55 protein-coding genes and 1 riboswitch (2 of these 56 running past the window's edge) are annotated in these 56,100 nt (G+C 58.4%); of the genes, 36 read left to right on the top strand and 19 right to left on the bottom strand.

All coding sequences use genetic code 11. The annotated features are described in order from the left end of the window. The 7 genes from G5221_RS16775 to G5221_RS16745 all read left to right on the top strand — a co-directional run. Nucleotides 1–1,888, top strand: the end of a protein-coding gene (locus G5221_RS16775) for an amino acid adenylation domain-containing protein (RefSeq protein ID WP_421263601.1). Its footprint begins 2,102 nt before the window's first position; 1,888 of the gene's 3,990 nt are visible here — the last part of the coding sequence; its start codon lies beyond the left edge, outside the window; its stop codon occupies nt 1,886–1,888. Beyond that, nucleotides 1,885–2,754: a hypothetical protein gene (locus G5221_RS16770; protein ID WP_421263600.1), complete on the top strand. Its 870-nt coding sequence runs from the start codon at nt 1,885–1,887 to the stop codon at nt 2,752–2,754. Before G5221_RS16775 ends, G5221_RS16770 begins: the two co-directional genes overlap by 4 nt. A 252-nt stretch (nt 2,755–3,006) precedes the next feature. After that, nucleotides 3,007–4,095, top strand: coding sequence for a pyruvate dehydrogenase (acetyl-transferring) E1 component subunit alpha (pdhA, locus tag G5221_RS16765; RefSeq protein WP_421263599.1), 1,089 nt, complete (start codon nt 3,007–3,009; stop codon nt 4,093–4,095). Further along, the gene (locus G5221_RS16760; protein ID WP_421263598.1) at nt 4,088–5,074 is read left to right on the top strand and encodes an alpha-ketoacid dehydrogenase subunit beta; all 987 of its coding nucleotides are present in this window, start codon (nt 4,088–4,090) and stop codon (nt 5,072–5,074) included. The genes pdhA and G5221_RS16760 overlap by 8 nt, the downstream gene beginning before the upstream one ends. Then, on the top strand, nt 5,071–6,171 hold the full coding sequence (locus G5221_RS16755) for a dihydrolipoamide acetyltransferase family protein (protein ID WP_421263597.1): 1,101 nt from the start codon (nt 5,071–5,073) through the stop codon (nt 6,169–6,171). The genes G5221_RS16760 and G5221_RS16755 overlap by 4 nt, the downstream gene beginning before the upstream one ends. A gap of 208 nt (nt 6,172–6,379) precedes the next feature. Further along, complete coding sequence (locus G5221_RS16750) at nt 6,380–6,589, top strand: cold-shock protein (RefSeq protein WP_005302803.1); 210 nt, start codon at nt 6,380–6,382, stop codon at nt 6,587–6,589. Nucleotides 6,590–6,679: 90 nt separating this feature from the next. Beyond that, on the top strand, nt 6,680–6,985 hold the full coding sequence (locus tag G5221_RS16745) for a hypothetical protein (protein ID WP_421204648.1): 306 nt from the start codon (nt 6,680–6,682) through the stop codon (nt 6,983–6,985). Here G5221_RS16745 and G5221_RS16740 read toward each other — a convergent pair. Both G5221_RS16740 and G5221_RS16735 read right to left on the bottom strand, forming a co-directional pair. Then, a complete protein-coding gene (locus G5221_RS16740; RefSeq protein WP_005334209.1) occupies nt 6,972–7,220 on the bottom strand; it encodes a TIGR02647 family protein in 249 nt (82 codons plus the stop codon). The genes G5221_RS16745 and G5221_RS16740 overlap by 14 nt on opposite strands. Before the next feature lie 73 nt (nt 7,221–7,293). Continuing rightward, on the bottom strand, nt 7,294–7,467 hold the full coding sequence (locus G5221_RS16735) for a hypothetical protein (RefSeq protein WP_227340851.1): 174 nt from the start codon (nt 7,465–7,467) through the stop codon (nt 7,294–7,296). Between G5221_RS16735 and G5221_RS16730 the strand changes: the two genes are divergently transcribed. Both G5221_RS16730 and G5221_RS16725 read left to right on the top strand, forming a co-directional pair. Further along, the gene (locus G5221_RS16730) at nt 7,466–8,020 is read left to right on the top strand and encodes a hypothetical protein (protein ID WP_227340850.1); all 555 of its coding nucleotides are present in this window, start codon (nt 7,466–7,468) and stop codon (nt 8,018–8,020) included. The genes G5221_RS16735 and G5221_RS16730 overlap by 2 nt on opposite strands. Before the next feature lie 156 nt (nt 8,021–8,176). After that, entirely contained in the window at nt 8,177–8,569 is a 393-nt protein-coding gene (locus G5221_RS16725; RefSeq protein ID WP_227340849.1) for a DUF2750 domain-containing protein, read from the top strand. 94 nt (nt 8,570–8,663) lie between these two features. On the opposite strand, the gene G5221_RS16720 is transcribed toward G5221_RS16725, so the two are convergent. The 5 genes from G5221_RS16720 to G5221_RS16700 form a co-directional block, all read right to left on the bottom strand. Next, nucleotides 8,664–10,514: an extracellular solute-binding protein gene (locus G5221_RS16720; RefSeq protein ID WP_421263596.1), complete on the bottom strand. Its 1,851-nt coding sequence runs from the start codon at nt 10,512–10,514 to the stop codon at nt 8,664–8,666. 129 nt (nt 10,515–10,643) lie between these two features. Continuing rightward, nucleotides 10,644–11,537 carry an EamA family transporter gene (locus G5221_RS16715; RefSeq protein ID WP_421263595.1) on the bottom strand — a complete coding sequence of 298 codons (894 nt, stop codon included), beginning with the start codon at nt 11,535–11,537 and terminating at the stop codon, nt 10,644–10,646. A 126-nt stretch (nt 11,538–11,663) separates the two neighbouring features. Then, nucleotides 11,664–12,410 (bottom strand): DNA-binding transcriptional regulator YciT, encoded by a 747-nt coding sequence (locus tag G5221_RS16710; RefSeq protein WP_216954124.1) that lies wholly within the window; start codon nt 12,408–12,410, stop codon nt 11,664–11,666. Between the two features lie 94 nt (nt 12,411–12,504). Continuing rightward, nucleotides 12,505–14,937, bottom strand: coding sequence for a formate C-acetyltransferase/glycerol dehydratase family glycyl radical enzyme (locus tag G5221_RS16705; protein ID WP_421235713.1), 2,433 nt, complete (start codon nt 14,935–14,937; stop codon nt 12,505–12,507). A gap of 4 nt (nt 14,938–14,941) precedes the next feature. Then, nucleotides 14,942–15,838, bottom strand: a complete 897-nt coding sequence (locus G5221_RS16700) for a glycyl-radical enzyme activating protein (RefSeq protein WP_216954122.1) — start codon at nt 15,836–15,838, stop codon at nt 14,942–14,944. 128 nt (nt 15,839–15,966) lie between these two features. Here G5221_RS16700 and fsa point away from each other — a divergent pair, with 128 nt between their 5' ends. Both fsa and G5221_RS16690 read left to right on the top strand, forming a co-directional pair. After that, nucleotides 15,967–16,620, top strand: coding sequence for a fructose-6-phosphate aldolase (gene fsa, locus G5221_RS16695; RefSeq protein WP_421173088.1), 654 nt, complete (start codon nt 15,967–15,969; stop codon nt 16,618–16,620). Between the two features lie 125 nt (nt 16,621–16,745). Next, entirely contained in the window at nt 16,746–16,925 is a 180-nt protein-coding gene (locus G5221_RS16690) for a hypothetical protein (protein WP_216954119.1), read from the top strand. 8 nt (nt 16,926–16,933) lie between these two features. Here the strand turns inward: G5221_RS16690 and G5221_RS16685 are convergent, their stop codons facing one another. Beyond that, a complete protein-coding gene (locus G5221_RS16685) occupies nt 16,934–18,133 on the bottom strand; it encodes an HD-GYP domain-containing protein (RefSeq protein ID WP_421231558.1) in 1,200 nt (399 codons plus the stop codon). Nucleotides 18,134–18,301: 168 nt separating this feature from the next. On the opposite strand from G5221_RS16685, the gene rsuA reads away from it, so the two are divergent. Further along, complete coding sequence (gene rsuA / locus G5221_RS16680) at nt 18,302–18,994, top strand: 16S rRNA pseudouridine(516) synthase RsuA (RefSeq protein ID WP_108542280.1); 693 nt, start codon at nt 18,302–18,304, stop codon at nt 18,992–18,994. Nucleotides 18,995–19,011: 17 nt separating this feature from the next. Here rsuA and G5221_RS16675 read toward each other — a convergent pair whose 3' ends face one another. Then, a complete protein-coding gene (locus tag G5221_RS16675) occupies nt 19,012–19,911 on the bottom strand; it encodes a DMT family transporter (protein WP_108542279.1) in 900 nt (299 codons plus the stop codon). A gap of 156 nt (nt 19,912–20,067) precedes the next feature. Here G5221_RS16675 and G5221_RS16670 point away from each other — a divergent pair, with 156 nt between their 5' ends. Together G5221_RS16670 and yfcE are read left to right on the top strand one after the other, a co-directional pair. Continuing rightward, nucleotides 20,068–21,705, top strand: a complete 1,638-nt coding sequence (locus G5221_RS16670) for a peptide ABC transporter substrate-binding protein (RefSeq protein WP_421173086.1) — start codon at nt 20,068–20,070, stop codon at nt 21,703–21,705. Between the two features lie 10 nt (nt 21,706–21,715). Next, nucleotides 21,716–22,258 (top strand): phosphodiesterase, encoded by a 543-nt coding sequence (gene yfcE, locus G5221_RS16665; RefSeq protein WP_421263594.1) that lies wholly within the window; start codon nt 21,716–21,718, stop codon nt 22,256–22,258. 36 nt (nt 22,259–22,294) lie between these two features. Here yfcE and G5221_RS16660 read toward each other — a convergent pair whose 3' ends face one another. From G5221_RS16660 to flgA, 3 genes are all read right to left on the bottom strand, one after another. Beyond that, the gene (locus tag G5221_RS16660; RefSeq protein ID WP_040066163.1) at nt 22,295–22,711 is read right to left on the bottom strand and encodes a flagella synthesis protein FlgN; all 417 of its coding nucleotides are present in this window, start codon (nt 22,709–22,711) and stop codon (nt 22,295–22,297) included. Further along, nucleotides 22,708–23,028 (bottom strand): flagellar biosynthesis anti-sigma factor FlgM, encoded by a 321-nt coding sequence (gene flgM, locus G5221_RS16655; protein ID WP_005344518.1) that lies wholly within the window; start codon nt 23,026–23,028, stop codon nt 22,708–22,710. Before flgM ends, G5221_RS16660 begins: the two co-directional genes overlap by 4 nt. Before the next feature lie 92 nt (nt 23,029–23,120). Beyond that, nucleotides 23,121–23,804, bottom strand: coding sequence for a flagellar basal body P-ring formation chaperone FlgA (gene flgA, locus G5221_RS16650; protein WP_216954405.1), 684 nt, complete (start codon nt 23,802–23,804; stop codon nt 23,121–23,123). Nucleotides 23,805–23,948: 144 nt separating this feature from the next. On the opposite strand from flgA, the gene G5221_RS16645 reads away from it, so the two are divergent. From G5221_RS16645 to mgtE, 14 genes are all read left to right on the top strand, one after another. Further along, nucleotides 23,949–24,860 (top strand): chemotaxis protein CheV, encoded by a 912-nt coding sequence (locus G5221_RS16645; RefSeq protein ID WP_005344523.1) that lies wholly within the window; start codon nt 23,949–23,951, stop codon nt 24,858–24,860. Between the two features lie 19 nt (nt 24,861–24,879). Further along, nucleotides 24,880–25,704 (top strand): CheR family methyltransferase, encoded by an 825-nt coding sequence (locus tag G5221_RS16640; protein WP_005344525.1) that lies wholly within the window; start codon nt 24,880–24,882, stop codon nt 25,702–25,704. A gap of 262 nt (nt 25,705–25,966) precedes the next feature. After that, entirely contained in the window at nt 25,967–26,365 is a 399-nt protein-coding gene (gene flgB / locus G5221_RS16635; protein ID WP_005344526.1) for a flagellar basal body rod protein FlgB, read from the top strand. After that, nucleotides 26,365–26,784, top strand: a complete 420-nt coding sequence (gene flgC / locus G5221_RS16630) for a flagellar basal body rod protein FlgC (RefSeq protein WP_005344527.1) — start codon at nt 26,365–26,367, stop codon at nt 26,782–26,784. The genes flgB and flgC overlap by 1 nt, the downstream gene beginning before the upstream one ends. Before the next feature lie 15 nt (nt 26,785–26,799). Further along, nucleotides 26,800–27,540 carry a flagellar hook assembly protein FlgD gene (locus tag G5221_RS16625; RefSeq protein ID WP_216954111.1) on the top strand — a complete coding sequence of 247 codons (741 nt, stop codon included), beginning with the start codon at nt 26,800–26,802 and terminating at the stop codon, nt 27,538–27,540. 10 nt (nt 27,541–27,550) lie between these two features. Next, nucleotides 27,551–28,909 (top strand): flagellar hook protein FlgE, encoded by a 1,359-nt coding sequence (gene flgE / locus G5221_RS16620; protein ID WP_421173084.1) that lies wholly within the window; start codon nt 27,551–27,553, stop codon nt 28,907–28,909. A 137-nt stretch (nt 28,910–29,046) separates the two neighbouring features. After that, on the top strand, nt 29,047–29,793 hold the full coding sequence (gene flgF / locus G5221_RS16615) for a flagellar basal-body rod protein FlgF (RefSeq protein ID WP_005344530.1): 747 nt from the start codon (nt 29,047–29,049) through the stop codon (nt 29,791–29,793). Between the two features lie 14 nt (nt 29,794–29,807). Further along, nucleotides 29,808–30,596, top strand: coding sequence for a flagellar basal-body rod protein FlgG (gene flgG / locus G5221_RS16610; RefSeq protein ID WP_216954109.1), 789 nt, complete (start codon nt 29,808–29,810; stop codon nt 30,594–30,596). Between the two features lie 14 nt (nt 30,597–30,610). After that, on the top strand, nt 30,611–31,282 hold the full coding sequence (gene flgH / locus G5221_RS16605; protein ID WP_216954403.1) for a flagellar basal body L-ring protein FlgH: 672 nt from the start codon (nt 30,611–30,613) through the stop codon (nt 31,280–31,282). 8 nt (nt 31,283–31,290) lie between these two features. Next, nucleotides 31,291–32,388, top strand: a complete 1,098-nt coding sequence (locus G5221_RS16600; RefSeq protein ID WP_227340838.1) for a flagellar basal body P-ring protein FlgI — start codon at nt 31,291–31,293, stop codon at nt 32,386–32,388. Between the two features lie 43 nt (nt 32,389–32,431). Further along, nucleotides 32,432–33,505 carry a flagellar assembly peptidoglycan hydrolase FlgJ gene (gene flgJ, locus G5221_RS16595; protein WP_216954107.1) on the top strand — a complete coding sequence of 358 codons (1,074 nt, stop codon included), beginning with the start codon at nt 32,432–32,434 and terminating at the stop codon, nt 33,503–33,505. Between the two features lie 3 nt (nt 33,506–33,508). Beyond that, nucleotides 33,509–35,512 carry a FlgK family flagellar hook-associated protein gene (locus tag G5221_RS16590; RefSeq protein WP_421263593.1) on the top strand — a complete coding sequence of 668 codons (2,004 nt, stop codon included), beginning with the start codon at nt 33,509–33,511 and terminating at the stop codon, nt 35,510–35,512. Between the two features lie 4 nt (nt 35,513–35,516). Further along, nucleotides 35,517–36,725 carry a flagellar hook-associated protein FlgL gene (flgL, locus tag G5221_RS16585; RefSeq protein ID WP_216954104.1) on the top strand — a complete coding sequence of 403 codons (1,209 nt, stop codon included), beginning with the start codon at nt 35,517–35,519 and terminating at the stop codon, nt 36,723–36,725. A gap of 176 nt (nt 36,726–36,901) precedes the next feature. Continuing rightward, a riboswitch (M-box (ykoK) riboswitch) is annotated at nt 36,902–37,071 on the top strand. A 120-nt stretch (nt 37,072–37,191) separates the two neighbouring features. Further along, nucleotides 37,192–38,535 (top strand): magnesium transporter, encoded by a 1,344-nt coding sequence (mgtE, locus tag G5221_RS16580; protein ID WP_421204981.1) that lies wholly within the window; start codon nt 37,192–37,194, stop codon nt 38,533–38,535. 60 nt (nt 38,536–38,595) lie between these two features. Here mgtE and ppx read toward each other — a convergent pair whose 3' ends face one another. The 3 genes from ppx to G5221_RS16565 all read right to left on the bottom strand — a co-directional run bounded on the left by ppx (nt 38,596) and on the right by G5221_RS16565 (nt 42,735). Further along, the gene (ppx, locus tag G5221_RS16575; protein WP_139444045.1) at nt 38,596–40,086 is read right to left on the bottom strand and encodes an exopolyphosphatase; all 1,491 of its coding nucleotides are present in this window, start codon (nt 40,084–40,086) and stop codon (nt 38,596–38,598) included. Next, on the bottom strand, nt 40,076–42,145 hold the full coding sequence (gene ppk1, locus G5221_RS16570; RefSeq protein ID WP_005350671.1) for a polyphosphate kinase 1: 2,070 nt from the start codon (nt 42,143–42,145) through the stop codon (nt 40,076–40,078). The genes ppx and ppk1 overlap by 11 nt, the downstream gene beginning before the upstream one ends. 74 nt (nt 42,146–42,219) lie before the next feature. Beyond that, entirely contained in the window at nt 42,220–42,735 is a 516-nt protein-coding gene (locus G5221_RS16565; protein WP_227340834.1) for a glycine cleavage system protein R, read from the bottom strand. Between the two features lie 196 nt (nt 42,736–42,931). Here G5221_RS16565 and G5221_RS16560 point away from each other — a divergent pair, with 196 nt between their 5' ends. The 5 genes from G5221_RS16560 to G5221_RS16540 all read left to right on the top strand — a co-directional run bounded on the left by G5221_RS16560 (nt 42,932) and on the right by G5221_RS16540 (nt 48,964). Next, the gene (locus G5221_RS16560; RefSeq protein ID WP_421263592.1) at nt 42,932–43,810 is read left to right on the top strand and encodes a DUF2726 domain-containing protein; all 879 of its coding nucleotides are present in this window, start codon (nt 42,932–42,934) and stop codon (nt 43,808–43,810) included. A 268-nt stretch (nt 43,811–44,078) separates the two neighbouring features. Next, nucleotides 44,079–45,500, top strand: a complete 1,422-nt coding sequence (locus G5221_RS16555) for a sigma-54 dependent transcriptional regulator (RefSeq protein WP_216954401.1) — start codon at nt 44,079–44,081, stop codon at nt 45,498–45,500. Nucleotides 45,501–45,606: 106 nt separating this feature from the next. Continuing rightward, the gene (locus G5221_RS16550) at nt 45,607–46,641 is read left to right on the top strand and encodes a sensor histidine kinase (RefSeq protein ID WP_216954098.1); all 1,035 of its coding nucleotides are present in this window, start codon (nt 45,607–45,609) and stop codon (nt 46,639–46,641) included. 76 nt (nt 46,642–46,717) lie between these two features. Continuing rightward, entirely contained in the window at nt 46,718–48,061 is a 1,344-nt protein-coding gene (locus G5221_RS16545; RefSeq protein ID WP_108614389.1) for a sigma-54-dependent transcriptional regulator, read from the top strand. Between the two features lie 141 nt (nt 48,062–48,202). After that, complete coding sequence (locus tag G5221_RS16540) at nt 48,203–48,964, top strand: Nif3-like dinuclear metal center hexameric protein (RefSeq protein WP_202001403.1); 762 nt, start codon at nt 48,203–48,205, stop codon at nt 48,962–48,964. 239 nt (nt 48,965–49,203) lie between these two features. On the opposite strand, the gene purN is transcribed toward G5221_RS16540, so the two are convergent. Together purN and purM are read right to left on the bottom strand one after the other, a co-directional pair. Then, nucleotides 49,204–49,842 (bottom strand): phosphoribosylglycinamide formyltransferase, encoded by a 639-nt coding sequence (gene purN / locus G5221_RS16535; RefSeq protein WP_368195141.1) that lies wholly within the window; start codon nt 49,840–49,842, stop codon nt 49,204–49,206. Next, on the bottom strand, nt 49,839–50,876 hold the full coding sequence (gene purM, locus G5221_RS16530) for a phosphoribosylformylglycinamidine cyclo-ligase (RefSeq protein ID WP_021231046.1): 1,038 nt from the start codon (nt 50,874–50,876) through the stop codon (nt 49,839–49,841). Before purM ends, purN begins: the two co-directional genes overlap by 4 nt. 177 nt (nt 50,877–51,053) lie before the next feature. Here purM and upp point away from each other — a divergent pair, with 177 nt between their 5' ends. The 3 genes from upp to hda all read left to right on the top strand — a co-directional run bounded on the left by upp (nt 51,054) and on the right by hda (nt 53,654). Further along, nucleotides 51,054–51,680: a uracil phosphoribosyltransferase gene (gene upp / locus G5221_RS16525; protein WP_005334115.1), complete on the top strand. Its 627-nt coding sequence runs from the start codon at nt 51,054–51,056 to the stop codon at nt 51,678–51,680. A gap of 150 nt (nt 51,681–51,830) precedes the next feature. Beyond that, complete coding sequence (locus G5221_RS16520; protein WP_103250551.1) at nt 51,831–52,850, top strand: DUF2066 domain-containing protein; 1,020 nt, start codon at nt 51,831–51,833, stop codon at nt 52,848–52,850. Nucleotides 52,851–52,952: 102 nt separating this feature from the next. Next, nucleotides 52,953–53,654, top strand: a complete 702-nt coding sequence (hda, locus tag G5221_RS16515; RefSeq protein WP_013723920.1) for a DnaA inactivator Hda — start codon at nt 52,953–52,955, stop codon at nt 53,652–53,654. 105 nt (nt 53,655–53,759) lie between these two features. Here the strand turns inward: hda and aceA are convergent, their stop codons facing one another. Together aceA and aceB are read right to left on the bottom strand one after the other, a co-directional pair. Continuing rightward, nucleotides 53,760–55,073 carry an isocitrate lyase gene (aceA, locus tag G5221_RS16510; RefSeq protein WP_421204663.1) on the bottom strand — a complete coding sequence of 438 codons (1,314 nt, stop codon included), beginning with the start codon at nt 55,071–55,073 and terminating at the stop codon, nt 53,760–53,762. Nucleotides 55,074–55,146: 73 nt separating this feature from the next. Continuing rightward, nucleotides 55,147–56,100: the 3' portion of a malate synthase A gene (aceB, locus tag G5221_RS16505; RefSeq protein WP_421263591.1), read on the bottom strand. It continues 654 nt past the right edge of the window; only the last 954 of its 1,608 coding nucleotides appear in the window; its start codon lies beyond the right edge, outside the window — the gene reads right to left on this strand; it ends in the stop codon at nt 55,147–55,149.

Raw genomic sequence — 56,100 nt, 5'->3', positions numbered from 1 at the left:
TGAGCAGGCCGGGATCACCACCTTGCACTTTGTCCCCTCCATGCTGCAGATCTTCGTCGCGCAAGCCGAGCCTGCACGTTGCCGCGCCCTGCGCCAGGTCTTCTGCTCCGGCGAGGCGCTGCCCGCGGATCTGGTGCAGCGCTGGTATGGGGTATTTTCAGCCCCCCTGCACAACCTCTATGGCCCGACCGAGGCGGCGGTGGATGTCACCTGGTATCCCTGCCGGGCAGACGAGGCGGTGACCAGCGTGCCCATCGGCTATCCGGTCTGGAATACCAGCATCCACATTCTCGACCCCTTGTTGCAGCCGGTGCCGCCCGGTGTGGCAGGCGAGCTCTGGATCGGCGGCGTACAGGTGGCGGAGGGCTACTTTGGCCAGCCCGAGCTCACCGCCGAGCGCTTTATTGCCAACCCCTTCGGAGCGGGACGGCTCTATCGCAGCGGCGATCTGGCCGCCTGGCGCGAGGATGGCGTCATCGAGTATCTGGGGCGCCTCGATTTTCAGGTGAAGATCCGTGGTCAACGCATCGAACTGGAGGAGATCGAGCAGGTGCTGCTGCGCCATCCCCTGGTGGCGCAGGCGGTGGTGCTGGCCCCCGAATTTACCCCCGGCGATCGCCGTCTGGTGGCCTATGTGGTGGCCGCAGATAGCAGAGAGTTGACGTTGGCCGAGTTGGCACCCGCCCTTGGCGCCGCGCTGCCCGACTACATGGTGCCGGGACTGTTGGTTACTCTGGCCGAGCTGCCGCTCACTCCCAATGGCAAGCTGGATCGCAAGGGGCTGCCGCTGCCCGATATGGTGTCGGCGGTGGGTCAGTCGCTGCCGAAAACCCTGCTGGAGGAGCGGCTCTGTCGCCTCTTCGCCGAGGTTCTGGGGCTGGCGCGAGTCGGCGCCGACGATAACTTCTTTGCCCTCGGCGGCCACTCCCTGCTGGCGGCGCAACTGGTGGTGCGCATTGAAGAGTCGACCGGACAGGCGCTCACTTTGGCCAGTCTGTTCGAAGCACCGAGCCCTGCCCAGCTGGCGCGTCGTCTTGGCGGCGAGCGGGAGGCGATGCCCATGCTGTTGCCCCTGCGGGCGCCCGGTGCGCAGGCGGGTACATCGGGTCCCACCCTCTTTTGTGTCCATCCTGCAGGGGGGCTCGGCTGGTGTTATGCGCCGCTGGTGCCCCATCTGCCAGCCGACATGGCGGTCTATGCCCTGCAGGCGCGAGCGCTCTGCCAACCGGATGCGACGCTGCCCGCCAGCTTCGACGAGTTGGCACTCGACTATGTGACCGAGCTGCGTCGTCAGCAGGGCGAGGGGCCCTACTGGCTGCTCGGCTGGTCGCTCGGGGGCATGCTGGTGCACCGGATGGCCGCCATGCTGCAAGAGCAGGGACAGGAGGTGGCCATGGTGCTGCTGCTGGATGCCTACCCCTGTCAGCAGTGGCAAACCCAGCCGTTGCCCGACGAGCTGCGGATGCTCGATGCGCTGCTGCGGATGGGGGGCATTGCGGTTGAAGGCGAGGCGCTCGACTCTCTCACTCGCGACGAGGTAGTGGCCCGGCTGGGGGCGGAGGGAAGTGCGCTGGCCATGCTCGACGAGCAGGTGGTGAGCGCCATGATTGAGCTGGTGGGCCACAACAACCGGCTGATCCGTGAGCCGGTCGACTACTGCTACCACGGGGAAGTGACCTTTATCGAGGCATCAGCCTCCCGCCAGCCCTGGCTGGATGGGCGCGGCTGGGCGTCGCTGACAAAAGGCGAAATCCGCTATGAACGCTTCCCCTGCCTGCATCAGGAGATGGTGCATCCCGACTGGCTGGCGAAGGTCGGCGCCCTTATTTGTGAGCGGGTCGATGTGGTCGGGCAACAGCCGCACATCCGGCAGGAGGGGGGCGCATGACCCCGGTTGCCGCCATCCGGGAAGCCTTGCAGGCGGGCAAGTTGGTAGGGCTGGGGGAGCCGCACTGGCACCCAGGTTTTATCCGGCGCCAGCACGCCTGGCTCTGCGATCCGGCGCTCTGGGGAATCATGAACGATCTGGTGCTGGAATGCGGCAACCGCAGCCATCAAGGCTTGCTCGATGCCTGGTTGGCGGGGGAGGAGAGCTGGCAGGGTGAGCCGCTGACGCTGGCTCGGCTCTATCCAGTCTGGCTTGACTCCTGCGCCTTTCCTGCCTGGATGGCCCCCGAGTTTCCGGTTCTCTTTTCCGCTCTGCGCCAGAGCAATATGGCGCGCCCTGAACATATGCGGCTGCGGGTGCATCTCTGCGAGCCCTCATTCGAGTGGCAGGAGATGAGCCCGGAGCGGTGGCAGCAACACAACAGGGGGAGGGATCAGGCGCTGGCCGACTATCTTCTTGCACTTCCCGCCCGCGGCGTGGTGGTGCTGGCGGGGGCGCGCCATCTGCTCAAAGCCGCAGGAGATCCCCACTTTGCTCAGCCGACGCTGGGTCAGTTGCTGGAGGCGGCAAGACCGGGTTGGCTGCAGGTGCTTCACCCCTGGCCAATGGTTGATGGGAAGGGTGATGAGAAAGAGGAGCGAGTGTGCGATCTGGCCGGGATTGCGACCGCCGATCTCTATCCTCACTGGCCGGCGTATCCGCCGCTGGAAACTCTTATCGACAGGTTGGTGCGCGTGGCTGACCGGGGACGGGAGATGCGAATTTGCCCTACCTTGCTGGCCGAGCCCTGGCGCAGCCGCTTGCTAAGTCGCGCTCACTTGCTGCCAGCTGGCATGGCCCGCCAGCTGCAACACTGGCTGGCGTAACCGCTGGCTTGAGTAACAGAAGGGGGAGCAAGGCTCCCCTTTTCAATATTTGGCATCCTGCATTCAGCACTGCAAAGTTGCACCATTTACGGCATACCTTGCCGCTCATCGCCGAAAATTCAGCTCCTTCGCTACTTTAAAGAAGTTTCTACTGGTCTTACCTGAGTAAATCCCTTTGCTTTTTATTTAACAAGGTATTTACATCTAAGTGTCACCAGCATCGGTGACGCCTACAACGGCAAGGAGCCAGTTATGACCCATGTCGACATCCCTTTCCTTCGTTACCTCGATGCGGAAGGGTGCCCGGTCGCCACCTTACCGACCTGGCTGGACAAGGCGATACTGCACACTTTCTACCGCAATATGGTGATGGTGCGCAGCTATGACAAAAAAGCGATTGCGCTGCAACGAACCGGCAAACTCGGTACTTTTCCCTCCCATCTCGGCGCAGAAGCCGTGGGGATTGGCATTGGTCTCGCCATGCAGCCGCAGGATGTCTACGTTCCCTACTATCGGGACATGCCCACCCTCTATGTGCGGGGCGTGCCGATGGAGAAAAACCTGCAATATTGGGGCGGTGACGAGCGGGGCAGTTATTTTCTCAAACCCGATGGGACTCCCTCTGAAGATCTCCCCATCTGCGTCCCCATCGCTACCCAGATCACCCACGCATGCGGTATTGCGTCTGCCTTCAAACTGCGTAACCAACCGCGCGTTGCCGTAGTCACCATCGGCGACGGTGGCACCTCCAAGGGGGATTTTCTGGAGGGGCTCAACTGCGCCGGTGTCTGGCATCTGCCGATGGTCATCATCGTCAACAACAACCAGTGGGCCATCTCGGTGCCACGCAAGCTGCAATCGAGCGCCCCAACGCTGGCCCAGAAGGGGATTGGCGCCGGGGTTCGCAGCCTGCAGGTGGATGGCAACGATGTGGTGGCGGTCTACGATGCTGCCCGCAGTGCCGTCGAGCGGGCCCGCAGCGGCAAGGGGCCGACCCTGATCGAGGCGGTCAGTTATCGCCTCGGCGATCACACCACGGCCGACGATGCCACTCGCTATCGCGACGGAGCCGAGGTCGAGGCCGCCTGGGCGAAAGAGCCGGTCAAGCGGCTGCGCCAGTTTATGCACAGCCAGGGGTGGTGGGATGAAGAGCTGGAGCAGAGCCTGCTGGCGGAAGCCACCCGAGAGGTGGAGCAAGCGGTCTCCCGCTATGAGGCGATGGTGCCTCAGCCACCGGAGGCGATGCTCGATTATCACTACGCCAGCCTGCCCGCCGAACTCTTGCCCCAGCGCGAGCGAGTAATTGCCAAGGGGATGAAGCAGGAGGTTGGCCATGAGTGAGATCAGTTTGCTGGAAGCGGTCAACATGGCCCTTCACTACGAGATGGAGCACGACCCGGATGTGGTGGTACTGGGCGAGGATGTAGGGGTCAACGGCGGGGTGTTTCGTGCCACGGTTGGCCTGCGCGACAAGTTCGGTTTCAAGCGGGTGATCGACACGCCGCTGGCCGAGGGGCTGATCGCCGGGGTGGCGGTCGGCATGGCCACCCAGGGGCTCAAGCCGGTGGCGGAGTTCCAGTTTCAAGGCTTCATCTTCCCTGGGATGGAGCAGATCATCTGTCAGGCGGCGCGGATGCGAAACCGCACCCGTGGCCGCCTCTCCTGTCCCCTTGTCTATCGCTCCCCGTATGGCGCGGGCATTCATTCGCCTGAACATCACAGCGAGAGTGTCGAGGCGCTGTTTGCCCATATCCCTGGGCTACGGGTAGTGATCCCCTCCAGCCCGAGACGCGCCTATGGCCTGCTGCTCTCGGCCATACGCGATCCGGATCCCGTGATGTTTTTCGAACCGGATCGCATCTATCGCTCGATGAAATCCGAGGTGGTGGATGACGGTGTCGGCCTGCCGCTGGATGTCTGCTTCACCCTACGCCCAGGCCGGGATATCACGGTAGTGGCCTGGGGGGCCTGCATTCAGGAGGTGATGCGGGCGACGAACCTGCTGGCCGAGCAGGATATCCAGTGCGAGGTGCTGGATCTGGCCACCATCAAGCCGCTGGATATGGAGACCATCCTCACCTCGGTACGCAAGACCGGCCGGTTACTGGTGGTGCATGAGGCGTGTGGCAGCTTCGGGGTCGGGGCCGAAATTGTGGCGCGGGTGACCGAGCAGGCACTTCCCAGCCTCAAGGCGCCACCCAAACGGTTGACCGGGGTGGATGCCGCCGTCCCCTACTATCGCAACGAGGCGTATTACCTCATCACCGAGCAGGATATCGCCGATGCCGCTCACCAGCTGATGGAGAACCAGTGGCTATGAAATTTTTCAAATTACCGGATCTGGGTGAAGGGTTGGCCGAAGCCGAGATCGTCGAGTGGAAGGTGAGTGCCGGTGATACCGTCGCGGTCGATCAGGTGCTCTTGTCGGTGGAAACGGCCAAGGCGCTGGTGGATGTGCCCTCTCCGGTGGCCGGGGTGATTGCCCGTCTCTGCGGCGCCGAGGGGGATATCCTCCATATCGGTGCGCCGCTGGTGGAGTTCGAGGGGGGCGAAGATGATGGCACTGTGGTGGGCAAGGTGAGCGCCCATCAGCAACATATCGAGGATCACTTCGTGGTGGGGGCCATTGCCCCGGGGGGAACGCTGGTGCAAGCCATGCCTGCCGTGCGCCTGCTGGCGCAGAAGCTGGGTCTGGAAATCGACCGGGTCAAGGGAAGTGGCTGCGGCGGCATGGTGACCGAGCTGGATGTGCAGCAGGCATTCGAGTCACAGCAGAGCAGTGGCAACGAATTCCTCAAAGGATCACGGCGTGCCATGGCCAAGGCGATGGAGCTCTCTCATCAGACTGTGGTGCCGGTCAGCATCACCGACGAGGTGGATTTGCGTCACTGGCGCCCTGATGAGGATGTGACGGTGCGCCTTATCAAGGCCATTGGCGTGGCGTGCCGCGCCGAGCCCTCGATGAATGCCTGGTTTGATGGCGACACCCTGTCACGGCGGCTGTTCAAAGAGGTCAATGTGGCCATCGCGGTGGATTCAAAGCATGGCCTCTATGTGCCGGTGATGGAGAACGTGGCCGAGCGGGAGGGGGCAGATATCCGGCAAGGGCTGGATCGGATGATCGCCGATGTGAAGGCGCGCGCCGTGCCGCGCGAGATGTTGCAGGGGGCGACCATTACGCTCACCAACTTCGGCGCCATCGCAGGCCGCTATGCCAGCCCCATTGTCACGCCGCCGCAGGTAGCCATCATAGGGGCAGGCAAACTGTTCGAAAAAGTGGTGTTCATCCATGGTGAAGCGCGTCCCGTCAGGGCATTGCCGCTGTCGATGACATTTGACCACAGAGCCTGTACTGGCGGGGAGGCGGCTCGTTTTCTCAGAGCACTGGTCGAAGCGTTGGAAGCAGCCACCTTATAACGGTTTGTGCCCTGTCATTGGCAGGGCACAAATTTGTTTGCGTAATCTACAAAGCCACGTATAATCCAAACCAGCTTGAAAGGGCGATAGTTATGTCAATGAATACGATGTTTCACATCTTGTCCTGTTGTTCATAAGTTAATCCCGTTTTTTGAGCTTTACCCGCTGAAAAGCATAAGTAATTATTTTGAATACAGGTTTAAAAGATATGTCTAACATGATCACCGGTACCGTTAAGTTTTTCAACGAAACCAAAGGTTTTGGCTTCATCCAGCAAGAAAACGGCCCGGACGTTTTCGTTCACTTCAGCGCCATTCAAGGTAACGGTTTCCGTACCCTGGCTGAAGGTCAGCGCGTACAGTTCTCTGTGACCCAAGGTCAGAAAGGCCCGCAGGCTGAGAACGTAACCGCTCTGTAATTCTTACAGAATTTAAGAAAGCCGTGGTACCTCTGGTGCCACGGCTTTTTGTTTATCTGGCTTCTGCTACTGACTCCCATGTGCTGAATCATGCTGCTATCGCTCTTGCTTGCTGCCACCTTGACTCCGACTTCAGATACGCCGGTACCGGTTCAATCCGCGATGGAAGCGCAGGTGATCTGCCAGCAATTTGTCCAGATCCGGATGGGCACTGCACAGCAACCTGATGAGGTGAATGCGCGACTGGTCCCTGAAAGGGAGGGGGAGTGGCTGGTGGATGGTAAAGTAAAAGGACCCGAAGGTCCTTTGCTGTTTGCCTGTCATCTTCACCAAGGGGAGCGCTGGGAGCTACTCAACTTTTCACTTTGGGCACCACAGCCGATCAAAGTGGTTTGAGTGCGACCAGTAGATGTTGCAGGTGTTCAACCATGGTCATGCCAAACGGGGTGAGATAGCCGCCATCTTCTGCGCTGATGAGCCCCTGTTGATGCAGACGGGCTGCCGCCTGGCACAACTCTTCAGACATATCGCTGCGTAATTTAATCCCCAAGCTCATGTTGGCCGGATCAAAGCATGCCAGTATTTTCAAATCGTTCACGAATTCGTTAGAAACCTGGTCGATCCCAATCATGGATTTACTCCTTACGCTAAAGATGTATGCAAACTAGCATCCCCGGATCCACTTTAGTGGGCGCTGGCTCAAATTATTGATCTTTGGCTGGATGCTGCGTTTCAAATGCTGTTTTTTTCGGCGTAATCAGATGGTTGGCTGACAGCTTCGCCAAGGGCCGAGCCGGACCAAACGTGGTAGGATAGGGGAATTCTTTATATCGGACGGTCCATTGGCGGCTGTTCGCCCAGTCCAAGGTATTGCTCATGGTCAAGATCACGCTGGTATCCCTGCTGCATTCACACACCGCCACTTTCCCTGTTTACCCAGTCTCCTTGCTGACCTCCTTGTTGGAGGGCCATGAGGGAGAGGTGTGGCTACCTGCCCGCAAGGGGGGCGACATTACCCATCTTCGCAAACATGCTAAAGGGGCTCGCGCCCGCGAGCTGGCAAATCTCGATGCCGGTTGGTGCGATTTTATATCTGGTCAGGAAGGGGCGACTGCGGAGCTGGATGCGCTGGCCAACTACGACACCGAGATGATGGACAACTTGCAGATGTACTGGCATAGCGCGGGCAAGATCAACAGCCCGATCACAGATAATTTGTTCGAACTTCGTCGCGAAGTGGTGGATGAGGCCCATGGCGAAAAGCTTGCCGCTCTCTGGGAGCAACAACAACAGCAGCGATTTGAACAGTTGATGAAAAGTGCGGCTGACGGTCGGGATCAACTCTGTTTCGTCGAAGTAGAGTCTGCCTACTGGCTGCGACAGAAGTTGAGCGAGCAACCTGATGTAGAGCTGATCACCCCGACCTTTTAATCAGGTCTGGAAGGTGGGTGAGACGTTTTATTCGCCGCCCTGCTCTATCCTTATGAGCGTTGCTGTTTCCCCGACGGGAGTCAGGAGGCGGCAAGCTGGACAAGCTGACCACAAGATGTGAACATGGCGCCCTTTATCGAGAGAGAGACTTGGCCAATGAGCTATGAACTGAGCGATACCGAGCGCAATGCCGCGCTGCAACTGAACGCTGACTACCGTTACGATCACTTCATCAGCAAGCTGGTCGAGCATGAAGAGCTGTTCGTCCTGACTGACGAGCATGGCGTCATGATGCTGACCACCGACGATGAAGATTGCATCCCGGTATGGCCGCACCCGGAGTACGCCAAGGCGTGGGCCGAAGGCGAGTGGGCCGATTGCAAACCACAGTCCATCACCCTCAAGGTGTGGCTGGAGCGGTGGATTGACGGCATGGAGCAGGACGAGCTGTGTGTTGCCGTGTTCCCGACCCCGGATCAGGAAGGCATCGTACTGGAGCCGGCTGACGTGGCTGACGCCATTGCCGAGAAGCAGGCCAAACGCGGCTGATCACCGAGCTATTCGCAACACCGGTTGCCAACAAAGACCCCACTATCTGGCGGGGTCTTTGTTTTAGGTCTGTTTGCCAAACGAGTTGTGGCTATCAGGGCTGGCGATAGGTGGTGTCGATGATGGGCTCGGCCGGGAAAGTCTTGCCACTCTTGATGGCTGCCCTGGTCTCGGATTTTAGCTCTTCATCGATCCACAGCAGACCGCCATAGCTGTAACCGCTGTTGTCGCCACCGAGTGGCCAATAGAGCTGCTCGCTCTTGGGCGTTGCTGGTACTTTTGGCAGTTTGATCCAGCGCCATGCCCCTTCCCGGGTGTAGGGCACCTGATACGCAGGCACGAAGCTGGCCAGCTCATAGAGCCGCTGCTGGATCTGCCGTGACAGGGCCGCTTTTTTGGCAAAGTCGAACTCCTTGTCATACTGCTCCACCAAGGCTGTGATGGCGTCGTCATCGATGTTCATGATGTTGTTGGTCTGGGGCTTGTTGGCGTTGACCTTGTGGAAGAACTCCCAATAGGCGGGATAGCGGCTACCCGCCCAGGCCATCCAGGCGCTCTGGTGCTTTTTCTCCAGCATCGATTTGAAACCGGCCGATGCATCCATCAGGTTGAGCTCCAGATTAAGCCCCGCCTTTTTGGCCTCTTCCCGCAGCAGTGTGAGCCGCTGGGCGTGCTCTGCGGTGGTGTAGGTGATGGCGAGGGTCAGTGACTGCCCCTTGTCGTTTTGCAAAATCCCCTGCGGCCCCACTTTGTTAAAGCCTGCCTTGGCAAAGTATTCCCGTGCCAGTTGGGGATCGAACGGACGGGCCTTGATCTCGCTGTTGGTAAACTCCCCCTGACCTGAGCCATAGCTGTTGAGGCGTTGGTAATCCCCCCGCAGTAGGGTAGCGAGCATTCTGTCGAAATTGAGGGCATGCTGGATGCCGAGGCGAACATCGAGATTGCGCAGCAGCGGATCGGCGGTGTTGAGATAGAGCCCCATCGGCGGTTGCGGGGTCTGGTTGTAGAACCAGCGCCGCTCGATATACCCCTTCTCGAACTCGGCGGTGTTGGTCTTGTCGTGCCACCAGTTGGGGATCACCAGCGGGAAGCTGTCGAGATCGCCGCGCAGGAAGTGCTGCCAGGCGATGTTCAGAGCCCTGAGCACCTTGATCTCGATCCGCGCAGGATTGAAGCGATGCTGGAAGTAGCGCTCGTCATCCCCCCACCAGTTTTCAATCCGCTTGAAGGTGACCGATTTGCCCTTTTTCACCTGATCGATCTGATAGGGACCGGTGACCGGCAACACCTTCCAGTTGTACTCCTTGACCCAGTTGGCGGTGAGCTTGATGGCGTGGCTCGGCTCCGGGCTGATGGGCAGCGATTCGAGCAGATCCTGGCGGCTCTTTTCGGTGCCGCTGGTGATGGCCAGGGTGTGATCATCAAACTTGGTTATGTCTGCTATCTGGGTGCTGTAGTAGTTGTTGTACCAGGGGTCGTTGATCTCCTTGCTGCGCATCATCTTGAGGGTAAAGAGCCAGTCATCGGCGGTGACCGGTTGGCCATCTGACCAGCGTGCCTTGGGATTGATGCGAAAATAGAGGGTCTTGTTGTCGGCGCCGAAGGCCCACTCGTTTGCCAGCATCGGCATGGGGTTGCCGGTGACGGGATGAGTGCTCAGCAGTGGCAGGTTGGTTTCCCGCACGTAACCGGCAAAGCCGCCGTTGGAGTCGGGGCCATATTTGCGCAGGGTCAGGGGGAAGCTGGTCATAAAGGTGCGAAAGGTGCCGCCGCGCTTGGCGGCCGGATCGGCATAGAGAGGATCCTGGTTGTTGCTCTCCCACTTCAAGTCAGCGGGCAGCGTGGCACTCCAGCCAAACGGGCTCCAGCACAGGGTCAGGGTGATGGCGGTGGCGCGAATGATAGGGGAGAGTCGGCGCTCCCCGGCGATGATGGTCGATGGCATGTCCTTGCTCTCCTGAAGTCTGCTTCCTGCAGATCACACACTGGTGATGTCAGTCCCGATGGGGACTGGCTCATCATGGAAATTTTATCCTGTCAGGTCAATGAAATAGCGTAAATGGGCAGGCGCTCATCATGTCGCTCTCTGTGGTTTGAACCAGCGCAGTCGGCTACCCAGCAGATGGACCACAAAGCCGAGCAGCACCAGAGCTGAGCCCAGCCACTGCAAGGGTGTTGGATGTTCATCGAGCAGCAGCGCTGCCGTGACCATGCCGACACAGGGGATCAGCAGGGAGAGCGGTGCCACCTGCGCCACCGGATAGCGCATCAGCAGTCGTCCCCACAGGCCGTAACCCAGCCAGGTCGCGACATACGAGAGATAGAGCACGCACAGCAATCCCTGCCAGCTGAAGTCGCGCAGGCTGCTGGCCATCAGCTCCGGCCCTTCGAACAGCCAGGAGAGGGCGAAAAATGGCAGGATGGGCACCAGACCGCCCCAGGCGATCAGGCTCGGCAGCGTGGTCTGGTAGCGCAGACCAATCTGGCGATTGATGACGTTGCCAAGGCCCCAACAGGCGGCGGCACACAGCGTCAGGACAAACCCTAACAGGGTCAGGTTGCCTTCACCGTGAGTGGCGATGAGATAGAGGCCGAATCCCGCCAAGGGCAGCGCCACCCAGTGGTGGGATTGCCAGCGCTCCCCCAGCCAGATCATTGCAAAAAGCAGGGTGAATACCACCTGGGATTGCAGCACCAGCGAGGCCATACCTGCGGGCATGCCGAATTTCATGGCACTGAACAAAAATGCGAATTGACCGAGGCTGATGGCGCCGCCATAGGCCAGCAGCCAGCGCCAGGGCATGGCAGGTTTGGGTACCAGCAAGATGGCGGGGAAGACCACGCCGATAAAGCGCAGCGCACCCAGCAGCAGTGGGGGGATCCCCTCCAGCCCCCACTTGATGGCCACGAAGTTAAGCCCCCAGCAGAGGATGACCAGAGCGGCCAGAAACTTGTCTTTGGTGTGCATGCGGTGTCCTTCGGTCTGTGGCCTCTGCCATGAGAGGCCAAAAGAGGACGAGCATACCCCCGCCAGGGTGGGCGCCGTCAAGCCGACCGGCGGGGGAGCAACCCGGCAACGGGGGCCAGGTGCGATTCAGGCAGAGACGCAGTGCACTGTGATGCCGCGTGCGGCCAGGGTGGCCCGCATGGGGGCGGGCAGGGCATCGTCGGTAACCAGCACGTTGATCTGGCCCGGCGCGCCAAGCTGGCTCGGGTGGATGGCGCCAAATTTGCTGCTGTCGGTGATCACCACATTGGTCATCCCCTTGGCCAGCACGCTGTTGACCACGTCGGCCCGCATCATGTCGCGGCCGGTAAAGCCCATCTCGGGATGAAAACCGTCGACCCCGATAAAGGCCTTGGAGAAGTGCACCTGCTCGATGCAGAGGCGCGTGAGCGGCCCCACCACGCTCTCGCTCTGATGCTGGAACAGCCCGCCGAGCAGCACCACCTGAGCCGGGGTATCTTTGAGCAGATGGGCGATATAGCTGCTGATGGTGATGATGGTGACCCGTTTGTGCAGGGCCAGATGGCGCGCCAGCATGGCGTTGGCACTGCCCCCTTCGATAAAGACCGTCTCGCCATCTTCCACCAGCTGGGCGGCCCGCTCGGCGAGGCGCTCCTTGAGCAGGTAGTTGATGTTCATCCGGGCATCGGGGTCATCGGTCTCCAGCGCCATGGCCGAGCCGTGTACCCGTCTGAGCAGTCCCTGTTTCTCCAGCGCGGTGAGGTCGTTGCGCACCGTCACCTCAGACACACCTGTGTGTCGGGAGAGTTCACTCACGCTCATCTTGCGAGCCTGATGGACCAGAGTGAGGATCAGTTGGTGGCGTGGATTCATGGTGCGCTCGCATGCAAGGTGGTCGATAGCGGAAAGCCACCCGAGGGTGGCTTGCCAATCATATGACGTCACAGGCGCCATGGGGAGCGCCCCGTCAGAGACTGTGCTCGGTGCGGGCGATGATATCATCTTGCGCATCCGGGGATAAGGCGGTGAAGAAGGCTGAATAGCCCGCCACCCGTACCACCAGATCCCGGTATTGATCCGGATTGGCCTTGGCTGCCAGCAGGGTTTCCCGCGAGACGATGTTGTACTGCACGTGCCACCCCTTGTGCACCTCGAAGAAGGTGCGCAGCAGGCTCATCAGCTTGGCCTTGTCCCGCTCGTTCTCAAGGCTCGCCGGACTCAGCTTCTGGTTGAGCAGCACCCCGCCGAGGATGGCCGCCGTGGGCAGCTTGCCGATGGAGTTGAACACCGCCGTCGGGCCGAGACGATCCGAACCCGACGAGGGGCTGGCCCCTTCCGCCAGCGGCGTGCGGGCGTGGCGGCCATCCGGGGTGGCCATGGTGGCGGCACCGAAGGGGACGTTGGCGGAGATGGAGGAGGTGCCGGCATAGTAGGTGCCGCCGATGGGGCCACGGCCGAAGCGGGAGTTGTGCAGCCCCTTGAGCTCGTCGATGTAGCTCTGGTAAGCCTGCACCAGCAGCAGGTCAACCTCGTCCAGATCGTTGCCATATTTGGGGGCTGCATTGGTGAGGCGCTGGCGCAGCTGCTCCCCCTCCAGTCCTGAAAAATCTTGCTCGAGTGCTTCGGCCAGCTCTTGCTGATCCACTATCCCCTGTTCGAACACCAGTTTCTTCAGGGCAGCCAGGCTGTTACCAAGGTTGGCGATCCCCACCTGCAGACCTGAGACCCAGTCATAGACGGCGCCCCCCTCCTTGATGGTCTTGCCGCGCTCGATGCAGTCATCCACCAGGGCGCTGCAGAGGATGTCGTGGGCCTGAGCCTCCAGCACGCTGTCGACCACACAATCGATCTCGATGGATTTGCGGGTGAAGTAGCGCACCTGTTCGTCCCAGCGGGCCATCACCTCGTCAAAGTTGCCAAAGCTCCCGTCTCGCAGCGACTGGGGCTGGGGCAGGAATACCTTGCCGGTGGTGGCATCGCGGCCGCCATCAAGGGAGGCCAGCAGGATGCGGGCGAAGTTGATAAAGCTCATGCCGGTGCAGCGATAGCCCCACTTGCCGGGCACGGCGGTCTCGATGCAACCGATGGCGGCGTAGTGGTGGGCATCCTCCACGCTCACCCCGAGCTTGATGAACTCGGGGATCACCACCTCGTCGTTGTTGAAGGCGGGCATGCCAAAGCCGCAGCGGATCACCTGAATGCAGGCGTCGAGGAAATCCTCGCTCATCCCGGCATGGTAGCGCACCGAGAGGTTGGGCTGGGTGGATCTCAGCTGGCCGCAGGACTCCAGAATCGCGTAGGAGAGGCCGTTGACCGCGTCATGGGCACTGCCATCCCGCCAGTTCTGGCCGCCGATGGTGACGTTTTGATAGAGCGGGCTGCCGGCGGATGCCTTGGAGTGGGTGCCGGAGCGGATCTTGTTCACCTCTAGCAACTTGAGCCAGCACCCTTGCAGCAGCTCGATGGCGCGCGTCCGAGGCAGGGATTCCGACAATTCCACCTCGCGGCGATACCAGGGGTAGAGGTACTGATCCATCCGGCCAAACGACACCGAGTGACCGTTGGATTCGATCTGCAGGATGAGCTGGATAAAGTAGCAGAGCTGCAGCGCCTGCCAGAAGGTCTCGGGGGGCTGGTGGGCGATGTGGGCGCAGTTGAGCGCGATGGTCTCAAGCTCGTTTCGGCGCTCGGGGCGCGGCTCTTGCGCGGCCATGTCACGGGCAAGGGCGGCGTAGCGCCCGATATGAGCGCTGACCGCATCCAGGGTGATGGCGACGGCGTGCAGGAACTGCTCGCGCTGCAGATCGGCCCAATCCGCCAAATCCAGCCGACTGCGGCGCTCGGCCACCTTGGCCTTGAAGCCATCGAGCCCCAGCGTGAGCAGCTCCTCATAGTTGACCGCGAGGTGGGCATCCCCCGAGGTCATGTTGCCCTCGGCCTTGATGATGCCGCTCTCCAGCAGCGCTTTCTGCTCGTCGGTAAAGAGGCCGAAGCAGCGATCCTGCACCGTCTGGCCGCGCCAGAAGGGGGTGAGGGCGTGTATGATCGCCTTGTCGGTTTCGCTGACTGCAAAACCGGCGCCGGGGCGATCTGCCAGCTCGTCGACCTCCTTCTCGATCCAGCTCACCGTGTATTCGGGAAAGAGCGGCGCCGCCCGTACCTGACTGGCCTGATTGCCGACGATCAGCTCGTCGTGCTTGATCCAGATGGTGCGTTCCTTGAGGTGATGGGCCAGAGCCAGGGCGCGGCGCACCGGCAGCGGCCGGGCGAGATGAGTCTGATAGGCCTCGGTATAGTGGCGGGCCCGCTCGGTACAGACCGGCGGCTGAACGATGTGGATCAGGCTCTCTTTGTGGGCGCGGATCCGCGGGCTCAGGGTATTGAGGTCGAGCTGGGTCATGATCTTATCCTCTGGTCACAGGGGTCAGCCCCTGACGTTGGGCGTATGCGTGGGCAAAGTGGAGTAAATCGGGGTCGTCAAACGGTGTCTCAGGCGCCTGATAGGGCAGATCCAGCAGGGCATATTTGCCCATCCCCAGCGTGTGGTAGGGGAGGAAGTGGATCTCCTGCACCGTGCCGAGGCTGGCAGCGGTGTCGGTGATGGCTTCGATCGACGCGTGGTCGGCATTGAAGCCGGGAATGAGTGGCACCCGGATCTGCATCGGCACGCCGCGCTCGGCGAGGCGCTTGAGGTTCGCGATGGGCAACTCCACCTTGCCGCGGGTCCAGTGGAAGAAACGTTCTTTATCCACGTGTTTGAGGTCCGCCAGCAGCAGATCCAGTGAGGGAAGGCTTTGCTCAATCTGGTGCCAGGGCACATGCAGGCAGCTCTCGACCGCGGTGTGCAGCCCTTCGGCCTTGCAGCGGGCCAGCAGGTTGGCAGCAAATTCGGGCTGCATAAACGGTTCGCCACCTGAGAGGGTGACGCCACCGCCGCTGCGCTCGAAGAAGGGGCGATCCCGCAAGATGGTGTCCATCAGGGTATCCAGGGTTTCATCGCGGCCGCACACCTGCAGCGCTTCGCTTGGGCAGAGGCCGCGCAGCCGTTCCATATCATCGGCCTTGAGGGCAGAACGGCTGAGCTGGATGCCCTCGCTGTCACGCAAGATTGCCGGACAAGCCTGGCTGCAGAGCTGGCATCCCTCGATGCACTGGCGCCGGTCGAGTAGTATGTCCGGCTTGGGAGAGCGGCTTTCCGGGTTTTGACACCAGCGACAGGCCAGCGAGCACCCCTTGAGAAACACCAGGGTGCGAATGCCGGGGCCATCGTGAGTTGAATATCGTTGCAGGTCGAAAATCATACCGCCTCCTTTTGTATTTGCATTCTATTTGCTTTCATTCGAAAGTTGATTTGATTTCGATCAAGCTGTTTGCAGATGTTTTCTCGCTAGAATGGCGACATATTGAACATCCCGTTAAGGAGTTAGAGATGGAGCTGTATCTCGATACCGCCGATGTGGCGGCAGTGCGTCGCTGGTCACGGATCCTGCCGTTGGCCGGTGTCACCACCAATCCTTCCATTACCGCCGCCGGGGGATTGCCGCTCTGTGAGCTGCTGCCCGCCTTGCGCGATGTGCTGGGGCCCAAGGCGCGCCTGTTTGCCCAGGTGATGGCCAAAACCGAAACCGAGATGGTGCGCGAGGCGTTCGCTCTGCGTGAGCTGGACCCGGATCTGGTGATCAAAATCCCGGTATGCGCAGAGGGGCTGGCGGCCATCAAGAGCCTGACCGCCAACGGTGTGCCGACTTTGGGCACCGCTGTCTATACCCCGCTGCAGGGTTGGCTGGCGGCGGTGGCGGGGGCAGAGTACGTGGCGCCCTACGTCAACCGGCTGGATGCCCAGGGGGGTGACGGCATCGCCACCGTGCAGGAGCTGCAACAGCTGCTTGCGCTGCACGCGCCGAACAGCAAGGTGCTGGCGGCATCGTTCCGTACCCCGCGCCAGGCGCTCGACTGCCTGCTGGTGGGTTGCCAGTCCATCACTCTGCCGCTCGATGTGGCGGAGCAGCTGATGAACGTGCCAGCGGTGGATGCGGCGCTGGTGAAGTTCGATCAGGATTGGCAGCGCGCTTTCGGTCGCTGATTGCCTGATTGCAGTGACAGATGGGGGAGGGTGAGGAGACGCAGGAGGGGATTGGGATTGACCGACTAGACTTGTAATAGGCAGTCAGATGCGCTGGCTGCCTTGCGATCTACCGGAGGTATCCCATGAGCGACCATCTGCTGCTCCCCCATGGTGAAGATCTGCGACGTGCGGTGCGCTGGCTCAGTGAGCACCACCAGTACGATATCGCCGCCATCGAAGAGGCCAGCCTGCGTTTCGATCTCTCGCCGTTGGATGAGGAGTTTCTGATCCGGCACTGGCTCGATAGCCAGCGCCAGTCGTGAGGACAGAGTTAGAAGAAGTTGGTGAGGTTGATGCCAAACTCTTTGGGGTCGACCGTGCACTCGATGCTCTCCTTCACACTCGATCTGGCCAGATCCAGCCACTGCACATCGAGGTAGTGGCGCTGGGAAGCGTGATAGATCACCTTGACCACCGGCTTGAGCGGCTGCTGCTCGTTGCGCTGCATCACGATGGCCAACCGCTGGTTTGAAAGCTGTACCAGCGTTCCCACCGGATAGACCCCCATGCACTTGATGAACTTGGTGACCAGTTCGGCATCGAAGTGCTGGTTGACTCCCTTTAGCAGAATGCGAAAGGCCTGGGTGGGTTGCATGCCAGCCTTGTAGACTCTGTCGGCAGTTACTGCGTCATAGACATCGACAACACCGCTCATGCGGGTATAGAGGGAGAGTTCATCCCCCTTCAGCCGCTGCGGGTAGCCAGTACCATCGAGCCGCTCGTGGTGGTTGGCGGCTACTTCCAGCATGGTTGGGGTGATGCCGGGGGTATTGCGGAGAATGTCGTAGCTATGCACCACATGCTGGCGCATGATGGCAAACTCCTCGTCGGTCAGCTTGCCCGGTTTGTTGAGCACCTCGTCCGGCGTCATGATCTTGCCCACGTCGTGCAACAGCCCTCCCAGAGTCAACTCCTTGAGCACGCTGCGCTCCAGCCCCAGATAACGGCCGAAGTTGGCCAGCAGGATGGCCACGTTCATGGAGTGCTCCATCAGATAGGCATCCTTGGCACGAATACGGGCCAGGCAGAGCATGGCATCGCCATGGGTGAACATGGTGTCCACCATCTCCTCGGCGACTTCGGCGAGCGGAGTGATGTCGATGGGCTCACCCGCTTTGAGGTGGCGAATGAACTTGCCTTGCAGCTCGCGCGCTTCCTGATAGAGGCGGCGGATTTTAAGCTCCCGTCCTTCGCCGTTGGCACTGGCCCGGCGCCCTACCTGGGCGCTGTTGGCATTGAGATCGGGGGAGGTAACGGCGTCACTCTCGGTACTGCCCAGCTTGCTGCGGGCCAGATCGATGCGTACCGTGAGCACCCCCTGACGCACCAGATTGGCAATTTGCGCCACGCTGGTCACCAAGCCCATCTGGGCGATCTCCATCCCACCTGTCTGGCTGGCGATAGCAATGACATACATGCCGGGTTTCAGCTGGTTGACGGGAATGACGGGATAGGATGCTTGAGACTTCATGAGGGCTTCCTGACTCTTATTATTATGAGTATCGTGCGGATGGATCACACCGGAGAAGTGTAACATCGGATGACCAGTTCGTCATAATTGGCAACCCCTTAACAGTGGCGTTGTCGCCCCCGCCCGATATAATGACGCCCCTTTACTTGTTGGACTCCGAGGTTGTGAATGCGGCTTGATAAATTTCTGTGCGATTGTTCCGATTTGACCCGCTCGCTGGCAGGCAAACTGATCCGTCAGGGCGAGGTCATGGTGGATGGTATTGTGGTCAAGCAGCCCGCCTTCCATATCAATGAGCAGAGCCAGATCGAGTTTGACGGCGTGCTGCTGACGCTGGAGCAGCGCAACCGCTATTTCATGCTGCACAAGCCGGAAGGGTATGTCTGCTCCAACGAGGATCCGGATCACCCGACCGTCTTCTTCCTGATGGATGAACCGGCGATGGGCAAGCTGCACGTAGTGGGTCGCCTCGACCTCGATACCACGGGTCTGGTGCTGGTGACCGATGACGGTCAATGGTCCCACCGCATCACCTCGCCGCGCCACGAGTGTGCCAAGACCTATCACGTCTGGCTGGCCGATCCGGTGAGCCCGGATGCAATCGAGCTGTTCGCCGAAGGGGTCTACCTGCGTAACGAGACCGATAAAACCCGTCCTGCCCAGCTGGAAATTCTCGGCGAGTGCGAGGCCCGCCTGACCATCCACGAAGGCAAGTACCATCAGGTCAAGCGGATGTTTGCCTCCATCGGCAACAAGGTCGTTGGCTTGCATCGCGAGCGGGTGGGCGGTTTGACGCTGGATGAAGATCTGGCACCCGGTGAATACCGCGAGCTGACCGCTGAGGAGATTGCCCTGTTCTGATCAGGGGGGGCCGGGTGTCAGTGAGTGCTGAAACCCAGCACCAGCGCGGTGCCCAGGGTGGCAATCAGTGCCCCCGCCCAGGCGGCAATGGATGGCCGCTCCCCCGAGTGCCACCACAACAGCGGCAGCAGCAGTACCGGTGTGGTAGAGGAGAGAATGGCCACCATGCCCACCTCGCCCTGCCGCAGCGCCATCAGGATCAGCGTCATCCCCAGCCCCATCGCCAGAAAACCGTTGGTGGCAATCATGGCGAGGATCTGGCGATTGACCGGTTTGAGCGGCATGGCCAGCGGCAAGCGCCCAAGCCGCAGGACGCAGTGGGCCAGCAGGGCACTGCCCATTCGGATACCCGATGCACTCACCGCATCCACCTCACCACTCATCATCACCGGCTTGGCGATGATGGCCCCCACGCTCTGACACAGTGCCGCCGTCAGGCCAAGGCCAATCCCCAGCGCCAGATTGCCACGGATCTGCTCCCACTCGTTGCTGCTACTGCGTCTGCCAAACAGGATCGCCAGCATCACGCCAGCAAAGACCAGCATGGCCCCCAGCAGTCGCCAGCCTGTCAGCTGTTCATTAAAGAGCCACAGCCCAAGCAGGGCGGAAAACAGCGCATGGCAGGAGAAGAGCAGGGCACTGCGTCTTGGGCCCAGCCGGTTCATGCAGGCAAACAGCGCCGTATCGCCCACGAAGATGCCGACCAGCCCCGAGATGGCGAGCAGGGGCAGGGCGCTTGCGGTGAGGGTTTGCCAGCCACCGGTGAGCAGACTCATGGTGCCGAGCATCAGGCTGACCAGAAACATGCGCCAGCGGCTGTAGGCAAATGCGCCGAGATGACGGGCCGGTTTGACCGAAATTAGCGCTGCAATTGCCCATAAACTGGCCGACGCGAGGGCCAGCCACTCATAACCCATAAAAACTCCTGAAAAAATTAACCCGAAAGACTCCATCTCCCGGGCAAGCCCGATACAATACGGGGCGTTTTCGGGGATAACAAGAGCGGTATCAGGCATTCATCAGGCGCGCCGTCGGCCTTCCCCTCCTGCAGTGGTTTTATTCGAGGTTTTGTCATGAGGTATGGTTTCTTCCCCAAGCTGGCGCAACGCTGGCTCTCCCCGCTATTGCTTGCCGTGCTGGCAGGGCCCCTGGCCCATGCCACCACCGTTGAGCAGCAGCCTTTGCTTGCCGATCGGCAAACCCTGGTCAAGGGCAACGGTGCCGAGCCGGAGTCGCTGGATCCTGCGCTGGTGCGCTCCGGTTTTCCGGGTGAGGCGGTACTGGTCGATCTGTTTGAAGGGCTGGTCAGCGAAGATGAGCAGGGGCATATCGTCCCCGCTCAGGCCCAGCGCTGGGAGGTGAGTGAAGATGGGCTGGAGTGGCGATTCTTCCTGCGCCCCCAACTGAAGTGGTCCAATGGCGAGCCGCTGGTGGCCGCTGATTTTGTCTATGCCTGGCGCCGTCTGCTCGATCCGGCCATCAACTCTCCCTCTGCCGGATTGCTGCTGGCCACGGGGATCAACAATGCGCAATCCATCTATGCCGGCGCGCTGGAGCTCGGCAATCTGGGCATTGAAGCGCAAAGCGATCAGATCCTGAAAATCACCCTGGAGCGGCCGGCTCCCTATTTCCTGCAGCTCATCAGTCAGCGCCCCTTTGTGCCGGTCAATCAGAAGGCGATTGCCAAATTCGGCAAACAGTGGACCGAGCCCGGCAAGCTGGTGAGCAATGGTGCCTACCGGCTGGCAAGCTGGACGCCAAACGAGCGGATCGAAGCCGAGCGCAATATCCACTACTGGGATGACTTTCACACCCGTATCGGGCGTGTCACCTACCTGCCGATCACCTCGCAACATGCCGAACGGCTGCGCTATGAGGCTGGTGAAATCCAGCTTACCAACAAGGTCTCCCTCGGCTATTACCAGAAGATGAAGCGCGAATATCCGGAGCGGCTCTGGGGCTTGCCGCTGTTTGGCACCTATCTCTATGCGTTCAATTTGAAGCGCCCCGAACTGCAGGATGTGCGGGTGCGTCAGGCGCTCTCCATGGCGGTTGATCGACAGCAGCTCATTGAATCAGTGAGCGGGCAGGATGAACAGGCGGCATGGTCGCTGTTGCCGGAGATGCCGGGTTACCCCCGGGTGATATTGCCTGTGGCGCTTGAAGATATGCCAACCCGCCAGGCCAAAGCGGCAGCGCTGCTGTCAGCGGCCGGGTATAACAGTGCGAATCCACTCAAGCTGAGCATTACCTACAACAGCGCAGAAACCCACAAGCAGATGGCGATGGCCATTGCCGCCATGTGGCAGAAGCTGGGGGTACAGGTCACCCTCAGCAGTCTGGAGTGGGGCGCCTATCAGGTGGCCAAGGATAGCGGTGATTTCCAGGTGGCCAGAAGCTTCCTGTTTGGCGATTACGTGGAGCCATCAGCCATGCTGGGCAGCTTCCGTTGTCAGGATCTGCGCAACGAGAGCGGCTACTGCAATCCCGACTTTGATCTGATGCTGGAGCAGGCAGCCAATACGCTGGACAGCGCGAGCCGGGTTGAACTCTACCGGCATGCCGAACAGTTGCTGCTTGAGGAGGCGCCGATCCTCCCCGTGTATCATTACAATCAGATGAGACTGGTCGATCCCGCGCTGCGAGGGCTGCCCAGCCAGAATTTGAAAGGGACGATTGCCACCAAGGATCTCTATTTCAGCCCGCAGTGAGGAGCATTTCATGAAACTTGCCATCATTTCCGACATCCACGGCAGCATCATTGCGTTGGAGCGGGTGCTGACCCGACTTGACTCCTGGCAGCCGGATCACTATCTGCTGCTCGGCGATCTGCTCAACCATGGCCCGCGTAATCCTCTGCCGGAAGGGTATAACCCGGCGGCAGTGGCTGACAGGCTCAACGAGCTTGCGCCACAGATCATCGCGGTGCGGGGCAATTGCGATTCCGAAGTGGATCAGATGCTGTTGCGCTTTCCCATCACCGCCCCCTACAACCAGTTGCTGATCGATGAGCGGCGCTGGTTTGTCAGCCACGGTCATCTTTATCGCCCGGACGAGGTACAGCTACCGGCGGGTAGTCTGTTCATGAGCGGCCACACCCATGTACCTGTGCTGGAGTGGCAGGGGGAGCGGGTATTGATGAACCCGGGGTCGATCTGTTTCCCGCGCGGCGAGTTGCCTGCCAGTTACGGGAGCTATGAGGACGGGGTACTGCGCGTCAATGCGTGTGAGGACGGGCGAGAGTTGTTGCGACTGGTGCTTTAAAACGGAGTGCAAAAATGCAAGGCCTGATAAGAGATGTCAGGCCTTGATACCGTAAGAGCGGGTGCCAGAGCGAGTATTGCCTTTGGCGTCATAGGTCAGGCTGTTGCGATCACGCAACTGACTCAGAAAGGTTGCCAGACGACGGTTGGAGACGATGCTCAATTCAAGCAAGCGACCGTTGATATCATTTTGTGCCTGGCAGGCATCCAGTTTTGCACGAAGCTGCGCCATCTCGTCGGGATAGGCTGCTAGCTGCAGTGCCAGTTCCGGCATCTCTGCCAGTGTCTTGTCCAGAGTTTCTATCGCAGCAAGCAACTGCTGTTTGCGCTCGGTCAGTGCAGGCAGGGCCAGTGCCTGATGCTGCTCGAGCAAGCTGAACTCCTCTTCCAGAATGCCTTGCATCTGGCTAAGGTAATCATCTTGGGTGTGCAGTAACGAAGGTAAGTCCATCATCCCAGAACTTTGTCCAGATTGGCCTCGAAACTGAACATCTTCTTGGCTACAGCGTCGCTGTTAACCTGATATTCGCCACTCGCGACGGCTTTTTTCAGTCGTTCAACCTTGCTCTCGTTGCCGGTTGAGGCGGTATTGAGGTTCTGTTGCATTTTTTGCAATTGTTGCGCCTCACTGGTCAAGGAGACGGAGTCCAGCTTGACAGTGGTCGCTTTGTTTTCGGGCGATGAGGTGACTGACTTGCTGCCTGTCCCTTGGCTATTAGCGGTATTTTGCAACCGATTATTCGCCAAGTTGTTGATATTGTTGATGGCCATTTTAGTTACCTTCGTCTGCTTTAAGGTTTGCTTACCTGTTTATCGGTGCGGCAGCTCAAAACTTTAGAAAAAAAATTGTCAGGCTCCGGATATCAAAAAGTGACTGATGCGGCACCGACTGCTGTGACTTTACCTTCCACCGTTTTGCCGGAGCGAATATTGACGAGTTTGATGATCTCTCCGAAACTGCCATCTTGCAAGGCTCGGGCCATGGTTTTGATCTGGAAGTTGCTGTTTTCGGCTGTCAGGGTGACCTGATCCCCTTTACATATCACGCAAACCTGGCTCAAGCGGATGGGCTGTCCCGGTTTGATCTCCCGCTTGCTGCGTACCCCAATCAGAGGGGCCGGGTTGGTCAGATAGTCACCACGGATCAGGGTTTGATCCTGAAACGCCACTACCAGCTTGCTTTCATTCAGCAGATCCCCTTTGGCAATGGGGTCGGTGACAGTAACAAAGGGTTTTTGAATACTGACCCTTACCGGTAAGTAGACATCCCAGGGTTTTTCTTCCTCACACTTCATGTAAACAGTTGTATTACGACGAATTTCCATTTTTGCTGGCAAGCTGATGGTCAACAGATCATCGCAACGGGTTAGCGGGAGTCTCTCATCAAGGGTCGCGGCAGTGACCTCTGCTCTGGCATCCAGCGGCAGATCGAGTTGACCATAAACGAACTCTTGTGCCTGCTCTCTCAGATAGGTTGTGACATCCGAGGCATGGCTCGAGGATATGCTGCCAAAAAAGAGGCTGATGAGTAAAAGTCGGTTAATCATTTTCGCTCGTCGGTCGATAAGTTGTTCACGCATATCACCATATTTAACTATGATTGCTTCAGAATCTGTTTGTTGTCACATCGATAGTCTGACGCAATCCATCACGCATGCATGATTAATGCCAAGCGTTTTTAGGGAGTGTTTATGGCCAGTATCCTGGACTCGGTCAACCAACGTACCCAGCTAGTGGGGCAAAACCGGCTGGAATTGTTGTTGTTTCGTCTCAATGGACGTCAAAGATTTGGCATCAACGTATTCAAAGTGCGTGAAGTGTTGCAGTGCCCCCCCTTGACCGTGATGCCCAAGTTGAACTCCTGTATTCGCGGAGTGGCTCATATTCGTGGCCAGACTATCTCGGTCATCGATCTCAGCATGGCAATGGGCAAGCGCCCCATTGAAGATTTGAGCAAGTGCTTCATTATCATCTCCGAGTACAACCGCTCCATTCAGGGTTTTTTGGTGCACTCGGTCGAGCGCATCATCAATATGAACTGGGAATCTATCCTTCCTCCCCCCAAGGGGGCTGGTCGCATCAACTATATGACGGCGGTTACCGAGGTTGATGGCGAGTTGGTCGAGATCCTCGACGTTGAACGTATTCTCAACGAAATATCTCCGGTTTCTACTGAGGTCAGCCAGGAGCTGGTGGAGGCCAGTGTCGAGCATCCGACCTTGGGACGTCCCGTATTGGTTGCTGACGACTCTTCGGTTGCGCGCAAACAGGTACAGCGTGCGCTGGAGGCGATCGGAGTTGAATGCGTGCTGGCAAAAGATGGCCGCGAAGCATTGAACATGCTGCTGGAGATGACCAAAAATGGCCCTATCAAGGATCAGATTGCGCTGGTGATTTCCGATATCGAAATGCCCGAGATGGATGGCTATACATTCACTGCCGAGATCCGGAATAATCCCAATCTCAAAGATTTGCATGTTATTCTGCATACCTCGCTCAGTGGTGTATTTAACCAGGCTATGGTGCAAAAAGTTGGTGCAAACAACTTTATTGCCAAGTTCCAGCCTGATGAATTGGCCAAAGCCGTACAAAACGCACTCTAATTTAAAGAAGAACAGCTGCATGAAGACACTTTCGGATGACTTATACAAACAGTTCAGCAACTTTCTTGCGGTTCAGAGCGGGATCGTGCTGGGTGATAACAAACAGTATCTGGTGAAGAGCCGTCTTTCACCTTTGATGGCACAGTTTGGCATCGAGAGTCTGTCTGAACTGGTCACCCGTGCAATGAGTGTACGAGAGCGTGACCTGAAAATGGCGGTTGTTGATGCGATGACCACTAACGAGACCCTCTGGTTTCGTGATACATATCCGTTCCAGCTGCTGACCGACAAGATTTTTCCTGAATTGGGCAAAAGTGGTCGCCCTGTCAAGATTTGGTCTGCTGCCTCATCTTCGGGACAGGAGCCATATTCTATCGCCATGACGGCGCTGGAGCAGCAGATGAAGAAGCCGGGAACCTTGCCCGGTGGAGTGCAGATTGTCGGGACAGACATATCGACTACCATGCTGAATCAGTGCAAGGAAGGGGTATATGACAGTCTGGCTTTGGCACGCGGATTGTCGCCAGAGCGCAAGAAGATGTTTTTTGAGCCCTATGGTGACAACAAAATGCGGGTGGTAGAGCGAGTCAGAAAATTGACCACCTTCCGGCCGCTCAATCTGCTGGAGAGTTATAGTCTGCTCGGTAAATTTGACATCATTTTTTGCCGTAACGTGCTTATCTACTTTGCACCGGAAGTGAAGTCAAAAATCCTCAACCAGTTTGCATCCAGCCTCAATCCTGGTGGATACCTGATGCTGGGAGCGTCGGAATCGCTGGCGGGTTTGACTGACCGATTCGAGATGATTCGGTGCAATCCCGGAATTGTTTACAAGGTCAAATAACGTTGCAGCCCATGGTATTCAATGAGTTGTGATTGGTGACATTGTTTATAAGAGAAGGAGGCACAGTGCCTCCTTCTCTCTTTATGGCTCCATTCTTATAGCTCCATTCGTGATGGCATTGCGCCATGTTCCTATCTATCGCGCAGCAGATCCTTGCACTCCGTCTAAAGGCTTTCATAGCTAGGCTCGACAACCTGGCAATATTTTGAAAATCGTCTGGCACATCTCTTGCAAGAAAAATATACCAAGCAGGAGGTGTGCTATGGCTTTTTCATTCGACAAGGCATTTGGTATCCATCAATACACGCTGGGTGTTCGCGCCAAGCGTGCCGAGGTGTTGTCCAGCAATATTGCCAATGCGGACACGCCAGGTTTTAAAGCAAGGGATATCAACTTTGCACAGGCATTGCAGGATGCCCAGCATAAACAGGGTTTTGGCCTGGTAACAACCAGTGAAAAGCACTTTGCCTTGAATATGGATGCCCCCGGTACTGTTCAATACCGCAATCCGTTGCAGCCTGATACGGGTGATGGCAACACGGTGGATGTGCAGCAGGAGCGGAGCGAGTTCTTGCGCAACAGTCTGGAGTACCAAACCTCCCTGGAATTTATGAATCGCAAGATCAGTGGCCTGCTTAAAGCCCTGAAAGGAGAGCAGTGATGAGTTTGTTCAAGGTCTTTGATATTGCCGGCTCGGCCATGAGTGCGCAGTCCGTGCGTCTCAATACGGTTGCCAGCAATATGGCCAACGCGGACAGCGTAAGCTCCAGCGTGGAAAACACTTACCACGCAAGGCGGCCAATTTTTGCCGCTCAGCTCGATCAGGCCATGTCAGATAAGCAGGGATCGGTCGGCGTTGAGGTGAAGGGCATTGTCGAGAGCAAGGCTCCACTGCTCAAGGAGTACAACCCTAACCACCCGATGGCGGACAAGGATGGCTTTATCTTCAAACCGAACGTCAACATGGTTGAAGAGATGGCTGACATGATCAATGCCTCGCGCAGCTACCAGACCAATGTACAGGTTGCAGATTCGGCCAAGAAGATGCTGCAGCAGACGCTCCAGCTTGGCAAATCCTGATAGGAGGGATGCAACATGGTCGACACCACAAACAGTGTGAACGGCATTGGCCGTACCACGACCCAGACCACAGGCACCACAACGACGCCGAAGAAAGAGCTGGATCAGGCTTCGTTTATGAAACTGCTGACCATGCAACTATCATATCAGGATCCCTTCAAGCCGGTGGACAATGCCCAGATGCTCTCCCAGATGGCTTCCATGTCTACCTCGGAGGGGATCAGCAGTCTGTCTACCCAGATGGGCAAGCTCAATGAGCAGATGATCTCCAGCCAGGCTCTGCAAGCATCTTCTCTGGTTGGCCAGAATGTACTCTTGCCCAGCAATGTGGGCTATCTGGACAAGGAGGGCCCTGTTTCCGGTGTCGTTCAGGTTGGCACGACCAATCAATACGCGGGTGTCAAGATTATCGTTGAAGACGAGGCGGGTCAGGTCATCAAGGAATTTAGCCTGGAAGGAGAACAGAAGGGCAATGTGGAGATCGCCTGGGATGGCACTGACAAGGCGGGCAACCGGGTCAAGCCAGGCAAATACGTGATCAAGGCCAGTGGCAGTGTGGATGGCAAGGCAGAAACTATTCCCACATACGCTTATGGCAAGGTCGACAGCGTTGCCCTGGGGAATGCAACAAATCCCACAATGCTTAATTTGAAGGGACTGGGGAGCACCCTGCTGAGTTCCGTCCTGCAAATATCAGGCACCAATCCAAACCAGACGGCTACTCCGTCAAAAACCACGTCGACAGCATCGATCTAAGGAGCTGGATATGTCATTTAACAATGCCTTGAGCGGTGTCAACGCGGCACAAAAAGACTTGAACGTCACCGCTAACAACATTGCGAACGTCAATACAATGGGCTTTAAAGAGTCCCGTGCCGAGTTTGCGGATGTCTACGCCAACTCCATCTTTGTCAATGCCAAGACTCAGGTCGGTAACGGTGTGGCGACCGGTGCTGTTGCCCAGCAGTTCCATCAGGGTGCGCTGCAATTTACCAATAACGCGCTGGATTTGGCCATTCAGGGGAACGGCTTCTTTGTCACCTCTGATGGTTTGACCAACCTGGATCGCACTTACACCCGTGCCGGTGCATTCAAGCTCAATGAAAACAGCTATATGGTCAACAATCAGGGCCACTATCTGCAAGGCTACGAGATCAACGCCGATGGCACACCCAAGGCGGTCAGTATCAATGCGACCAAGCCGATCCAGATCCCTGATCGGGCGGGTGAGCCGATCAAAACCAGCAAGATTGATGCAAGTTTCAACTTGCCTTCCACCGCATCGCCCCTGCCTGCAGGTAATGGTGCGGGGGATGCCTCCACCTTTGACCCTAAGGATTCCAAAACCTACTCCTCATCCACCTCAGTGGTGATTTATGACTCGCTCGGTGAACCTCACACTATCACCCAGTATTTTGTCAAAGAAGCAGATCCAGCAGACCTGACCAAGCCAGCTAGCCCGACAGCTTGGCGCATGTATCTCTATCAAGGTGATAAGCCGGTCGATATCGTCGGAGGGGTGACGCCAACAATGGCCACAGGGTTGAATCCTGCACCTGCCGGTGCCCGAATTACCTTTGGTGCCGATGGTAAAATGATTACTCCGACCACACCGGCAAACATCCAAACGGAGCAGTTGGGGGCAGCAGGAGCGGGAATTATTACCAATGGTGCGGATCCTACCCAGCAGGTAGATATCACTTTCGGCACTGTGACCCAATATGCCTCACCGTTTGAAGTCAACAAGTTGTCACAGGATGGTTCCACTGTCGGCCGTTTGACCAAGGTCGAGATCACGCCGGATGGGATTGTCTCTGCAACCTACAGCAATGCCACCACCATCAAGGTAGCCATGGTGGCCATGGCCAAATTTGCCAACTCGCAAGGGCTGACCCAGGTGGGTGATACTTCCTGGCGGCAATCCCTGCTCTCCGGCGATGCTTTGCCGGGAACGCCCAATTCAGGCACCTTCGGTACCATCAAATCGTCGGCGCTGGAGCAATCCAACGTAGATTTGACCTCCGAACTGGTTGATCTGATCACTGCCCAGCGTAACTTCCAGGCGAACTCCCGCTCTCTGGAGGTCAACAGTTCGCTGCAGCAGACCATCTTGCAGATCCGTTAATTCCTCTCAGGCGACGGGGCACCTTGGGTGCCCCGTTTTTTTATCGTTCTCTACTGTCGAATGGCTTGGCATTCCCCTTCTGTTGGCATCCAAATTGCAGTTCTGCTGTCAGAGTCATCTGTTTGACGGAGAATCCCATGGATCACCTGCTTTATATCGCCATGTCCGGGGCCAAAGAGAACATGAACAGCCTGGCTGTTCGCGGTAATAACCTCGCCAATGCCAATACCACCGGCTTTAAATCCGATTTCGAGCAGGCCCGCAGCATGCAGGCCTTTGGTGAGGGGCTGCCCAGTCGGGTATTTGCCATGACGGAACGTCCCGGCCAGAACCTGCAGCATGGCATGTTGATGACCACGGGGAGGGATCTTGACGTGGCGGTGGATGGTCCCGGCTGGATTGCGGTGCAAGATCCGAAGGGGGGGGAGGCCTATACCCGTATGGGAAATCTGCAGGTCAATGCGACTGGCAACCTACAGACCTCTACCGGCTTGAACGTCGTGGATGACGGTGGTCAACCCATCGTGCTGCCAATGCCGATGGAGAAGCTGGAGATTAACCGGGATGGCACCATCAGTGGCCGTCCTGAAGGGGCCGCCGCGAATTTGTCGGAAGATTTTCAGCGGATCAAACTGGTTAACCCGGCCGCCGATGCGGTAGAGAAGGGCCAGGATGGGCTTTTTCGGCGCAAAGATGGCCAGAATGAGCCTGCCTCTGCCAACGTTGGCCTGATCGCCGGCTCCCTGGAGGGGAGCAATGTCAATGTGGTGGATGAGATGACCAACCTGATCCGGTTACAACGACAGTTTGAAACCCAGGTCAAGATGATGAAAACGGCCGAAGAGAATGACGAGGCCCAAACCCAGTTGCTGCGTATCAGCTAATCAAGGAGTTACCTATGAATCCTGCACTCTGGATCAGCAAGACCGGGTTGGATGCTCAGCAGACCAATATTTCGGTCACCTCGAACAACCTGGCGAACGCCAGCACCGTTGGTTTCAAGAAATCGCGGGCCATTTTCGAGGATCTGCTCTATCAAAACATCAATCAGCCCGGCGGCCGTTCGTCGGCGGATACCGAGTTGCCCTCCGGCTTGATGCTTGGCGCGGGCGCCAAGGTGGTGGCTACCCAGAAAAACCACAGTCAGGGCAACGTACAGACTACGGATAATTCGCTGGATCTGATGATCAGTGGCCGTGGCTACTTTGAAATTCAATTGCCCGACGGCAGCCTGGCCTATACCCGTAATGGGCAATTCACCCTTAACAGCGAAGGCACCATAGTGACGCCGGGTAACGGTTATCCCCTGCAGCCAGAAATCCAGATCCCGGAAAATGCCCAGAGTGTCACTGTCGGCACTGATGGTCAGGTCTCGGTACAGTTGAAGGGAGATGGTGCTTCTCAAGTGGTCGGACAGATCACCCTGTCAGACTTTGTCAATGCCAGTGGTCTGCAGCCGATGGGTGAGAACATGTTTCTGGAAACCCAGTCCAGCGGTGCAGCCATTCAGGGAACTGCCGGGGCGGATGGCATGGGGGTCTTGAAGCAAGGGATGCTGGAAAGCTCCAACGTTAACGTCACCGAAGAGCTGGTGAATCTGATCCAGGCTCAGCGGGTCTACGAGATGAACTCTAAAGTCCTCTCTGCGGTGGATGGCATGATGTCCTTCCTGATCCAGCGGACCTAATGGGGAGAGCCATGATGAAAAGCGTATGGATGCTGGGGTTGCTGGTGTTGGGGGGGTGTAGCAGTACTCCCAATACACCCAGGCCTGATGACCCCGAGTTTTCCCCCGTATACGGGGAGTCGGAGCCCGTCTCGGTGAGACCGACGGGTGCTATTTTTCAGCCGGATCAGGTTAATGGCATCTATTCGGATATCAAGGCGCACAAGGTGGGTGACATCATCACCATCGAGCTGGCCGAGTCCACTTCCGCCTCGAAGAAGGCAAATACCCAGAGTGGCAAGGATAACAAGTTCAATCTGGATCCGGTGACGCTGGGGGGCGTGCCTGTCACTGCCAGCCCCTATGATCTCTCCGCATCCATCGCTCAAAACAGTGCCTTCAAGGGGCAGGCCAAGGCGGATCAGAGCAACAGCCTGCAAGGCAATATTTCGGTCAGTGTGGCCAAGGTACTGCCCAATGGCAATCTGCTGGTACGGGGCGAGAAGTGGATCATGCTCAACAATGGCAATGAGTATATCCGTATCACAGGTCTGATTAGACCGGAGGATGTCACCTCGGATAACAGCGTGTCATCCCAGAAAGTGGCGAATGCCCGTATCTACTATGGTGGTACCGGCGATCTTGCCAATACCCAGGAACAGGGATGGCTTACCAGCTTTTTCAATGGTCCCTGGTGGCCGCTCTAGGAGATGTTATGAAGTCACTCCGTTTGGTTACTCTGCTCTGCTGTCTGCTGCCTTTGGGGATGGCGAATGCCGCCCGGATAAAGGACATCAGCTCGGTAGAGGGGGTGCGTAGCAACCAGTTGATCGGCTACGGTCTGGTCGTGGGTCTGCCAGGTACCGGCGAGAAGAACAACGCCTTTACCGAACAGACCTTCCGCACCATGCTCAACAACTTTGGTATCAAGGTGCCGGACAACATCAAACCCAAGATCAAGGATGTGGCGCCGGTGGCAATCCATGCAGATTTGCCGCCGTTTGCCAAGCCGGGCCAGACCATAGACGTCACTGTTTCTGCCATCGGTGAGGCCAAGAGCCTGCGCGGTGGTACGCTGCTGCAGAGTTTCCTGAAAGGGCTGGATGGGCGGGTCTATGCAGTCGCGCAGGGCAGCCTGGTGGTCGGCGGGTTGGGTGCCGAGGGGGCTGATGGCTCCAAGGTGGTGGTCAATACTCCGACCGTCGGCCGGATTGCCAATGGTGCAACCGTAGAGCGAGAGGTGCCCAACTCATTTAGTCAGGGAGATACGATTACCTTCAACCTCAACCGCCCCGACTTTACTACTGCGCGTCGGTTGGCCGATGTGGTCAACGATCTGGTGGGGCCCAATACTGCGCAGGCACTCGATGCCACTTCGGTCAAGGTTTATGCCCCGCGGGATCCGGGCCAGCGAGTCTCCTATCTGGCGACTATCGAGAACCTGGAGGTGGACCCGGCCAACGAGGCGGCCAAGATCATCGTCAACTCCCGCACCGGCACCATCGTTATCGGCAGTCAGGTGAAGCTCAAACCGGCGGCCATCAGCCACGGAGGCCTGACGGTGACCATAGCCGAAAACCAGCAGGTCTCTCAACCCAACCCGCTGGCAGGGGGCGAGACCACGGTCACCAACAACTCGACCATCAATGTCCAGCAGGAGCCCGGGCGGATGTTCAAGTTTGATACCGGTGCGACTCTGGACGATCTGGTCCGAGCGGTCAATCAGGTCGGGGTCGCCCCCGGTGATTTGATGGCTATCCTTGAGGCGCTGCAGCAGGCAGGTGCCATCGAGGGGCAACTGGTCATATTGTAACTGCCGGCAAGTGATTGCCACGGGTGGCAATGAGGTAAGCAAAATGGCGGAGTTTGACACCAACAGCGGCATGAATCTCGGGGTGGTGCAGGATATCAAGAACCTGGACCGTCTGCGCCAGATGAGCCACAGCAAAGAGGGACAGGCCGAGGCACTGCAGGGGGCTGCGCGCCAGTTCGAGTCAATCTTTACCCAGATGTTGTTTCAGAGCATGCGTCAGGCCAACGGGGTGTTGACTCAGGACAACCCGATGAACAGCAGCTATACCCAGTTCTATGAAGGGATGCTGGATGAACAGCGAGTGGCAGACATGTCCAGCAAGGGGGGGCTTGGATTGGCTGATATGGTGGCTAGGCAGCTCTCACCGGCGACATTTGTCCATCAGGATGGCCGGGTGCTCAAGATGCCGCAACGGACGGAACGGGTCTATAAACCCTACGAGCCACCCAAGACGGCTGCCACTGATTTGATCTCGGCATCAAAAGTTGGCAAAGATTTTGCTGAAAAAGAGATGACCGAGGGGGTCAAGGAGAGCCACGCACTCACTATGCCCCGTCGACCGCACCGCAGCATTCCGCCCATGGGACGCATGGCCAGCGAAGAGGGCAGTGCCGCCAGTAGTGGGGGCAAAGAGTTCGATACGCCGGAAGAGTTCGTTAATCGCCTGATGCCGCTGGCCAAGAAAGCGGCCGACAAGTTGGGGTTAAGCCCGGCGGTACTGGTCGCTCAGGCGGCATTGGAGAGCGGCTGGGGCAAACGGGTGATCAAGGATGGTGAAGGGCAGATGACCCATAACCTGTTTGGCATCAAGGCCGATCCTCGCTGGGAAGGGCCCAAGGCGGTAGTCAGCACCCTGGAATATGAAGAGGGAGTGGCGTCCCGCCAGAAAGCGGCGTTTCGTTCCTATGGCTCGTTTGAAGAGAGCTTCAACGACTATGTGGACTTTCTCACCTCCGGTTCCCGCTACAAGGGGGCCCTGGCCAGAGTGGACAGTCCGGATCGCTACTTCGAGGCGCTGCAACAGGCGGGTTATGCCACCGACCCGCACTATGCCAGAAAACTGAAACAGGTATTGCGCAGTGATGCCATTGCCCGATACAACGAGATGGAGCTGTAACATATGGCAAGCGATCTGCTTGGAATTGGTACATCGGGCGTGCTGGCACAGCAGCGCCTGCTGCAGAGCACCAGTAACAATATCGTAAACGTCAATAGCCAGGGCTATGTGCGTGAGCGTACGCTGGTGTATACCAATGCCATCGGTCTTGGCACAGGTGACATCAGGACCGAGCGGGTAATCAACAGCTATATGCAGGGAGAAGTGCGTCGCGATACCTCTGCCTTTTACGCATCCCTGACTCATTACGAGCAGCTGGCCGGCGTGGATCGCCTGCTGGGAGACACCAGCAATAGCGTAGGGGAGACCATCACCTCTTATTTCAAGTCCTTTCATTCGGCAAATGAATCACCCGCCGAGATCGGTGGCCGCAAGGTAGTGATGACGGAGCTGAGCGGTATGGTGAACCGCTTTCACACACTCTCGGCCCAGCTCGACAAGCAGAGCGATACCCTCAACACCCGTATTGAAGATGAGACCAAGCAGGCCAACAGTCTGCTCACCAGCATCAATGATCTCAACCAGGCGATCATCCGTACTCAGGGGTCTCCCGAAGAGAACCTGATGCTGTTTGATCAGCGTGACGAGGCGATCAGGCAGCTCTCCGAGAAGATGGATATTCGTACCGTAACCCAGGCTAACGGCAGCGTATTGGTCAATATGAGCACTGGTCATTCGCTGATCCTGGATGGGGGCGTTGCCCAGTTCAAGGTGGTGGCGGGCGATCCCGATTCCCGTGATCAGGAGTTGCAGCTGACTCTTGGCGACAATCAGGCTCTCATCGATCACGATACCTTCGGGGGGGCCATGGGAGGGCTGTTCAAGGCGCGTACCGACCTGGAGCCGACCAAGCGTGAACTGGGCCAGCTGGCCGTTGCGATGGCGGATGCCATGAACCAGCAAAACCGTCTCGGGATGGATCTGGACAACGAGTTGGGCAGCGATATTTTCACCCTGCCAACCAGCAAGGGATTGCCTTATGGCGACAACACAGGGTCGGTCGGAGCGAATGTCAGCTTTGTACCCGGCAAAGGAAGCTCTGTAACCCCCTTCGACTATGAAGTGCGCTTTAGCAGTGCGAGCGGATATGAAGTGTTCTCGCTGGACAAATCTGGTAATCGCACCTCTGTGGCGACGGGCACCACGCCGCCAGCAACGTTTGAACTGGCTGGCCACGGGATCTCGATCGATCTCACCGGTACGCCAGCGGCAGGAGACAAGCTGCTGCTGCAACCAACCAAGGGGGCTGCTGCCGGGCTGGCTCAGCAGATCAACCGGCCGGAAGACCTGGCCTTGGCTGCACCTCTCAAAGTACAGAAGACTACCAACAACATCGGCAGTGCAGACATCAAGCTTGATGGCATCTTCAATACCGGAACGGGTTCCGGTTTTGGTACCAACAGCCTGGATCCCGCCGCTCCCCAGATCGTCAAGATCGGCAATAACGGCAATTATGAGGTGTATGCCGGTGATGGCACTACCTTGATCGGTGTCGCGCCGGCAGCCAGCAAAGGGCAGAATTTGATGGCCTCGATAGTAAACCCCTTTCCGGGTGGGCCTGCGGTCTACAGCAACCCGAAACAGAGCCCGGGCTACGAGTTCAGCATTACCGGCACGGTAGAACAAACCGACAGCTTTCAGCTTAGTTACAACACCAATGGTTTTGCTGATAACAGCAATGGTCTGGCAATGGCTGAGTTGCAGAACAAGGATCTGGTACGCAAAAGCACCAATGGTGGTACCACCAACGACAAGATGACCTTTAACCAGGCTTACTCCGGGTTGGTGATGGAAGTGGGTAACAATACCAGTCAGGCAAAAACCCTGCTCAAGGCTAATGAATCCAAGCTGATCCAGAGTACCGGGATCTACGAGAGCGTCTCCGGGGTCAATCTGGAGGAGGAAGCGGCCAATCTGATCCGTTTCCAGCAATCTTACGCGGCATCCGCGCAGGTGGTCAGTACGGCCAAAACCATCTTCGATACACTGCTTTCGTCCGTGAGGTAACGTCATGCGCATCACTACAAACATGATCTACGATCGGAATCTTTACTCCCTCACCAATACCAACGAGCGACTGGACAAGGCCTATCAGCAGCTGCAAACCGGCAACAAGTTTCAGAGCGCCGGTGAGGATCCGGCAGGCATGAGCCAGAAGATGGCGCTGACCAAAGAGATTGAACTGTTTAAACAGTACGGGGTGAATGGCAGTTTGCTGCAGAACAGTCTGGGGCATGAAGAGACGGTATTGGACTCTCTCAATACTGCGATGCTCAGTGCCCAGACCCTGATCCAGAAATCCAATAATGGTGCCATTAGCCTGGATGACCGAAAGGCCATTGCCAGCGAACTGGAAGGGTTGCAGCAGCAAATGTTTGACCTGATGAACAGCAAGAACTCATCGGGTGAATTTATTTTCGGGGGCAATCAGAGCAAGACCCAGCCCTATGTGAAAGATGCCAACGGTAAATACATTTATCAGGGAGATCCTGGCCAGCGAAATATTCAGGTATCGCCCACAGTGCAAATTGCTGCCAATGACTCCGGACAGGATCTGTTTGAAATCGTAGCAACCAGAAGAACCGCCAGTGCCACCAGTGCGAATATCAAGGTAGGGGTCGGGGATCAGGGGGATTTTGATAATTTCTATAAATCCAGTTACGACCCGGCACTGCCCAGCAACACCTACACAGTCTCCACCACAATTGGCCCGCCCGATACCTATGATATCAAGGATGCGGGTGGCAATACCCTGCAGACAGGTAATTACACTCCCGGTACCAAAATACCGTTCAATGGTCTCGAACTGACACTGGATCAGCCTGCAGGTGGTGCAGCACAGCAGTTTGCTCTCAATCCTCCCAAGAATGACAACGTGTTGAACGGGATGTCAGACTTCATTACGGCTCTGCGTGATCCCAATATTTCAGCCGAGAGTTTTGAGCAAAAAGTGGCCGATGCCACCGTTCATATGAAAAATGCCCGTTTGAACATTGATCATGGGCTGGGTGAACTGGGTGGCCGGATGAACAGTCTGGAGCAGGTGATGGGTTCCAACGAGGGGTTGAGCACCCTCAATGCCGAGGCGAGAGCCAAGGTGTCGGAAGCCGATCTCTATGAGGTAATTTCAGCCCTGTCAAAAGAGGATGCGGCATTGAGTGCCTCGCAGCTCTCGTTCAGCAAAATAAGTCGTCTGACGCTATTTGACTATATTCGCTAAGAAAAGGCCCCTATGGGGCCTTTTTGCTATGCATCCCCGGCAGAGTTCCCCTGATATGTTCCGACAATTGTAACAAGCTGTTGCCATACCCTGTTTCCTGGTTGAGGCGGGGTTGACCTCCCTGCGGGATTGGATAATCATGCCGCCCGCACAACAGAGGGTTGTGCATATTATTTGCAGCATCTCGTTAGGCGAGGCTCCTGTATAAACACAGGCCACTGATCTCACGACGTCCAGAGACGCCCAAGATCAGGACAGTTTTCATCGGATTAAGGTGTAAACCCAAGTGGCTTCCGGCATGCCGGATACGTTATGCAGTGCTAAAGCTGGTACGTGGGGATGATGACACGCCGAACGGCGTCATTTCCTGCCTATTACTCGTCAATCAAATTGCTGTTTTCTTTCAGACAGCGAACGGTCTCCGCTCGCGCTCAGGCTTGCCTGAAATCACATGAGGTTCTTTGTGATGAAGAAAACACACACCATTCTCAACCGTCATCAACTGCTCGATCTCGCCAGCCTGCAAGGCTGGCTGGAACACAATCTGGATCCGGTTCAGCGCGCCGATCAGCTGCTGACCCTGCGTCCGGAAGAGCTCAACTGCATCTTTGACACCTTGCCTGCGTCAGAAGGGGCAGAACTGATCGCTTCTCTCTCCGCAGAGAGTGCCGGTCGCCTTTTGCTGCGGCTGCATGGCAGCATCGTCAGCGTGTTGCAGGAGGCTATTCCCCGTCGCGAAATGGTGGCTATCCTGCGCAAACTGAGTCGTCAGGATCGCACCATGTTGCTGGCTCGCTTCCCGACCCAGGCGCAGGCCATCTACTACTCACTGCTGGATTGGCCGCCTGAGTCCGTCGGGGCCAATATGCGCCACGAGTATCTGGCAGTGAGCGAACAGGATTCCGTCGGCAAGGCCAAGCAGCTGATCCACGATGCCTGGGACAATGCCCAGCTGTTCCGCCACATCTATGTGGTCAACGTGGATGGCCGTCTACAGGGGAGTATCTCGCTCAAGAGCTTGCTGATTGCTGACCCCGAGGCCAGTGTCGCTAACCTGATGGACCGGGAGACGGTGCGGATCAACGCTCGGGCTGATCAGGAGCTGGCGGCGCGCCTGCTGATCGACCGCGACCTGTCGGTATTGCCGGTCGAGGATCAGGGGAGACTGGTCGGTATTTTCCACGTCGATGATGCCGCCGACATTCTGGAGCTTGAATCCACCGAGGATGCCGAGATGCAGGGTGGCTCATCACCGCTCGATACCCCTTACTTGCAGGCGACGCCCTGGCAGCTGTGGCGCAAACGGGTGGGCTGGCTGCTTATCCTGTTCGTGGCGGAAGCTTACACCGGCACAGTGTTGCGGGCATTCGAGGAGCAGCTGGAAGCCGCCATCGCGCTGGCCTTCTTCATTCCACTCCTGATCGGTACTGGCGGTAACAGCGGCACCCAGATCACCACCACCATAGTACGAGCCATGGCGGTCGGGGAGGTGAGTCTGCGCAATCTCGGCACAGTGCTGAAAAAGGAGCTCTCCACCGGTCTGCTCATCTCGGGGGCCATTGCCATGGCGGCCTGGGTGCGGGCATGGAGTCTTGGCGTCGGTCCCCAGATTGGCATGGTGGTGACCTTTACCATCATCGCCATCGTGCTCTGGAGTGCCACGGTCGCGTCCATTATTCCCATGGTGCTGCGTCGTTTCCGCATCGATCCGGCGGTGGTCTCTGCACCCTTCATCGCGACGCTGGTGGATGGTACCGGCCTTATCATCTACTTCGAGATGGCCAAGTGGTTGTTGCCCGAGTTGCAGTAACAGGGAGATTGAGATGCAAAAGGCAGCCAGTGGGCTGCCTTTTGCATTTATCTTTCCGGTTTAGCCGAGCTGGAACAGCAGTGGCCAGCCCTGCTCCTGACAGTAGCGGTGTTCCTTCTCCAGATTCTGCATCAGGAGACGGTTCTCCTCGCACCAGTCGATCGGCAGGGTCACGACCAGCTGATCCCCTTGCACTGCGACTTTCCACTCAGGCAGCAGGTTGTCCTGACGCTTGTGGTGAGCGGCGACTGCGAGGCGCAGGATGCGGATGCAGCGCAGCACCGTTTGCATGTCGTGGTTGGGCAGGGGAGGCAGCTCGGAGAGCTTGAGCCCCTTGCGCTGGAAGCGTACCAGCGCTGCCAGCAGGGCCTGATCGTCCTGGTTGAAGCCAGGCAGGTCTGTGTGTTGCAGGATATAGGCGGAGTGGCGATGAATGCCGCTGTAGTTGATGGCTAGGCCGATTTCGTGCAGCCGCGCTGCCCAGCCGAGGATGGCGCGATAGGGCTCAATCTCCATCTGCCAGGGCTCTTGCAGGGCATCAAACAGGGTCAGCACGCTCTGCTCAACCCGGGCTGCTTGTTTGCGGTCCATCCGGTAGTGGGTGCCGAGCGCCTGCGCGGTACGCTCGCGAATATCGTGGTGCTGCAAGCGTTCCTCGAATTCATAAAGCAACCCTTCACGCAGGGCACCATCGGAGTAGTCGAGCCGCTCTATGGGCAGCGAGGTAAACAGCCCGAGCAGGATGGCGACCGCAGCGGCAAACACCTCCTGACGCTCCTCGGTAAGCCCGACCAGTTTGAGGTTATCCACTCGCTTGCGCTCAATCATCAGCGCCTTGAGCCGCTCCAGCCCCTCCAGCGTGATGCTGCCGTCAGTCAGCCCTTCGCCTTGCAGTACATCCCGTACCGTACGAATGGAGCCTGAGCTGCCAAGGCAGCTCTGCCAGCCCAGCTTGCGGTACTGGTTGACGATGGGGGCGAGTTGGTGCTGCGCCTCCAGCACGGCATTGGTGAAGTGCTTGTCGCTCAGCTTGCCGCTGGCAAAGAAGCTCTGGGTAAAGCTGACGCAGCCCATCTTGCGACTGGTAAGGGCCTTGTGTTCAAACCCTTCACCGATGATGAGTTCGGTGCTGCCGCCGCCGATATCGATCACCAGTACCTGGCCCTCGATATGCTGGGTATGGGCAACCCCCTGATAGATGAGGCGTGCTTCTTCCTGCCCGCTGATGATCTCGATGGGGTGGTTGAGCACCTTGGCTGCTTCACTCACAAATTCGCGGGCGTTGCTGGCACGGCGCAGGGTATAGGTACCTGCGATGCGGATCTGGTCCGGCTTGATGTTGGTGAGGCGCTCGGCAAACAGTGACAGGCAGGCGAGGCCGCGTTCCATCGCCTCCGGGCTCATCCGCTTCTGCTCATCCATCCCTTCCGCCAGACGCACCCGCTCCTTGATGCGATCGACGATGCGAAAACGCCCTTCGCTCAGATGGGCGATCACCATATGAAAACTGTTGGAGCCGAGATCCACGGCGGCATAGAGACTATTGTCCATTGTTTGACTCGATACGTTTGAGATAGTCGTAAATCGCCACCTGAGAGCGGATCTTGCGGCGGTTGCCCCGCTTCACATATTCGTTCTGCTGGTCGGCATCAATGACCCGCGCCTTGCAGGTATCACTCAGTTGTAGTTCGAGAATGTCCATGATGCGCTGCTTGAGGCGCTCATCATAAATGGGGGTGCCCACCTCGATCCGGCCGTCGATATTGCGGCTCATCCAGTCGGCGCTGGAGATATAGAGCTGGGGGTTGCCCTTGTTGTGGAACACCATCACCCGCGGGTGCTCGAGGAAGCGGTCGATGATGCTGATCACCTTGATGTTGTCACTGAGGCCCGGTACGCCCGGACGCAGGGCGCACATGCCACGGATGATCATCTGGATCGGTACTCCCGCCTGCCCGGCGGCATAGAGGCGGTTGATGAGATCCTTGTCCACCAGATTGTTGATCTTGAGGATGATACCGCTCGGCTGGCCCGCCTTGGCGTTGGAGAGCTCGTTGTCGATGAGACGATAAAGCTGACGGCGGCTGTTGATGGGGGAGACCAGCAGGTGGTTGAATTTGTATCGCTTATAGGGGTACTCGATGTATTCAAACACCCCTTCCACTTCGGCGGTGATATCCGGATTGCGGGTCAGCAGCGAGAAGTCGGTGTAGATCTTGGCGGTCTTCTCGTTGAAGTTTCCGGTGCCGATATGGGCATAGCGCACCGCCTCGCCATTTTCGTGACGGGTGATGAGGCAGAGCTTGGAGTGGATCTTGAGGCTCGGTACCCCGAACACCACCTTGACTCCGGCATCGGTAAGGATGTTGGCCCAGTCGATGTTGGCCGCCTCGTCGAAACGGGCGCGCAGCTCGACCACCACGGTCACCTTCTTGCCGTTGTTGGCGGCATCGATAAGGGAGTGGATGATCCGCGACTTCTTGGCCACCCGATAAATGTTGATGCGAATGGCGCTGACCGCCGGATCGAACGCCGCCTGGCGCACTAGCTCGGTGAAGTGGTGGAACTTGTGATACGGGTAGTAGAGCAGAATATCCTGCTTGGTGATGGCATCGAAGGCGTTGACGAAGCCGTCAAAATCGCGGCAATCGAGGGCCGGCAGTTTGGGGTTTTCCAGGTAGTCACGACCCACGTTGGGGAAGCCGATGAAATCCTTGAAGTTGTGATAGCGCCCACCCGGCATGATGGCGTCGTAGGAGCTGATCTGCAGCTTGAGTTTCAGGAAGCTTATCATGGCGGCGGGCATCTCCCGCTCGTAGACGAAGCGCACCGGCATGGCGGTGAGGCGCTGCTTCAAGCCGTCACTCATCTTGTCCACCAGGCTCAAGTCCAGCTGGTCGGAGAGATCATATTCGGCATCCCGGGTCAGCTTCACCGCATAAGCGGCAATCTCGTCGTAGTCGAAGAAGCCTTTGAAGATCTCGTCGAGGCAGAAGCGGATGACGTTATCCAGAATGATGATCTGCTTCTTGCGGCGGGTCCCTTCCGGCGGCAGCTGGAAGAAGCGGGGCAGGTCGTCGGTCGGCACTTCCACCAGAGCGTACTGGATCACCTGACCGTTCTTCTTCATCTCGATGGCCAGATAGGTGTACTCATCCTTGAGGAATTTGACCGGATTAACCTCTTTGTTGAGCAGGATCGGGATGATGTGGCGTAGCACCTTCTCCTTGAAGAAGACCCGCAGCCACTTCTGAATGGCATCGGAGAGCTGGTTCTCGTTGACCAGAAAGATGTTGTGGCGGGCCAGCGCAATCAACAGCTCCTTATAGGTGTTGTCGAACGCTTCACCGAGCGCCATCACCTTCTGCTGGATGGCGCGCAGCAGCACTTTCGCTTCATCGTCGCCACCATGTACTTCATTGATGAGGATGCGGCGCTTGACGTCCGATACCCGTACCTTGAAGAACTCATCCTGGTTGGAGGAGAAGATCCCCAGAAAACGAACCCGCTCGATGAGGGGCACCGTCTTGTCCATTGCCTCTTGCAACACCCGTTCATTGAATGAGAGCCAGCTCAGCTCTTTCTCTTCATACTGCTTGTCGGTGCTCATCTTGTGCCTCTGTTTCAGGTCGCGTCTGCGCGGCAGTTATGGCGTTAATATATGACAAATAAATGACAGTATTGTTACTGCTCGCTGAACGCTTCGTCGATGTCGACCACCAGATCGTCGGAGAGGGATTCCAGCGCGGTGATCAGCTTATCCATCGCGAGCCCGTCGGGCAGGGCAACCAGCGCATGGGCATAAAAGAGCGGGGCGCCGGAGTGGGGAGCCGGTTCACAGCCGGTGGTGAGATCGGCCACGTTGATCTCGAGCTGGCGCAGGATGCTGGCTACTTCATGGACGATGCCGGGGCGGTCGTTGCCGGTTACTGTCATCATGACTTGATGGGCTGGCTCGGCGGTAGGTGTTCCTTCGGCAAAGCTGATGGTCAGACCCGGTAGCAGGGCCAGTGCTTCGCACAGGCTGCGATAGTGCTCATCGGGGACAGAGACATGGAGGATACCGGCAAACTGTCCCGCCAGTTCGCTCATGGCGCTGCCCAGCCAGTTGCCCTGCTCGCGGCTGATGACTGCTGCCAGACTCTCGACGATCCCGGGTTTGTCTGCACCGATCACGGTGACCACCAATTGCTTTTGCATCCTGCTCTCCTTGAAATGGGATTTCTTGCTCTATCCCTATTGTGCCTGCTGGGGCTGGTCATATGAACCCCCGCCTGCTGACAAATAGATAAAAAGACGGGACTTTTCACTTTCTATACACGGGTCTGCTGCCTTGCTCCGTGGCGGCTGTGGTAAAGTAATTCCCCTTTCGTGTCGTGAACTGGATCGTGCTCTCATGAATACCCTTGTCCTATCGGGATTGTTGTTGCTGGCTCTGCTTGTGCTGGCGATCTTCTGGAGCAGAGGCAGACAGCAAAAGCGCCTGCCCTATGATGTGCAGGAGACCCTGTTCAGTCCCGCCGAGCGATCCTTCCTCGGGGTGCTGGATCTGGCGGTGGGTGACAAGGCCCGGGTCTTTGCCAAGGTGCGGGTGGCCGATGTGCTGACGCCGCAGGCCGGGATCGGCAAAAGCAAATGGCAGCAGTACTTCAACAAGATCAGCGCCAAGCATTTCGACTATCTGCTTTGCCACCCCGCTGATCTCTCCTTTATCTGTGCCATCGAACTCGATGACAGCTCCCACCGCCATCAGAAGCGCAAGGCGCGGGATCTCTTTCTGAAAACCGCCTGTGACAGTGCCGGTCTGCCGTTGCTGCAGATCCCGGCAAGTGCCAGCTATCTGGTGGAAGAGCTGCGCGAACAGATCTTGCCGCTGCTGCTCAAAACCAGCGAACCCTTGATTGACGATCTGCCGCACGGGGCGCGCCGCGAGCCGACGTTCAACCCTCTGCTGCTGGACGGCGTGGATGTCGGTGCCGGGATGCGTGGCCGCACTGCCCATGCCGAGGCTGTCTCGCCCTCGTCGCTCCACGAACCTGCCATCCGGGCCAAGGGGATGGTGGAGACACCACAGAGTGAGGGTGAGCTGGTCGATGGACTGTTCGCCGATGTAGAGGAGGACGAGGAGCTCGAGGTGCAGCATTGCCCCCGTTGCGATGCGCCGCTGGTGGAGCGGGAGGCGAAAAAAGGCCCCCACGCCGGTCGACTCTTCCTGGCCTGTAGTCGTTTTCCCGCGTGTCGTTATGCGGCGCCGCATCACCACCACAGCCACTGAGTTCATCTGACCGTATTGCATGCTGCCCTCTGACGAGGGCAGTTTTCTTTCCGCCATTGGCGGCGTTTGCTAGCGGCGCCAATGCAGAAAATTCCTCGGCAAAATTTATCTAATCTCCCGTTTCTATCGATACACTTAGCCTGAATACGACAATTTTTGACAATGTGTCGGTTTTTTGGCACTTTGTGTGCCTGCAAAAAGACAGTCAGTAGCTGTTTTATTACTAAATAAAACAATAAGTTAGTTCAGGATATCGCGAGGGATGGATATGGTGGAGATGGGCGTGTTGATTGTTGATGCCGATGCGCAGCGGCGCCAGCAGTTGGGAACCGTGCTCACGTTTATGGGGATCCTGTGGCAGGATGTCGCAGAAGGGGACCTGGATGTCGCCATCGAATCTTCTGGCCCACTGCAAGGGGTGCTGGTGGGTGAACTGGCAGGTCGCACCTTGCCCGAGTTACTTGCCGCTTTCCCTCGTACCCCCTTTATCTCGCTGGTTGAGGCGGAACTGCCCAACAGCAACTTTATCGGTGTTGCCCAGGCCCCCTTTACCTATGAGTCGCTGACTCGTCACCTGCACTTCTGTCAGGCTTTTGTCTCTCTCCATCCCCGTCAACAGACCCACGACAAGGGGCAGACGTTGCTGCGTTTGCTGGTGGGCAAAGGGAAGGGGATCCAAGAGGTTCGCCGCCTCATCAGCCAGGTGGCCGAGACCGATGCCAACGTGCTGATCCTTGGTGAATCGGGAACCGGCAAAGAAGTGGTGGCCCGTGCCATTCACGAACTCTCGGCCCGCAGTAGTGGCCCCTTTGTGCCTATCAACTGTGGTGCCATTCCTGCCGAGTTGCTTGAGAGCGAACTGTTCGGTCACGAGAAGGGAGCCTTTACCGGCGCCATCGCAGCTCGTCGCGGTCGTTTCGAGCTGGCGCAGGGGGGCACTCTGTTCCTCGACGAGATTGGCGACATGCCGATGCCGATGCAGGTCAAACTGCTGCGGGTATTGCAGGAGCGGCTGTTCGACAGGGTCGGTGGCGGCAAGCCCATTCAGGCCGATGTGCGCATCATTGCGGCGACCCATCGGGATCTGGAGGCATTGATCCGCAGTCAGGGTTTTCGTGAAGATCTCTACTACCGCCTCAACGTCTTCCCCATTGAGACCCCGCCATTGCGGGATCGCATCGATGACATTCCGCTGCTGCTGCAGGAGTTGCTCAACCGTCACGCGGAGCAGCACCACAGTGTGATCCGTCTGACCCAGCGGGCGCTGGAGTCGCTGATGCAGTACCCCTGGCCGGGCAATGTGCGCGAGCTTTCCAACCTGCTGGAGCGGCTGCTTATCCTCTACCCGCAACAGATCGTCGATGTGGCGGATCTGCCGAGTCGTTATCGTCTGTTGCCGAGCGAGCCGCGGGATGAGCGGCTGACCGAGATGGATGAGCGGGATGCGCTGGCGGCGGTGTTCCAGGAGCCGCCGGAGCTGGATCACCCCCTCGCCTCTGCCCGCACCATGCAACTGCCGGAGGAGGGGGTCAATCTCAAGGAGATGCTGGCCGACCTTGAAGTGGAGCTGATCCGCCAGGCGCTGGAGTCGCAGGACGGGGTGGTGGCCCGCGCCGCCGATCTGCTCGGCATGCGCCGTACCACCCTGGTAGAGAAGATGAAAAAGTACGGGATGAGCAAGGACGTTTAAGGGTCAAAGCCTTGACGTTAACATGCAATCTATTGTTTTAATTAACATATTTTAGTGGCATGGAAATTGAATGACCTGACCCAATAGCCAGTTTGAGGTCAGGTTTATGACAATCCAGCAGCAGGACATGCCACTCCAGTCCCACGAAGTGAGCCAGCTCTATGCCATCTTCAAGGCGCTCCCCACCGGGGTGTTGCTGCTTGACGGGGCTGGGGTGGTCACCCGCGCGAATCCGGCAGCCATCTCCCTGCTGGGGGAGCCGTTGGAAGGGGAGCTCTGGCGCCGCATCATTGCCCGCTGTTTTGAACCACGTGAGGATGATGGCCACGAGATCTCCCTGCGCGATGGACGACGGGTCCAGCTTTCTACCCAGCCGCTGCCGGATCAGAGCGGCCAGCTGGTCTTTATCAATGACCTCACTGAAACCCGCAAGCTTCAGGATCGCATCAACCACATGAAGCGGCTGTCGGCGCTGGGCAATATGGCGGCTTCGCTCGCCCACCAGATCCGCACTCCGCTCTCCGCCGCCATGCTCTATGCCGCCAACCTGGCCAACCGTACCCTCAAGCCGGAGTCCCGCAGCCAGTTTCAGCAAAAGCTGATGGCCCGCCTCCAGGATCTGGAGAAGCAGATCAACGACATCCTGCTGTTTGCCCGCAATGGCGACAATCAGGTGGTCACCCCCATCTCGGTACAGGGCTTGCTGGCTGAAGTGCAGGCTGGTGCCGAGGCTTTCTGTCAGCAACAGGGCTGCGAACTGCACATAGAGGCGCCGGAGCCCGATCTCTGCCTGCTGGCCAACAGCAGCGCACTGGCGGGCGCCATCAACAACCTGATCGCCAATGCCCAGCAGGCGGGGGCCACGTCACTCTTGGTCAGCGCGGTGCGCAGTGGTGTCCGGGTGGAGATGCGTGTCATCGACAATGGCAAGGGGATCCCTTCTCACCTGCTTGGTCAGGTATTCGAACCCTTCTTTACCACCCGCTCCCAGGGCACTGGCCTCGGGCTGGCGGTGGTGCAATCCGTCGTGCGTGCCCATCAGGGGGAGGTCGGTGTGGCCTCGGTTCCCGGTGAAGGCACCTGTTTTACTCTGTCGTTCCCCCTGCATCAGCAGCAGGTGCAACTTGGAGGTGCAGCATGAGCCTTGTTAAGGAGCTGTGCCTGCCGAGAGGGAGCCATATCAATGCGGCCAGGTTGGCTGTCGTGGGAGGTGTAGCATGACTCAGGCCCGGATCCTGGTTGTAGAAGATGACAATGGCCTGCGCGAAGCGCTGGTGGATACCCTTTTGCTCGGCGGTTATGAGTGCCGTGAAGCGGACAGCGGCGAGAGGGCTCTGCTGGCCCTCTCCCGTCAGCCGTTTGACATGGTGATCTCCGATATCCAGATGGGGGGAATGGACGGCCTCACCCTGTTGGCTACCATCCGCCAGCAATATCCGCAGATACCTGTGCTGCTGATGACAGCCTACGCCAACATCGATGGCGCAGTGCGCGCCATGCGCGAAGGGGCCATCGACTATCTGGCCAAGCCATTTTCGCCGGAGGTGCTGCTCAATCAGGTCAGCCGCTATGTGCCCGCCCAAAAGGTGGAGAAGCGCGCCGTGGTTTACGGGGATCCCAAAACTGCCGAGCTGTTCCAGCTGGCGACCCGAGTGGCCAGAAGCGAAGCGACCGTGATGGTGACCGGCCCGAGCGGGACGGGTAAAGAGGTGCTGGCCCGTTACATTCACGATAACTCCAGCCGCGCCGAGCAGCCTTTCGTCGCCATCAACTGCGCCGCCATTCCGGAAAACATGCTGGAGGCGACCCTGTTTGGCTACGAGAAGGGGGCTTTCACCGGTGCGGTACAGGGGTGCCCGGGCAAGTTCGAGCAGGCGCAGGGGGGCACCCTGCTGCTTGACGAGATCACCGAGATGGATCAGGGGCTGCAAGCCAAATTGCTGCGGGTGTTGCAGGAGAAAGAGGTGGAGCGGCTCGGCAGTCGCAAGATGATCCCGCTGGATGTGCGGGTCATCGCTACCAGCAACCGGGATTTGAAAAAAGCGGTGCAGGATGGTCTGTTCCGCGAAGATCTCTACTATCGCCTCAACGTCTTTCCGCTGCGCTGGTCTGCCCTCTGTGAGCGGCCCGGCGACATTCTGCCGCTGGCGGAGCACCTGCTGGCACTTCATGCCAGTCAGCAGGGGCTGCCGACACCACAGTTGACAGATGCCTCGCGGGAGCGGTTGCTGGCCCACCCCTGGCCCGGCAATGTGCGGGAGCTGGATAACGTGGTACAGCGCGCCCTCATCCTCAGCCCCGACGGGATCATTGATTGTGACCACCTCATTCTGGAGGAGCTGGACGAGCAGGAGATGGAGTTTGTCAGCGTGGAGCGCAGCTATGGCGGCGATCGCCTCGGCAGCGAGCTCAAGCAGCAGGAGCACCAGATCATCCTCGACACCCTGCAAGATTGTAACGGCAGCCGCAAGGCGGTGGCCGACCGACTCGGCATCAGCCCGCGCACTCTGCGCTACAAGCTGGCCCAGATGCGGGAGGCGGGGATCGACCTGCCAGCCTGAGGCATGTAGGGAAGCCGTACTGTGTGGGGGCTGTCATGGTCTTGACGGCCCGGCTCGATTATCATGGGGCCCTTGGCGCTTTGAGCCTGGGCCCTGTTTTTATTGGTAAAGCAGGGGACCGAGCCTTAATAAGGGACCCCTATGATCTCTCATCGAAAACTCGAAACTGTACTGAATCATCTGCTCGAACCGCACGCCATCAAGGATTATTGCCCTAACGGCTTGCAAGTGGAGGGGCGCGAGCGCATTCGCAAGGTGGTGACCGGTGTCACCGCCAGTCAGGCGCTTATCGACGCGGCGGTGGCTGCCGAAGCCGATGCCATTCTGGTCCATCACGGCTACTTCTGGAGCGGTGAACCGGCCCAGATCACCGGCATGAAGCAGCGTCGTCTCAAGACCCTGCTGACCCACGATATCAACCTGTTTGCCTACCATTTGCCGCTGGATGTCCATCCCGAGGTGGGTAACAACGCCCAGCTAGCCAAGCTGCTCGACATCAAGGTACGCCGCGGTCTGGAGCCGTGGAACAGCAAGAGCGTCGCCATGGTGGGCAAGCTGGAAGAGCCGATGAGCGGCGCTGACTTTGCCAAATTGGTTGCCGAGCGCCTTGGCCGTGAACCACTCTATTGTGGCGACAGCGGCCCCGAGCTTATCCGTTCCGTGGCCTGGTGCACCGGTGGCGGTCAGAGCTACATCAATCTGGCGGCGGAGCAGGGCATCGATGCCTTTATCTCCGGTGAAGCCTCAGAGCAGACCATTCACACCGCTCGCGAGATGGGGATGCACTTCTACGCCGCGGGCCATCACGCCACCGAGCGTTACGGCGTCAAGGCGCTGGGGGAGTGGCTGGCGACCGTGCATGGGCTGGATGTGACCTTTATTGATATCGACAATCCGGTCTAAACCTGTCCACGATCTGGCTACGAAACCGTGATCAAGGCTCATGTGCTGCTCGCTTATGTATACAGCAAAGAGTGCTCACGTATGTCCATACGCTCCGGTTCCTGGGCAGCTTGTAACCTTGTTGACGGTTTCTCGCTGCAGGTCGTGAACAGGTTTAAGCCTGTGCCTGTGGTGGGAAAATTCAGGAAATAAAAAGGAGGCCATCGGCCTCCTTTTTCACATTTCGACAAGGCGTCTGCTTACTCGCAGGCGTAACCCGCGGGGCCCAGTAGGGCGCCATCCAGTTGCACGGCGCCATCTATCATCTGCAGCCTGCCTTCGCAGAACCAGCGTACCACCAGCGGGTAGATGCTGTGCTCCTGCGCCTGTACTCGTGCCGCTACCTCGTCCGCCGTGTCTCCTTCAAAGATGGGCACGCGGGCCTGCAGGATCACCGGGCCGCCATCCAGTTCTTCGGTCACGAAGTGGACACTGGCGCCGTGTTCACTGTCACCGGCATCTATGGCGCGCTGGTGGGTGTGCAGGCCCTGATACTTGGGCAGCAGGGAGGGGTGGATATTGATCATCCGCCCGGCGAAATGGCGCACCAGATCGCCGCTCAATATCCGCATAAACCCGGCCAGCACCACCAGATCAGGCTGATAGTCTGCCATCAGCGCCAGCAGGGCGGCGTCATACTCCTCCCGGCTGGCAAACTGCTGCTGGGCCAGAATGGAGGTCGCCACGCCAGCTTCTTTGGCGCGAACCAGACCATAGGCATCGGCCTTGTTGCTGATAACGCCGACCACTTCACCGGCAATCTTGCCGCTGGCGCAGTGGTCGAGGAGCGCCTGCAGGTTGCTGCCGCTGCCAGAGATTAGGACGAGGATCCGCATCATTTGATGACGACCTGCTCCTCACCGTCTGCTGCCTTGGCGATATGACCGATGTGCCATGCGTTCTCGCCTTCTGCCTTGAGCAGGGTCAGCGCCTTCTCCAGCTGGTTGGCTGGCAGGGCGATGATCATGCCGACGCCGCAGTTGAAGGTGCGATACATTTCGTGACGGGTGACGTTGCCAGCCTGCTGCAGCCAGCTGAACACTGCCGGCCACTGCCAGCTCTGCTCGTCGATCACCGCTTGGGTGTTGGCGGGCAGGACACGGGGGATGTTCTCCCAGAAGCCACCGCCGGTGATGTGGGACAAGGCGTGGATCTCGCACTCCTTGATGAGCTTGAGCACAGGTTTCACATAGATGCGGGTCGGCTCCAGCAGGGCGTTGGCCAGGGTGGTGTCACCCAGCGGCTGATGCACGTCGGCTTTGGAGACTTCCAGAATTTTACGGATCAGGGAGAAGCCGTTGGAGTGAGGGCCGCTGGCGGCCAGGGCGATCAGGGCATCCCCTTCACCGACCTTGCTGCCGTCGATGATTTCGCTCTTCTCCACCACACCGACGCAGAAACCGGCGATGTCGTAGTCTTCCCCTTCATACATACCCGGCATCTCGGCGGTCTCGCCGCCCACCAGGGCACAGCCTGACTGCTCGCAACCGGCACCGATCCCGGTGACTACCGCGGCTGCGGTGTCCACGTCCAGCTTGCCGGTTGCATAGTAGTCGAGGAAGAACAGCGGCTCGGCGCCCTGTACGATCAGGTCATTGACGCACATGGCCACCAAATCGATGCCCACGGTGTCGTGCTTCTTCAGGTCGATGGCCAGCCGCAGCTTGGTGCCCACACCATCGGTACCGGAGACCAGTACCGGCTCCTTGTAGCCCGCAGGGATTTGACACAAGGCCCCAAAGCCGCCAAGACCACCAAGGACTTCAGGACGACGAGTGCGCTTTGACACGCCCTTGATACGTTCAACCAGTGCATTGCCGGCATCGATATCTACGCCAGCATCCTTGTAGCTCAGTGAGGTTTTGTCAGTCACGAGTATTCCCCGTCATGTAAAGAAGTGGAGGGTAAAATTCGGGGCGTATTCTAACAGTGGCGGTGAAAAACCAGAAAGGAAATCGTTTGCGCGTTTTTGCGTGGAAATGCTCTACAAGCGGTGGCTTTTGTTGTATGATTCCGCGATTTTTTTTGCGGCAGGTTAGAGGAGATAATAATGAAAGTCGTTGAAGTCAAACACCCCCTGGTCAAACACAAGATCGGTCTGATGCGCGAAGGCGATATCAGCACCAAGCGTTTCCGTGAACTGGCCAAAGAAGTGGGCAGTTTGTTGACCTATGAAGCGACCTCTGACTTCGAAACCGAGAAGGTTATCATCGATGGCTGGAATGGGCCAGTAGAAGTTGACCAGATCAAAGGCAAGAAGGTAACCGTCGTACCCATCCTGCGTGCTGGCCTTGGCATGATGGATGGCGTGCTGGAGCACATGCCGAGCGCCCGCGTCAGCGTGGTCGGTATCTACCGCGATGAAGAGACCCTGCAACCGGTTCCCTATTTCGAGAAGATCGTCAGCAACATCGAAGAGCGTCTGGCGCTGGTCATCGATCCGATGCTGGCCACCGGCGGCTCCATGATCGCCACCATCGATCTGCTGAAGAAGAAAGGTTGCCAATCCATCAAGGTGCTGGTACTGGTTGCCGCGCCGGAAGGGATCAAGGCGCTGGAAGCCGCTCACCCTGACGTAGAGCTCTATTGCGCTTCTGTCGATCAGGGGCTGAACGAGAAAGGCTACATCGTGCCGGGTCTGGGCGATGCAGGCGACAAGATCTTCGGTACCAAGTAAGTTGACACCTTAACCTGCTTCCCATGTGGAAGGGGTGATCGGAGCCGGCGTATCGCCGGCTCTGCTGTTTGTGGCCGCTTGTGCCAGCCTTGCCGCAGGACGCGCCTTGCCGCTACCATAAGCACACTCTCCCATTTCGAGACTCTGTTCATGTTCAAACGTGTTGTGACCGCCCTCTGCTGCGGCTTGTCATTTATGGCCTCGGCCGCTCAGGTGACCGACCTCTATCAGGGCAAGGCCCCGACCAGTGGCGATATGGTGGCCGCTCAAGGGCAGGCTCTCGGTCAGGTGCTGATCAAGGTCACCGGCAAGCGCGACATCCTCACCCAACCTGTGGTGGTCAAGGCGCTGGCGGCCCCGGGTGACTATGTCAAAAGCTATGGCTATCAGGATCAGGACTCCGTCAAGTATCTGAAAGCCGAGTTCAAGAGTGACAAGGTCAACAGCCTGGTCTCCGAGAGCCAGTTTGCCCTGCTTGGCCCGGCTCGTCCCCAGATGGCCATCTGGCTGGTGGTGGATCAGGGGGAGCGTCGCCTGCTGGCAGATCAATCCAGCGATGGTTGGGCGCAAGCCTTGCGCGAGCAGGCCCAGACGTTGGGGCTGCCCATCAGCATTCCGCTGATGGATCTCGATGACAACATGGCGGTCAGTGCCACCGACGTATGGGGACGCTTTGCCGACCCGATTTTGCAGGCAAGCCAGCGCTATGGCGCCGAGATGGTGGTGCTGGGCAAGCTGACACCAGAAGGTGACAAGTGGAGCATCGATTGGGGACTCTACGGCCCCAAGGCGGCCGGTGAAGTGGCCGAGCTGACCCGTGGCAATAGCACCGGCACTCAGGCCGAAGTGGCGCAAGGGTTTGCTGATACCCTAGCGGCCTGGCTGGTGAAAAACTACGGTGCCCGTATCTCGGGTCCGGCAACCAGCCAGACCCTGGTGGTGGATGGCCTCTCCGAAGTGGACAGCATGATCGCCGTGCAGAAGATGCTGCAGGGGATGGCCAACGTCAGCAAGGTGGCGATCGGCAAGCTGGAGGGGGACCAGGTCACCTTCAACTTTACCCTGCAAGGGGAGCAGGCCGAATTGGTGCGGGCGCTGCAACTTGAGAGTCGTTTGCGCAAGGTTGACGATAATGGCAGCGGTTTGCGTTACCAATGGTCGCAGCCCTGATTTTATAAGGCTTTTGTAGACCGCCCGGCTTGTCCGGGCGGTTCTCTATCTGCCTTTGCGATGATACACTTAGCCACAAATGTCACAGTCAAAGCCCAACGAGTGAAGCAACCGGCCCAACTGTCTTTAGCCGTACAACTACCGGATGATGAAACCTTCGTCAGTTTTTATCCCGGCAACAATGCTCATCTGATCACCGCCCTCAAAAACGCGGCCATCGGTCAGGGGTCGCCTTTCCTCTATTTCTGGGGAGCCAAGGGATCCGGACGCTCTCATCTGCTCCACGCCACCTGTGCCGAGGTCAACGCCCGCGATGCGGCGGCGGCCTATCTCTCCCTCGATCAGTTTGAACAGCTCGACCCCAGCATGCTCGATGCCCTCGAAAGCCTGCCGCTGGTCTGTCTCGACAGCCTTGAGGCGATCGCCGGCAATGCCGTGTGGGAGCGGGCGCTGTTCGATTTCTACAATCGCTGGCAGGAGAAGGGCGAGGGGACGCTGGTGGTCACCGGCTGCAGCGCACCGCGCAAACTGGGGCTGCAGTTGCCGGATCTCGCTTCGCGCCTCGACTGGGGGGTGAGTTTCCATCTCGAAGAGCTGGATGATGAAGGCAAGCTCAGTGCCCTGCAGCTGCGTGCCGAGCTGCGGGGCTTCAAACTGCCTATCGATGTGGGCCGCTTCCTGCTCAACCGACTCTCCCGCGATATGCGAACCCTGCTCACCACTCTCAATCAGCTCGACAACGCCTCATTTCGCGCCAAGCGCAAGCTCACCATTCCCTTTGTCAAAGAGATCCTCGAGCTCTGATCCTCTCTGCGGTGTGCGGTTGTGGCCTGACTTTCGTTTGAATGGTAGATAAAAAGAAACCCCGGCTTCAGGCCGGGGTTTTGCTATTTCAAGGCAGCTCTCTTATTAGTGGAACTGATCTTCTTCGGTGGAGCCGGTCAGTGCGGTCACCGAGGATTGGCCACCCTGAATCACGGTAGTCACCTTGTCGAAGTAACCGGTACCGACCTCCTGCTGGTGGGCCACGAAGGTGTAGCCACGGCTGGCGGCAGCAAATTCCGGCTCCTGCACCATCTCGACGTAGTGCTTCATCCCTTCGCCACGGGCGTACTGGTAGGCCAGCTCGTACATGTGGAACCACATGTTGTGGATACCCGCGAGGGTGATGAACTGGTACTTGTAGCCCATGTCGGAGAGCTCCTGCTGGAAGCGGGCGATGGTGGCATCGTCCAGATTCTTTTTCCAGTTGAAGCTCGGGGAGCAGTTGTAGGCCAGGATACGATCCGGGAACTTGGCCTTGATTGCTTCGGCAAATTTACGCGCTTCGTCCAGATCCGGCTTGGCGGTTTCACACCACACCATGTCTGCGTAGGGTGCGTAAGCCAGACCGCGAGCGATGGCCTGATCGATACCGGCACGTACCTTGTAGAACCCTTCGGCAGTGCGCTCGCCAGTCAGGAAGTCTGCATCGTACGGGTCGGCGTCGGTGGTCAACAGGTCAGCGGCGTTGGCGTCGGTACGGGCGATCACCAGGGTGGTGGTGCCGCACACATCGGCTGCCAGACGGGCGGCAACCAGCTTCTGCACCGCTTCCTGAGTCGGTACCAGCACCTTGCCGCCCATATGACCGCACTTCTTGACGGAAGCGAGCTGATCTTCGAAGTGCACGCCAGCGGCGCCTGCTTCAATCATTCCCTTCATCAGTTCGAAGGCGTTCAGCACGCCGCCGAAACCGGCTTCCGCATCGGCTACGATCGGCAGGAAGTAGTCGATAAAGCCCTCATCCTGCGGCCCTACCTTGTTGGCCCACTGGATCTGGTCGGCACGGGCGAAGGAGTTGTTGATGCGCTCCACCACGGACGGTACAGAGTTGGCCGGGTAGAGGGACTGATCCGGATACATGGTGGAGGACAAGTTGTTGTCCGCCGCCACCTGCCAGCCGGAGAGGTAGATCGCCTCGATCCCCGCCTTGGCCTGCTGCACTGCCTGACCACCGGTCAGGGCGCCGAGGCAGTTGACGTAGCCTTTCTTGGCGTCGCCGTGGATCAGACCCCACAGCTTGTCGGCACCGCGCTGGGCCAGGGTGTGCTCTGGCTGCAAGCTGCCGCGCAGGTTCACCACATCTTCGGCGCTGTAGCCGCGCTTGATCCCTTTCCAGCGGGGGTTTTCCGCCCAGTCTTTCTCGATAGCCTGGATCTGTTGCTCACGGGTCAGTGCCATATCAGTTCCCTCTTTCATTGATTTCACGTTTCCATTGACTTGTTATTGGCGAGCCCCGCTGGGGGCCCGTGATTCAGAGCCGCTCGTAACCGGGCAGCGTCAGAAAATCGATCAGAGTATCGGCGCAGGTGATCTCTTCCATCAGTTCACTCGCCTCGGCAAAGCGCCCCGCCTGCCAACGCTCGGCACCCACTTCGGCTTTGACCACCTCCTGCTCCTCGGCCAGCATCTGGCGGAACAGCGCCTTAGTCACCACCTTGCCGTTCGACAGGCTCTTGCCGTGGCGTATCCACTGCCAGATGGAGGTGCGGGAGATCTCGGCGGTGGCGGCATCTTCCATCAGACCGTAGATGGGGACGCAGCCGTTGCCGTTGATCCAGGCCTCCAGATATTGCAGGGCAACCCGGATATTGGTGCGCATCCCCGCCTCGGTGCGCTCGCCCTCACAGGGGGCCAGCAGGTCGGTGGCGGTGATGGGGGCATCCTGCTCGCGCAGCACGCCGATCTGGTTCTTGGCGCCAGCCGCAATGGTGGCATTGAACACCGCCATGGCGGTATCAGCTAGGCCAGGGTGGGCGACCCAGGTACCATCGTGGCCGTTGTTGGCTTCGCGCTCCTTGTCGGCCTTGACCTTGGCGAAGACCTGCTCGTTGGCGGCAGCGTCCTTGGCCGGAATAAAGGCGGCCATGCCACCCATCGCCAGCGCACCCCGCTTGTGACAGGTCTTGATCAGCAGCCGCGAGTAGGCGGAGAGGAACGGCTTGTCCATGGTCACCACCTGACGATCAGGCAGTACCCGATCCGGATGGTTCTTCAAGGTTTTGATATAGCTGAAGATGTAGTCCCAGCGGCCGCAGTTCAGCGCAACGATGTGATCCTTCATCTGATAGAGCAGCTCATCCATCTCGAATACGGCTGGCAGGGTTTCAATCAGCACGGTGGCCTTGATGGTGCCACGGGGCAGACCGAACTTGTCCTCGGTCCAGGCGAACACTTCGCTCCACCAGCGCCCTTCCAGATGGCTCTG

The organism is Aeromonas sp. 602200 (genome assembly GCF_049173895.1).
GTDB lineage: Bacteria > Pseudomonadota > Gammaproteobacteria > Enterobacterales > Aeromonadaceae > Aeromonas > Aeromonas veronii_A.
The sequence above is the reverse complement of the archived record's forward strand: the minus strand, read 5'-3'. Positions and strand labels throughout refer to the sequence as shown.

Excerpts from the sequence above, each read along its gene's own strand:
- purN (WP_368195141.1), bottom strand. The coding sequence starts at position 49,842 with ATGATGCGGATCCTCGTCCTAATCTCTGGCAGCGGCAGCAACCTGCAG.
- ppk1 (WP_005350671.1), bottom strand. The coding sequence starts at position 42,145 with ATGAGCACCGACAAGCAGTATGAAGAGAAAGAGCTGAGCTGGCTCTCA.
- flgF (WP_005344530.1), top strand. The coding sequence starts at position 29,047 with ATGGATCACCTGCTTTATATCGCCATGTCCGGGGCCAAAGAGAACATG.
- G5221_RS16645 (WP_005344523.1), top strand. The coding sequence starts at position 23,949 with ATGGCCAGTATCCTGGACTCGGTCAACCAACGTACCCAGCTAGTGGGG.
- G5221_RS16560 (WP_421263592.1), top strand. The coding sequence starts at position 42,932 with ATGAATACCCTTGTCCTATCGGGATTGTTGTTGCTGGCTCTGCTTGTG.
- G5221_RS16715 (WP_421263595.1), bottom strand. The coding sequence starts at position 11,537 with ATGCACACCAAAGACAAGTTTCTGGCCGCTCTGGTCATCCTCTGCTGG.
- flgG (WP_216954109.1), top strand. The coding sequence starts at position 29,808 with ATGAATCCTGCACTCTGGATCAGCAAGACCGGGTTGGATGCTCAGCAG.
- aceA (WP_421204663.1), bottom strand. The coding sequence starts at position 55,073 with ATGGCACTGACCCGTGAGCAACAGATCCAGGCTATCGAGAAAGACTGG.
- fsa (WP_421173088.1), top strand. The coding sequence starts at position 15,967 with ATGGAGCTGTATCTCGATACCGCCGATGTGGCGGCAGTGCGTCGCTGG.
- upp (WP_005334115.1), top strand. The coding sequence starts at position 51,054 with ATGAAAGTCGTTGAAGTCAAACACCCCCTGGTCAAACACAAGATCGGT.
- G5221_RS16735 (WP_227340851.1), bottom strand. The coding sequence starts at position 7,467 with ATGAGCAATACCTTGGACTGGGCGAACAGCCGCCAATGGACCGTCCGA.
- G5221_RS16730 (WP_227340850.1), top strand. The coding sequence starts at position 7,466 with ATGGTCAAGATCACGCTGGTATCCCTGCTGCATTCACACACCGCCACT.
- G5221_RS16520 (WP_103250551.1), top strand. The coding sequence starts at position 51,831 with ATGTTCAAACGTGTTGTGACCGCCCTCTGCTGCGGCTTGTCATTTATG.
- G5221_RS16740 (WP_005334209.1), bottom strand. The coding sequence starts at position 7,220 with ATGATTGGGATCGACCAGGTTTCTAACGAATTCGTGAACGATTTGAAA.
- G5221_RS16750 (WP_005302803.1), top strand. The coding sequence starts at position 6,380 with ATGTCTAACATGATCACCGGTACCGTTAAGTTTTTCAACGAAACCAAA.
- G5221_RS16710 (WP_216954124.1), bottom strand. The coding sequence starts at position 12,410 with ATGAATCCACGCCACCAACTGATCCTCACTCTGGTCCATCAGGCTCGC.
- G5221_RS16565 (WP_227340834.1), bottom strand. The coding sequence starts at position 42,735 with ATGCAAAAGCAATTGGTGGTCACCGTGATCGGTGCAGACAAACCCGGG.
- pdhA (WP_421263599.1), top strand. The coding sequence starts at position 3,007 with ATGACCCATGTCGACATCCCTTTCCTTCGTTACCTCGATGCGGAAGGG.
- G5221_RS16590 (WP_421263593.1), top strand. The coding sequence starts at position 33,509 with ATGGCAAGCGATCTGCTTGGAATTGGTACATCGGGCGTGCTGGCACAG.
- flgH (WP_216954403.1), top strand. The coding sequence starts at position 30,611 with ATGAAAAGCGTATGGATGCTGGGGTTGCTGGTGTTGGGGGGGTGTAGC.
- G5221_RS16725 (WP_227340849.1), top strand. The coding sequence starts at position 8,177 with ATGAGCTATGAACTGAGCGATACCGAGCGCAATGCCGCGCTGCAACTG.
- G5221_RS16700 (WP_216954122.1), bottom strand. The coding sequence starts at position 15,838 with ATGATTTTCGACCTGCAACGATATTCAACTCACGATGGCCCCGGCATT.
- flgJ (WP_216954107.1), top strand. The coding sequence starts at position 32,432 with ATGGCGGAGTTTGACACCAACAGCGGCATGAATCTCGGGGTGGTGCAG.
- G5221_RS16675 (WP_108542279.1), bottom strand. The coding sequence starts at position 19,911 with ATGGGTTATGAGTGGCTGGCCCTCGCGTCGGCCAGTTTATGGGCAATT.
- mgtE (WP_421204981.1), top strand. The coding sequence starts at position 37,192 with ATGAAGAAAACACACACCATTCTCAACCGTCATCAACTGCTCGATCTC.
- G5221_RS16625 (WP_216954111.1), top strand. The coding sequence starts at position 26,800 with ATGGTCGACACCACAAACAGTGTGAACGGCATTGGCCGTACCACGACC.
- G5221_RS16690 (WP_216954119.1), top strand. The coding sequence starts at position 16,746 with ATGAGCGACCATCTGCTGCTCCCCCATGGTGAAGATCTGCGACGTGCG.
- ppx (WP_139444045.1), bottom strand. The coding sequence starts at position 40,086 with ATGGACAATAGTCTCTATGCCGCCGTGGATCTCGGCTCCAACAGTTTT.
- G5221_RS16600 (WP_227340838.1), top strand. The coding sequence starts at position 31,291 with ATGAAGTCACTCCGTTTGGTTACTCTGCTCTGCTGTCTGCTGCCTTTG.
- flgE (WP_421173084.1), top strand. The coding sequence starts at position 27,551 with ATGTCATTTAACAATGCCTTGAGCGGTGTCAACGCGGCACAAAAAGAC.
- G5221_RS16685 (WP_421231558.1), bottom strand. The coding sequence starts at position 18,133 with ATGAAGTCTCAAGCATCCTATCCCGTCATTCCCGTCAACCAGCTGAAA.
- G5221_RS16760 (WP_421263598.1), top strand. The coding sequence starts at position 4,088 with ATGAGTGAGATCAGTTTGCTGGAAGCGGTCAACATGGCCCTTCACTAC.
- G5221_RS16555 (WP_216954401.1), top strand. The coding sequence starts at position 44,079 with ATGGTGGAGATGGGCGTGTTGATTGTTGATGCCGATGCGCAGCGGCGC.
- G5221_RS16770 (WP_421263600.1), top strand. The coding sequence starts at position 1,885 with ATGACCCCGGTTGCCGCCATCCGGGAAGCCTTGCAGGCGGGCAAGTTG.
- flgA (WP_216954405.1), bottom strand. The coding sequence starts at position 23,804 with ATGATTAACCGACTTTTACTCATCAGCCTCTTTTTTGGCAGCATATCC.
- flgM (WP_005344518.1), bottom strand. The coding sequence starts at position 23,028 with ATGGCCATCAACAATATCAACAACTTGGCGAATAATCGGTTGCAAAAT.
- flgL (WP_216954104.1), top strand. The coding sequence starts at position 35,517 with ATGCGCATCACTACAAACATGATCTACGATCGGAATCTTTACTCCCTC.
- flgB (WP_005344526.1), top strand. The coding sequence starts at position 25,967 with ATGGCTTTTTCATTCGACAAGGCATTTGGTATCCATCAATACACGCTG.
- yfcE (WP_421263594.1), top strand. The coding sequence starts at position 21,716 with ATGAAACTTGCCATCATTTCCGACATCCACGGCAGCATCATTGCGTTG.
- rsuA (WP_108542280.1), top strand. The coding sequence starts at position 18,302 with ATGCGGCTTGATAAATTTCTGTGCGATTGTTCCGATTTGACCCGCTCG.
- G5221_RS16755 (WP_421263597.1), top strand. The coding sequence starts at position 5,071 with ATGAAATTTTTCAAATTACCGGATCTGGGTGAAGGGTTGGCCGAAGCC.
- G5221_RS16545 (WP_108614389.1), top strand. The coding sequence starts at position 46,718 with ATGACTCAGGCCCGGATCCTGGTTGTAGAAGATGACAATGGCCTGCGC.
- G5221_RS16670 (WP_421173086.1), top strand. The coding sequence starts at position 20,068 with ATGAGGTATGGTTTCTTCCCCAAGCTGGCGCAACGCTGGCTCTCCCCG.
- G5221_RS16540 (WP_202001403.1), top strand. The coding sequence starts at position 48,203 with ATGATCTCTCATCGAAAACTCGAAACTGTACTGAATCATCTGCTCGAA.
- G5221_RS16745 (WP_421204648.1), top strand. The coding sequence starts at position 6,680 with ATGCTGCTATCGCTCTTGCTTGCTGCCACCTTGACTCCGACTTCAGAT.
- G5221_RS16660 (WP_040066163.1), bottom strand. The coding sequence starts at position 22,711 with ATGATGGACTTACCTTCGTTACTGCACACCCAAGATGATTACCTTAGC.
- G5221_RS16550 (WP_216954098.1), top strand. The coding sequence starts at position 45,607 with ATGACAATCCAGCAGCAGGACATGCCACTCCAGTCCCACGAAGTGAGC.
- G5221_RS16720 (WP_421263596.1), bottom strand. The coding sequence starts at position 10,514 with ATGCCATCGACCATCATCGCCGGGGAGCGCCGACTCTCCCCTATCATT.
- G5221_RS16640 (WP_005344525.1), top strand. The coding sequence starts at position 24,880 with ATGAAGACACTTTCGGATGACTTATACAAACAGTTCAGCAACTTTCTT.
- flgC (WP_005344527.1), top strand. The coding sequence starts at position 26,365 with ATGAGTTTGTTCAAGGTCTTTGATATTGCCGGCTCGGCCATGAGTGCG.
- G5221_RS16705 (WP_421235713.1), bottom strand. The coding sequence starts at position 14,937 with ATGACCCAGCTCGACCTCAATACCCTGAGCCCGCGGATCCGCGCCCAC.